This is a genomic window from Sinorhizobium garamanticum (assembly GCF_029892065.1).
GTDB lineage: Bacteria > Pseudomonadota > Alphaproteobacteria > Rhizobiales > Rhizobiaceae > Sinorhizobium > Sinorhizobium garamanticum.
In genome coordinates this window covers 2,741,108-2,795,707 of sequence record NZ_CP120373.1, presented here as the reverse complement: position 1 = coordinate 2,795,707, position 54,600 = coordinate 2,741,108, and the positions used below count along the sequence as shown (strand labels likewise).

The window sequence follows — 54,600 nt, the reverse complement described above, 5'->3', positions numbered from 1 at the left end:
GCGCCGCCATCGCAGCGGATCGTTCTCAATGACGATCGGCTTGCCATGTGGCGTGGCTTCGGCAGCGCGCTGCCAACTTCGCGTAAGTGCGTCGAGTTCTCGTCCGGAAGCGATGGAGAGCTCCGTTACCAGACGGGAAAGCGCGGCCACCCAGCAATCGTAATAGTCGCTGGCATCAGCCCTGCGGCCGGGCTTATAGAGCTCGGTCGAGAGCGCTTCCGCCCACTCGCTCCAGGAAAACACGCCCTGCTCGTGCAGCCGCACTGTCATCGCGAAAACGGTGGCCTGCCAGGGCTCGGCAAAGACGGGGTCGCCCTCGGCGGACTTCGGCAGTTCAGCCGAGGCGAGCAGAGGGGAATGAGGAAAAGCCGACACCGGCTTTCGCCCCTTATCCCCTTCGGACAATTGCGAAACGGTCTTACGCTCGCTCAAGATAGCCCTCCCAGGCATCGATCGAGATCGTCAGCGTCGGGTCCGCCCCCTCGCCCCAGATCTCGCCGCCGTCGAACACGACCGTATAGACCCATTGCGGGTTCTCGCCCTTGCCGTGAGCGTTGTCGTCGGGGAAGACGAAGCTGCCCTGCACTGCCTCCACCACGCCCGTCTTGGCGCGAGCATAGCGCGGCAGACGCGTGTGGGTTTCGGGATTGAAATTTTTGGTGCGCACCCTCTCGCCGACGACGAAACGCGGCGGCGTTGCGACCGGCCTGTCGCACGGGCCGCCTTTGGCGAGCACGCCCGCCACCATCTCGGCCGTCAGCACCCGCTTCGGTTCGGCCCCCTTCTCCAGCATATGACCGGCATCGAGCTCGTCCTGCGTCAGGAAGCCGTGGCGCTTGAGCAAGATCTCCAGCGCGCGGGTCCAGATCTCGTAGTAGCTCGCCGAAAGATAGATCGCCGGCGGCAGGCTTTCGCGCGCATGCCGGCTCTCGTCGATCGTCCAGGCGCCGAAAGCACCGCAGGAGAGTGTTAGGCCTAGCGCCCGTTTCTCCCATTCCGCATGGAAATAGGGCTCGTTCGTTTCGGGCGTGACCGGCCCAAGGCCGTGCTGGCCGCCAAGGTCGTGCGGACCGTTCATCGCGCGGCCTCCGGCGAAAGCGCCAAGCCGGTGCCGATCATCGAGTCCCGCGTCACCAGGTTGGCCAGTTGCTCCTCGCTGAAGCCCTCGGTGCCGTCCGGCCGTTCGGGCACGACGAGATAGCGCAGTTCCGCCGTCGAATCCCAGACGCGAATTTTCTTCTCCGCCGAGAGTTCGAGCCCGAATTCGGCAAGGACGCCGCGCGGATCGATGACCGCGCGCGAGCGATAAGGCGGCGCCTTGTACCAGACAGGCGGCAGCCCCAGGACCGCCCAGGGATAGCAGGAGCATAGCGTGCAGACGACGAGATTGTGCGTGTCGGGCGTGTTGAACACGGCGCGCATGTGCTCTCCCTGCCGGCCGGTAAAGCCGAGGCTCGCGATCGCCGCCGTCGCATCGTGTTTCAACCATTCGGCAAACTCCAGATCGCTCCAGGCCTTGGCAACGACGCGCGCACCGTTTCTCGGCCCCACCTTCGTCTCGTAGGTCTCGACGATCGCATCGATCGCGGCCGGGTCGATCAGCCCCTTTTCCGTCAGCACCGTTTCCAGCGCCTTCACCCTCGCTTCCATGTCGGTGAAATGGTTGTCGTGATGGTGATGATCGTGGTCGTGGCCATGATGACGCTCTGACATTCCGCCGCTCCTCTGCCGGAAACGCCGTTCGTTCTAATACATTAGCGCAAGAACCGGAATCGGTTTCTGAGCGCGCCTGAGGATTTCGCAATGACGGGAGCGGTTGTATCCAGTCGGCTGTCACGCGGCGTGGTTTCAGCTAACTTCGTGCCATGAACATCCTGATTCTCGGCGCGACCGGCTTCATCGGCTCCGCCACCGCCAGAAAACTCGTTGACGACGGCCACCGGGTCACCGGGCTCGGCCGCGACCCCTCGCGTGCCGCGTTGAAGATGCCTGCGCTTCGCTGGGTCAGGGCCGACCTTGCCGGCATGACGCAGAGCGACGACTGGCACGGTCCGCTTGAGGGCCAGGACGTGGTCGTCAATTGTGCCGGCGCCCTGCAGGACGGCCTTTCAGACGACCTCGTCGCCACCCAGGAGAAGGCGATGCTGGCGCTCTACGAGTCCGCGCACAACAGCGGACTGCGGCTTCTCGTGCAGATATCGGCAGAAACCGAGAGCGCCGCCAGCGACCTCGCCTTTCTGGCGACCAAGCGCAGAGCGGACGCGGCGCTTGCTTCGAGCGGGCTCTCCTTTGTCATCCTGCGTCCGGCGCTGGTCATCGGCCGCAACGCCCATGGCGGCTCCGCGCTGCTGAGAGCCCTTGCCGCCCTTCCCTTTGCAATCCCGCTCACCCATGCCGAAAGTGCGGTCGCAACGGTCGCGCTCGATGATGTCGCAAACGCCGTCAGCGCGGCTGTCAACGGCGACCTGCCGGCCGGCTCTGATCTTGCACTCGGCAACGATGAAAACCTGACGTTGAAGGATCTCGTACTCATTCATCGCCGCTGGCTCGGCCTCCCGCCCGCTCCGGCAATTGCCCTGCCGCCCACCTTGGCGCGGCCGGTTACCTGGCTCGCGGATATGGCAGGAATGATCGGCTGGCGGTCGCCGCTCCGCTCCACCGCGATGACTGTCATGTCCGGTGGCATCCCCAGCAGGCCGTCACCGGATTTCACGCCGCGCCTATTGTCCGCCGCCGAGACACTCGCCGCCGCTCCTTCGGGCGTCCAGGATCTCTGGTTCGCCCGGCTCTACCTGTTGAAGCCGCTGATCGTCGTAACCCTTTCGCTTTTCTGGCTCATCTCCGGCCTCGTGCCGTTCTTCGCCTTCGATGCGGCAAGCACTCATTTCGCGGCCTTCCTGCCGGGGCCGCTTGCAAGAGCGGCGACCATCGCCACCTGTCTTGCGGATATCGCGCTCGGGCTCGCGGTTCTCGTGCGGCCCTGGGCAAGGCGGGCGCTCCTCGGCATGCTTTTGCTGACGCTTGCGTATCTGCTTGCAGCAACGCTTGCAGAACCCGCACTCTGGCTTGATCCGCTCGGTCCGCTTGTCAAGGTTCTGCCTTCGATCCTGCTGACGCTCGTCGCGCTTGCCATTCTGGACGAACGCTGATGTCCTTCGAAGACCTCCTTCGCCTCCTTCATGTGCTGGGCGCCGCCGTACTCTTCGGCACCGGCGCCGGCATCGCCTTCTTCATGGTCATGGCCCAACGCAGCCGCGATCCGCACATCATCGCCCATGTCGCGGGCATCGTCGTCATCGCCGATACGGTCTTCACCGCGACCGCGGTCCTGCTGCAACCGCTGACCGGCTACGGGCTGGCGCGCGCGATCGGCTGGCCGCTTACCGAGGGCTGGATCGTGCTGTCGCTGGCACTTTATGTCTTCGCCGGCCTGTTCTGGCTGCCGGTCGTGTGGATCCAGATCCGGTTGCGGGACCTTGCGAAGCAGGCTTTGGCGGAGAAAACGCCCCTGCCGCCCGCTTTCGACAAGCTCTATCGCATCTGGTTCATCTTCGGCTTTCCGGCCTTCGCCGCCGTCATCGCCATCTTCTGGCTGATGCTGACGAAGCCCGACATCACCCTATTTTAGCATCGGCCAGAGGCTGACGACGAGCAACACGGCCATCGTGATGTTGAACCATTTGAGTCGTGACGGCTCGGAGAGCCACTGCCGCAGTGCCGAGCCAAAGCCAGCCCAGGTCGATACGCTCGGCACATTGACGAGCGCGAAGACGAGGCCGACGAAGAGCACGCTCAAGAGATAGCTGTCGCCGCTCGTGTAGGTGGCCATCGCCGAAACCGCCATGACCCAGGCCTTCGGGTTGACCCACTGGAAGGCGGCCGCCTGCAGGAAGGTCATCGGCCGAGCGCTCGCTTTGCCCTCGCCAAGCGATCGCGACGAGCCGATCTTCCAGGCAATCCAGACGAGATAGGCGCCGCCGGCAAATTTCAGGGTGGTGTAGATGAGCGGCACCGAGTGGAGCAGCGCACCGAGTCCGAGGCCGACTGCCAGCAAAAGCACGAAGAAGCCGACGCCGATGCCGAGCATGTGCGGAATGGTGCGCGCGAAGCCGAAATTCACACCCGAGGCGAACAGCATCATGTTGTTCGGTCCCGGCGTGATCGACGTCGTGAAGGCAAACAGGAACAGCGCGAGCAGCGTATCCAGTTGCATGCATTTCCTCCAGCAGCGCGGCGCCGCCGTGGCGACGCGTCCCATTTACAGCGCCGTGCGTCTTTTCAGACGCACAAAGGTCGCTGTAACGCTTTGAATTGCTGATTTATCGTGGCAATCCGCCAGAACCGGAATCGGTTCCCGGTAACTTAGGCCAGCCTACCTGCCGGAAATGCAAAGACCAGCCAATTCTTGTCACAGTTACAAAACGGGATTTGATGGGCGTCTTCGGGCAGGTGATCCGGCGTTCGCTGTCGCCTTGGCAGCCTCCCCCAGCGCTGCGCGTCCAATGCGGCGCCACAGTACACCTAGCGTACCGCTGCCTCGTCGGCTGGGGTACAGCAAGGCATCTCATCCTGATTCCTGTGCTTGTCACAGGGATCCAGTCAGCCCAAGTCCTTGGGCTGAAAAGCCTCTTCCGCGCCGCCGACTTGGGCCGCTGCTGGAGCCCTGTGACAAGCACAGGGATAACGGCGAAAAAAGCCTCCGCCGGCACAATTACGCCGCTGCCGTGTACTGTGCTGGGACGCGCAAAGTCGCCGTAGCACTTTGAGTTGCTACATGATTTTGTCTTAAATCGATTCCGATTTAAGGAATGTAGCAACGCCTGGAAATTGGCCGCGCACGCGACATGGAACGCTCACATGGCACAAAACATCTACGACAAACCCGAATTTTTCGCGGGCTACACCCAGCTTCCGCGATCCGTGCACGGGCTCGATGGCGCCCCCGAATGGCCGGCGATCCGAGCCATGTTGCCGGACCTCAGGGGCTTACGTGTGGTCGATCTCGGCTGCGGCTTCGGCTGGTTTGCCCGTTGGGCGCGCCAGAACAGTGCCGGCCATGTGCTCGGACTGGATCTTTCCGAGAACATGATCGCGCGGGCGAGGAAGGATACGGATGACGCGGCGATCGATTATCGGGTTGCAGATCTCGATCATCTCGTGCTGCCCGAAGCAAGCTTCGACTTCGCCTATAGCTCGCTCGTCTTCCACTATATCGAGGATTTCGATCGGCTGGTGCGCACGGTCCACGCGAGCCTTGTGCCCGGCGCGCATTTCGTCTTCACGATCGAGCATCCGATCTATATGGCGCCGAGCAAGCCGGGCTGGGCGAGCGATGCGGACGGCCGCAGGATCTGGCCGCTCGATCGTTATTCGGACGAGGGGAAACGTACCACCGATTGGCTGGCCAGGGGCGTCGTCAAGTATCACCGCACGATCGGCACCACCTTGAACACGCTTGTCGCGGCCGGCTTCTCGATACGCCATGTCGAGGAGTGGAGCCCGGCACCCGAGCAAATTGCCGCCAATCCCGATCTCGCGGAAGAGATCGACCGCCCGATGATGCTTCTGGTTGCCGCACAGCGTTAGGCAACGAGCATCCAGAAGCGGATAACTATTTCTGCTTTTGCGCCTTTCGCTTCACTTTCGGCGCAGGGGCAGGATTTGCCGCTTCGTCCGCGGCTTCCTTTTCCAGCCGCAGTTGCCGGAGGCGGGCCGTCTTCTTCTCACGGGCGACCTTCTCCTGCTCCATAATGGCGCGTGAAGCGAGCGTCGCCTGGTCGGCGCGGTCGGATGGACTTTTCTTGCCCTGCTTGAACACGCTGTTGGCCTGACTTTCCTTCATCAGTTTACTCCTTACTTACGGCAATAAAAAAGGCCGGGCGAACCCGACCTTCCCTCATCGTCTCGACCTGCCAGTGCCAGTACATCCGTGGTCAAAGGCAGGGAGATGATAATCTCGTCCAATGCGATCATGAAGCACAATCGCGTGCGCAAACTCAAAGGGCGCGCAGGTTTTCCGCCGACGTCTTGCCAGTGCGGCGATCCTGGGTGAGTTCGAAGCTCACCTTCTGGCCGTCCTTAAGAGTAGACAGGCCGGCGCGCTCAACGGCCGAGATATGCACGAACACGTCAGAGGCACCATCATCCGGCTGGATGAACCCGAAGCCCTTGGTGCTATTGAACCACTTTACTGTTCCAGAAGCCACGTTGGCATCCTTTCAATCGCTCATATAAGAACAACACCGCGTTTCCGCGATGTATTAAAACCGATTTTGTCAGGATCTTCGTGACGATACGCCGAGGCGCAGAAACAAATACCGTCGATCAATATCGATTTCATTTATGTAGGTCAGAATTGTGTCCCTTGCAAGGCGCCATTTATTTTTATTTCTCGACGAGTTAGCGGCACCGCGCCGCTATTGTGATCCTCCCGCGACGGGCGAATGCAGCGGTACGAACGCAGACGTGCTCCCGCGATGATAGCCACGTTTGTCATTATGGACTTTCTTGCATCGGATCTTAATCTTGGCGTGTCGAGCTAACATCAGGACGAATTCCGATGCACGATCCGATCCCGACCATCACCTTTCCTGACGGCCGCACAGTTCCAGTCCTTGGCCAAGGCACCTGGCGCATGGGCGAGAACCGCGCAAGGGCGGCGGAGGATATCCGCAGCCTGCAGGCCGGGCTCGACCTTGGCATGACGCTGATCGACACGGCAGAAATGTACGGCGACGGCGGCGCCGAGCGCATCGTCGGCGAGGCGATCAAAGGCCGGCGCGACGAAGTCTTTCTCGTCAGCAAGGTACTGCCCTCCAATGCCAGCCGTTCCGGCACCATTGCCGCCTGTGAACGCAGCCTCAAATGTCTCGGTACCGACCGGATCGATCTCTATCTTCTGCATTGGCGCGGCGGATACCCGCTCGCCGAAACCGTCGCCGCCTTCGAGACGCTGAAGGCGGCCGGCAAGATCGCCGCCTGGGGCGTTTCGAACTTCGATCTCGATGATATGGAGGAACTGGAAAGCGTGCCGGACGGCCGGAATGTCGCGGCCAACCAGGTGCTCTACAACCTCGCCCGCCGCGGCATCGAATACGATCTCCTGCCCTGGTGCCGCGACCGCGGCGTGCCGGTCATGGCGTATTCGCCGCTCGACGAGGGCCGGCTGCTTCACAACGCCGACCTGATCCACATCGCCAAGGCGCATCAGGCGACACCGGCGCAAGTGGCGCTCGCCTTCCTCAGGAGCCGCCCGGGCGTCATCTCGATCCCGAAGACAGGCTCGGCCGAACGCGCCCGCGAAAACCGCGACGCGATGGATATTCACTTCACGGCGGAAGAGCTCGCCGAGCTCGACCGGCTCTTCCCTCCGCCAAGGAGGAAGACGCGGCTGGAGGTTATTTGATCTCGGGCGGCCTACGGCCGTTACAGTATTCGGGCAGAGAATGGAACGATGGGAATGGAATGATGGGGCAAGCTCTACCCCCCTCTGGCCTGCCGGCCATCTCCCCCACAAGGGGGAGATCGACCCGCGGCAAGTCCATCGCCCCAACCAAAAGACGTGGCGCCACCTGCAGGCCTCCCCTGATAGATGCCGGGCGCGCCACATGTGATCTCCCCCCTTGTGGGGGAGATGGCCGGCAGTTCAGAGGGGGGTGGTAAGCATCCGCACTGAGGGCATCCTGTTAGAGGGCGCTCACATCCCTTGGGGACCGCGGTTCATCGCGGCGATGCCGGTGCGGCAGACCTCGATCAGGCCGAGCGGCTTCATGATGGCGATGAACTGCTCGATCTTCGACGGCTTGCCGGTGATCTCGAAGACGAAGTGCTCGATATTGGCGTCGATGACCGAGGCCCGGAAAGCATCCGCGAGCCGCAGCGCCTCCACGCGGTGCTCACCCGACCCATGCACCTTGACGAGCGCCAGCTCCCGCTCGATCGGCCGATCGTGGCCGAGGGCGGCGGCGCGAACCGTGAGGTCGACGACGCGATGCACGGGCACCAGCCGTTCGAGCTGGTGCTTGATCTGCTCGAGCACATGCGGCGTGCCGCGCGTAACGATGGTGATGCGCGACAGATGCGCCTCGTGTTCGGTCTCGGAAACCGTCAGGCTCTCGATGTTGTAGCCGCGGCCGGAGAAAAGGCCGATGACACGGGCGAGCACGCCCGGCTCGTTGTCGACCAGAACTGAGAGCGTATGCGTTTCCGCAAGCTCCGTCTCCTTGGCGATGAAATAGGCAGAGCCCGTGGGCTGAAGATGTGCACTCATTTTATTCTTTCCTACCTTTTCATCAGACGAGCTGGCGGCCCTTGGCGTCGATCGCATTGGCGACCGCCTCGTCCGTCGCCTCGTCGGGCAACAGCATTTCGTTGTGCGCCTTGCCCGAGGGGATCATCGGGAAGCAGTTGGCAAGGTTGGCGACGCGGCAATCGAAGATGACCGGCTGCGGCGTGTCGATCATCTGGCGGATCGCATCGTCCAGTTCGCCGGGCTTTTCGCAGCGGATGCCGACGCCGCCATAGGCTTCGGCGAGCTTGACGAAGTCCGGCATCGCTTCCGTGTAGGAGTGCGACAAGCGGTTGCCGTGAAGCAGCTGCTGCCACTGCCGGACCATGCCCATGTACTGGTTGTTGAGGATGAAGATCTTGACCGGCAGCCCGTACTGGACCGCGCAGGACATCTCCTGGATGCACATCTGGATCGAGGCGTCGCCGGCGATGTCGATGACGAGGCTGTCCGGATGCGCGACCTGGACGCCGATGGCGGCCGGGAAGCCGTAGCCCATGGTGCCGAGGCCGCCCGAAGTCATCCAGCGGTTCGGCTGCTCGAAGCCGAAGAACTGCGCCGCCCACATCTGGTGCTGGCCGACTTCGGTGGTGATGTAGGTGTCGCGGTGCTTGGTCAGCTCGTAAAGCCGCTGGATCGCATATTGCGGCATGATGACGTCGTCGCTCGGCTTATAGGCCAGCGAATTGCGCGCCCGCCACTTGGCGATGTTGGTCCACCAGTCCTCGAGCCGCGTTTTGTCTACGGTCTTCGCCGCGGCGCGCCACAGGCGGACCATGTCCTCGAGTACCGTCGCGACATCGCCGAGGATCGGAATATCGACGCGGACGTTCTTGTTGATCGAGGACGGGTCGATGTCGATGTGGATCTTCTTCGAGTTCGGTGAAAACGCGTTGAGGCGGCCGGTGATACGGTCGTCGAAACGGGCGCCGATGCAGATCATCACGTCGCAGTCGTGCATGGCCATGTTGGCTTCGTAGGTGCCGTGCATGCCGAGCATGCCGAGCCAGTTCTTGCCGGAGGCCGGGTAGGCGCCGAGGCCCATCAGCGTCGAGGTGATCGGGAAGCTGGTGAGTTCCACCAGCTCGCGCAGGAAATGCGAGGCCTGCGGGCCGGAATTGATGACGCCGCCGCCGGAATAGATGATCGGCCGGCGCGCCGTCTTCATCAACTCGACCGCTTCCTCGATCTTCTTCAGATCGCCCTGCGTCTTCGGCTGGTAGCTCTTCTGGGTCGGGACGGCCGAAGGCGGCGTATAGGTGCCGGTCGCGAACTGGATGTCCTTCGGAACATCGACGACGACCGGGCCGGGACGGCCGGACTGCGCGACGCGGAAGGCCTCGTGGATGATGCGGGCGAGATCGTTGACATCCTTGACCAGCCAGTTGTGCTTGGTGCAGGGCCGGGTGATGCCGACAGTGTCGCATTCCTGGAAGGCATCCGACCCGATCAGCGGGGTCGGAACCTGGCCGGAGATGCAGACGAGCGGGATCGAATCCATCAGCGCGTCCTGGAGCGGCGTGACCGCGTTGGTCGCGCCTGGGCCTGAGGTGACGAGCATGACGCCGACCTTGCCGGTGGAGCGGGCATAGCCCTCGGCCATGTGACCGGCGCCCTGCTCGTGGCGGACAAGAATGTGCTCGATCTCTTCCTGCTGGAAGATCTCGTCATAGATCGGAAGCACGGCACCGCCGGGATAGCCGAAGATATGCTTGACGCCATTGTCCTTCAGTGCCTGGAGAACGATCTCCGCGCCCGTCATCTGGTTTTCTGTTCCGCTCATTGGCCTGCTTCCGTCCCTTTTCAAGGTTTGGGTGTGATTAGCTTTTCTCAGGGCATAAAAAAAGGCCCCTTCAGGAGCCTCGTTCAGCGCATGGGTGGCTACTGCCGGATGGTTACACCATCCTGCCCATGCGCCGTCCCACCACAAGAATAACCGCGAAATTTTTCATGGGGCGATTTGATAAACAGAAAAATCCTGCCCGTCAACGCCTTTTCCGGCTGCGCGCAAGAGGCGAAGAAAAAGCGGCACATTTCGATAAGAGCGCGAAACCACTTATTAAATCCCCTCCGCTAATCTATCGAGCTATTCGTCGCGAGAGGTGCTGAATTGCTCGATAGTGATCTTCATTCCTCGGTCGGTGCCGGAGAGGATCGCCGTGACACCCTTAAACCCGGTAATCGTTTCCTCGGTCGTGTCGTTGGCTGCACGGGCTCGCGCGCAACAATCGCCGCGATTGCCGAAAGTGGCGAAACCTCGCTGACCGAGCTCTGGTCGGTCGGTCGTCTGATTTCCATTTCCGTCGGCGCCAACCGCGTCGTGGCGCTCGTCTACGCCATGCAGACTGTCGCCAGCGAATGGGGCGAACAGACAAACAACACCTTCCGCATCGAGGTCGAGCTGATGGGCGAGGTCCACACCGACCCGGACGGTCGCGAATCGTTCTCGACCGGCATCAGCCAATATCCCTACCTCGGCGCGATCGCCCATCGCATCCGCGCTACCGACCTTGCCCGCATCTACGAGTCGACCCAGACGGACAGTTGCGTCATCGGTAAGCTGACCCAGGACGAGAGCCTCGACGCCACGATCCATGTGCCGTCGATGCTCGCCAAGCACTTTGCCATTGTCGGAACGACGGGCGTCGGCAAGTCGACCGCCGTCACGCTGCTTCTCCACAAGGCGATTGCCGCCGACCCGAAGCTGCGTGTGCTGATCCTCGACCCGCACAACGAGTTCGCCGCCGCCTTCCCGGAGCATGCGGTCGTCATCGACACGGATACGCTCGACCTCCCCTTTTGGCTCTTCCGGCTGGAAGAATTCGCTGAAGTCATTTTCCGCGGCCGCCCGCCCGTGCCGGAAGAACTCGACATCCTGCGCGATGTCATTCCGGACGCGAAAAAGGCGTTCAAGGGCGGCGAGTCCGGACTGGTGCGCCGGCAGAATGAAAAGAGTTCGATCACCGCCGATACGCCGGTGCCCTATCGCATCGCCGATCTTCTGGCGATGATCGACGAGCGCATCGGCCGGCTGGAGGGCCGCACGGACAAACCACACCTGCGCTCGCTCAAGATCAAGATCGTCTCCGCGATCAACGATCCGCGCTACCACTTCATGTTCTCGTCGAACACGATCACCGACACGATCCAGGACACGATCGCCAAGATCTTCCGCATCCCCGGCGAAGGCAGGCCGATCGCCACTTTCGAACTCGCAGGCATCCCTTCGGAAGTCGTCAATTCGGTCGCCTCGGTGCTCTGCCGCATGGCCTTCGAAATCGGGCTCTGGAGCGACGGCGGCATCCACATGCTGGTTGTCTGCGAAGAGGCGCACCGCTACGTACCGGCCGATGCCTCGCTCGGCTTCCTGCCGACCCGTCAGGCGATCGCGCGCATCGCCAAGGAAGGCCGCAAATACGGCGTTTCGCTCGGCATCATCACGCAGCGCCCGGGTGAACTCGACCCCACGATCCTGTCGCAATGCTCCACCGTCTTCGCCATGCGTCTTGCCAACGATCGCGACCAGGAGATCATCCGCTCGGCGATCTCGAATTCGTCGATCTCCACCACCAGCTTCATCTCCTCGATCGGCAACGGCGAGGCCATCGCCTTCGGTGAGGCGGTCGCTGTGCCGATGCGCATGCGCTTCACCCGCGTCGAGGACCGGCACCTTCCGCGTGCCCACGGCATCACCGACAAGGCGGACGAGGACGCTCCGCCGAGCGTCGACCTGCGTTCGATCGTGAGCCGGATGCGGGCGATCTCCGGGCCGGACATTTCAAACTTCCAGCAGAGCTATCTGGCAGCGCAAAGCACCAAGGCGTCGACCTTTGAGGACGATGAGCCCATTGAGGAAGTCGCCCACGGCGCCGACCTGCCATCCGAGGCCGACGCCTGGCAGGAGCCGGCGTTCGAGCCTTACCGGCCGGACATGCTTCCGCGCCCGGAGCCGGTCAACCCGCAGCTCGAGCGCTTCAACCAGATCCGCGAGCAGATCCTCTCCGGTCACGCTGAACGGGACGGCAGTCCGAGACCCCATGCCCCGGATCCGCGCCTCGCGCAGCCGACAACCGAGCCCCGCCGGGAGGGCTCGTCGCTGCGCGAAAGCCTGCTCAAACGCCCGCTCGGCAGCCTCATCCGCAAATAGGGTCGCACGTCCGCGCCGTGATCGACTCCTCTTCGGCAAATCGCGCTTCGCGCTTGCAATCGTGAGTTGACATTCCTGTCACGCGGACGAATCCTTCCTGTTGCAATATCAAGGCGATCGAACTTCAAGGAATGCATCGACTGGACAACAGATAGCGGCGGCAATCCCGGGAGGAGCAGATGTCCGTTTTGTCGACCATGCCTCCGCGCAAGCTCCGCATCTTCGCCTTCGACCCAAGCATGGGGCGGCGACACGAAACGCTGCCGCTCAACGAAGTGATCGTTTCGATCCCCTGGGAGATGGACAAGCTCGATCCCGGCGTCCCATTCGTCGGTCCCGTTGGCGAATATGTCGAGGTCATCGACTTCGATCCGTCGCTCGATCTCATCTATAGGCCCGTCAACCTGCACGATCCGAGCCTGCTTGCCGACAATGGCCTCAGACCTGCGGAATGGAACCCGCAATTCCACCAGCAAATGACCTATGCCGTGGCGATGAACACCATCGTCAATTTCGAAAGCGCGCTCGGCCGTGTCGCGCTCTGGGCACCGCGCGACCGCGACGAGAAAGGCCAGTGGATCAATCCGCAATATGTCCAGCGCCTGCGCATCTATCCGCATGCGCTGCGTGACGCCAATGCCTATTACAGCCCCGAGAAAAAGGCCTTGCTCTTCGGCTATTTTGCGGCCGGCGAAGGTCAATCGGCAGCGCCTGCCGGCACCATCATATTCACGTGTCTTTCCCACGACATCATCGCCCATGAAACATCGCACGCGCTGCTCGACGGCATGCATCCCCGCTTCAGCGAGGCGACCAATCCGGACGTGCTCGCGCTGCACGAGGCTTTCGCGGACATCGTCGCGATCTTCCAGCATTTCTCCTATCCGGACGTATTGAAGGACCAGATCGCCCGCACGCGCGGCGACCTTGAAAGCCAGAACCTCCTCGGCCAGCTCGCCCAGGAATTCGGCCAGGTTCTCGGCCGCGGGACGGCGCTGCGCGACGCGCTCGGCGGCTGGAAGGACGGCGTCTGGCGGGCGCACGAGCCCAATCCGAAGCTTCTGCGCGAGACGGAGGAAGTGCATGACCGCGGCGCCATTCTGGTGGCCGCCGTGTTCCGCGCGTTTCTATCGATCTATCGCGCGCGCATATCCGACCTGCTGCGCATCGCGTCAAGCGGTACGGGCATTCTGCCGGCAGGGGCGCTGCATCCCGACCTTGTCAACCGGCTGGCGAAGGAAGCGTCGAAATCCGCCCGGCACATCCTGCAGATGTGCATCCGCGCGCTCGACTACTGCCCGCCCGTCGACGTCACCTTCGGCGACTACCTCCGCGCGATCATGACCGCCGACCGCGATCTCTACCCCGAGGACGAGCACAATTATCGCGTCGCGGTGATGGAGGCATTCCTCGCCTGGGGCGTCGTTCCGCGCGACATGCCGATCGTCTCCGTCCAGACGCTGCTCTGGCCGGCGATGGGCGAAGCAGCCGCCGATTACAAAGCCGCCTTTCCCAGCCTGAGCGATCTCAAAGGTGATATTGCCTATCTGCTTTCGCGCCCGCTTGAAATGATCGACGAACTCAAGACCCGCAGCGACTTTCACGACAGCGAGGGCCAGAAATTCCTGGACGGCCTGGACCGCACCGCACAGGAAATCTACGACGAGTTGAACAAGGTGATGGGCAACCGCCTCCCGCAGACTGCCAAGAGGTCGAGATCGTCGCTCCGGGAAATCCTCGGACGCAATCTCCTTGAGCTCGGCCTCGAGGCCGACCGGAAGGTCGAATGGCTCGCGCGCGACCTCTACGGGCGGTTGTTCTGGGGGCTCATCACCGAGGCCAAGAATGCGCCGCTTCGCGATATCATCCGCATCCGGACGGATGCCGACGCACCGGCGACAGTCCGGCGCAGCAAGATCGTTACCGGTCCGGCCATCGAAGTGCACAGCGTTCGCATGGCCGCACGCCGCGGCAACCGCGACCAGATCGAGCGCGAATATGTCGTCGAACTGACGCAAACCCGCCACGGTTACCTCGATCCCAAGAAGCAGGAGGCGGCGGACAAGGGCAAGCCGCCAAGGGGACCCTTCGATTTCTATTTTCGCCGTGGCTGCACCCTGCTCATCGATGGGGAGACCTTCGAGATCCGAAGGGTCATCCGCACACCCGGCGACATTTGCGACGACACGGAGCTCGAAAGAATGCGCGCATACCTGACCAGGCAGGCGCGGAGCCGGGAAAATGCCTTCACCGCCGGCGCGAGCAAGCCCGTTCGACCGGAGATTTTCGCCCATCTTCACCGGCAGGGAAGCTAGGAGGGAGCCTATGCCCAGGATGCAGGCACCCGAGTCCGGCGTCACGGTACGCATGTACCGACAGGGCCACGGCGATTGTTTTCTTCTGGCGATGCGCAAGACGGACGGCAGCGCTTGCTACGTGCTGATCGACTGCGGCCTGTGGACGAACTCCGAGATCAAACCCGAGCAGACGATCGACAAGGTGATCGCCGACATCGCCGAAGCGACCGGCAACCGATTAGACGTCGTGCTGGTGACCCATGAGCACATGGATCATGTCAACGGCTTTGCGGCGAAGGACCCCGCGACGAGAAAACCATGCTTCGACCCGATCGAGATCGGCGCGCTCTGGCTGGCATGGACTGAGGACGGCGAGGATCCGTTTGCCAACAGCCTGCGCGAGCGCTTCCACGACACGCTGCTCGCGCTGATGGGCGCCGACGAGCGGCTCGAGCGTGCGGGCTTCGGCGTCCATTCGCCGAACCGCACGATGCTGCGCGATCTCCTCTCCTTCGAGACGGGAGAAGATGCCGCCGACGAGCTTCGCGAACGGCTGAAAGAGATCAGGCGGCGCCACCCGGCACTCTCTGCTCGAAGGCAGGGCGCGCTTGCCATCGAAGGGATCACCAACAAGCGCGCCATCAAATATCTGCGCGGACGTATCGCCGGCGATCCTGTTTTCCTGCGGCCCGACCACGATCCCTATCGACTGCCGGGCGTCGAGGGCGTGCGAGTCTACGCGCTCGGACCGCCGCGCGATGTCGAGCTGCTGCTTTCGCTGGAGCCGCAGGGCGAGGAGGAATTCAGGCTGTCGACCGACGGGGCGACGTTGAGCCTGCTCGCCGCCACGCTCGACGGCGGCCCGGAAAACGCCAGCCGCAGCTTCGACCCGCGCTTCGGCATTTCGCGCAAGGACGTCGAACGGGGCCATGACGCATTTCTGAAGGCCTTTTTTGCCGACCACTATGGCGTCAAGGGCAAACGGGGTTCCGCCGAGGCGTGGCGGCAGATCGACAACGACTGGCTTGAGAGCGCGGAAACGCTGGCCTTGAGGCTGAATGACGAGGTGAACAACACGAGCCTCGTCATCGCGATCGAACTCCCCGGAACCGGCAAGGTGCTGCTCTTCACCGGCGACGCCCAGCGCGGAAACTGGATCTCCTGGGCGCCGCTCAGATGGACCATCGATGGCAGGCTCATCACGGCCCGTGATCTTCTCAGCCGCACGGTCCTTTACAAGGTCGGTCATCACGGCAGCCACAACGCCACGCTCGACGGCAGCGTGGGGGCGGACTATGCCAACCTTTCCTGGCTGGCAAGCAACGCCGTCCAGGACGAATTCGTGGCGATGATCCCGGCCAATACACCCTGGGCGGCGCACAAGGACAGGCCGTGGGAGCACCCGCTCCGCTTCATCGAGGAGAGGCTCATGCAAAAGGCCCGCGGTCGCGTCTTCCGCAGCGATGTCGACCATGTTGCAAAACCCGATGACATCAGCGCAGACGAGTGGCAAAAATTCAAGTGGATCGAGACCGACCTCTTCTTTGAATACACCGTCGCCGACAGCCCGGCGTAGGCAGTGGTGGGAGACCCTTCATGGTCAATCGCGTCAGACCCTTTCTGATGTTCCAGGGCGAAGCCGAAGCGGCGATGAACCTCTATCTGTCGCTGTTCTCCGGCGCGAAGATCATCAGCATCGATCGCTATGGGCCGGGCGAGGCTGGCGCCGAGGGCTCCGTCATGCAGGCGCAACTGTCGATCGCCGGCGAAACTATCCTCTGCATCGACAGTCCGGTGAAACATGAATTCGACTTCAGACCCGCCTTCTCGCTGTTCGTCGACTGCGACAGCGAAAGCGAACTCGAACACCTTGCCTCGGCGCTTGCGGAGGGTGGCGCGGTCCTGATGCCGCTCGCCAACTACGGCTTCAGCCGACAATTCGCCTGGGTCTGCGACCGATACGGCGTCTCCTGGCAGTTGAACCTGCGATAGGCGGCGGCGCTTGGATCCTTGCGCCTGCTCGAGCGTTGGGGTGGAGGCCGCAGGAACCAACGGAGGAGCCCATGGACGACGCTCACGCTTGGGAGACGGAACAAAGGCTTTGGCTCGAAGGCCCGGACACTTATCGGAAGCTGCTCGATAAGCAATGCATCATGGCGTTTCCTGCTCCGGTAGGCCTCATGCAGGGACCCTCGATCATCGACAGCCTGGAGGGCGCGCCGCGATGGGATCGCGTGGTCATGACCGATAGAACAATCGGCCGCCCGGCACATGGCTGCTTGGTTCTCGCGTATCGCGCCGAAGGTCATCGCGCGGATAGGAAGCCCTACGCCGCTTACTGCACCTCGACCTATTGCGATACCGGGGTGGGCTGGAAACTTGTGCAGCACCAGCAGGCGGCGATTGGCTGAACGGCTGGCACTGCCGGCACGTCATAGGAACCGCGCGGCACGGGCGTGCGTTTTCATTCAAACTGTTCGAAAAAATTCAGGACCGGAATCATGGAAGAGATCCTCCGCCGCTTCTTCGCGCGATACGAAACCATGGCCAATCGCGTGCTTGCCGACGAAATGGACGTCGGCGAGACGACCTTCGCTTTCGCCTCGGAATTCATCGCCGCCTCGCCTGCGGGCGTGCTTGCCGGCAAGAACGACGACAGCCTGAAGGTTTCGATGGCGAGGGGCTATGCCCGGTATCGCGCGATCGGCACCAAGGAGTTGAAGATCCGCAAGACCACGATCACGCCGATCGATAACCAGCATTTTCTCGTCAGGGTCGACTGGCGCTCCACCTACGACGTTGAGGACAGCCCGGACGTCACCATCGATTTCGAGGTCCACTATCTGGTCCAGGTACGCAACGACGAGCCGAAGATCTTCGGTTGGATCAGCGGCGATGAGGAAGCCGTGCTGAAGGAACACGGCATTGGCTGAGGTTCCGTTGCCCGCCTCCACCGCGTCGCGTTGAAGGCGAACCTTTGAGGCTCGGTGGCTCGTGCCTATTCCGCCGCTGCGGAGCCAGCCTGCATGTCCTCCCAGATCGGCACGAATTCTTGCATCACGCGCGCATAGGAGGGCCTTCGTTGAGCCCGCTCCCAATAGCGTTGCAGATGCGGGCGATCGGCGAACGGTGCGACGATCTGCGCGTAGAACAATGGCGGAATCGCCGCGCAGTCAGCCATTGAAAACTCGCCGCAGAGCCACTCTTGCCCCGACAGACGCTTGTCGAGATGATCATAGGTGACCCTGATCGTGTTGCGGGCGACAGCGGCGGCCTCCTCGTCCGGCGCCCTGAATCCGACCTTCTGAAGTGTCAGTTCGCGTACTGGATCGTTGAGGTAAAGATCGGCCATGCGATCCATGAAGCGAACCTGGCGCGTCGTGTCACCGCCGGCAACCGGGATGAGACGCGGTGTTCCGGGGAACTTGTCTTCCAGATACTCGATGATGATGCTTGATTCCGGGACCATCCAGTCATCGCTCGGCTTGAGCAGCGGGATCTTGCAGAGCGGGTAGATGGCCGTGTACGCCGCCCGGCCTTCCGGCGTCATCAGCGTCACCAGTTCCGGCTCGAAAGCGATTCCCTTTTCATGGAAGGCGATCAGCGTCTTTTGCGAATAGGTGGAAAGCGGGTGGTAATAGAGTTTCATTGTTTCTCTCCCTTCGTGAACCGGCTATCAGGCCGTCGCAAGTGCCGCGCGTCCCGTCCGCCGAAGCTGATCTAAGGACAAACGCGAATGCAGCAATTCAAAGTGCCACAGCAATCGTGGTGCGCCTGAAGGACGCAGGCGCTATGGACCCCCGCTTTCAGGAATCCTCAAGCAGATAGCGGCGCAGATTGGCGAGGCACCCGGCCCAGCCCTTGCCGTGTTCGTCGCGCGCTTCCGCGGTCGCGAATTCCGTATGGATCAGCGTCAATTCGGTGCGCCGGTCGTCAAGTGCTCGCAAGATGACATTGACTTCGGTGACGTCCGGCCTGCCCTCCCACTGCCAACTGAAGCGCAAACGCTCGTTTGGCACGACCTCGCGATATTCGCCGCCGACGATGTGCTGCCTGCCGTCCGGCTCCTGCATGACGATGCGATAGCGTCCGCCTGGCTTGATGTCGGCAACCACCTCCGGCACGGTCATCTCGCCCGGCGCAAACCATTCCCGGATCTTGTCGACGTCGCACCAGGCGGCAAACACACGCGCTGCCGGAGCTTCCAATATTTCTTGTATTCTCAGCTCTTTCATGTCGTCTCCTCGGGGTCGTTCGGTTCGGTGGCGCCTTCTTCTTTGGCGAGCCATTTGGCCAGGCTATTGAGCCTCTGTTTCCAGAACTGCTGATAGAAGGCGATCCAGTCCGAAGCATCCTCCAGCGCCTCGGGACTCAGCGAACAATAATGAACCCGGCCATCTATCCTGCGGCGAAGCAGACCGGCCTTTTCCAGCACGACGAGGTGCTTGGAAACCGCCGGCAGCGACATGTCGAACGGTGCCGCCAATTCCGATACGGAAGCTTCGCCATGGGCCAGCCGCGCCATGAGGCTCCGACGCGTCCTGTCGGACAGCGCATGAAAAACCTGATCCAGCTGCTGGTCGGCTCTATCTTCTGTGCGTGGCGGCATCAAAAACATTTAACCATTTGGTTTATCTTTTGGGTACGCGCTTACCCCCGCCATGTCAAGGTCAATCTTGGGCGATTACTCAACATTCCCTGATACGGCAGGCCGCCCCCTAGAGCCCTTCAGGGCTCTAAGTTCCCGGCGATCGATACTGGATCGATTTCGCCCTTCCAAGGGCTTCCATCGTCTCTTCGACACTGAGGAGAACGGTGGTCTCGCACGAACTGAGCGCACCTCCTGCGCCAATGGCAAGCACGACAGATGCCATCGACACGTTGTCCGGTGCCTCCCAAAGATTCCAGCCATCGTGCTCGCCGAAGGCATACCAAAAGCCGTGCAGCTTTCCGCCTACCGACTCGATGTAGGAACTGGCGGCCTTGCGTCGGTCCTCCGGGTTTTCGATCATGCGTGCCCACGTCTGGGGCGTGTAACTGAAGCGCGTGAGATACATCGCCATGGTTCGCCTCCTCCGTCAAAAATCCCGGGCCACCAGTTAAGCGCTCAATCCGGGGAGGATGCGAGTCATTTCCACGTCGGTCTGGCGCCGCGCATCAAATCACGGCGTCGGGTCCCTCTATCCGCTGCCAGCTTTCGTCGAGTTGGTTGCGGAACCAAGTCATCTGACGCTTGGAATATTGCCGCGTCGCGGCCGCCCCAGTCGCAATCACCTCGGCCTCCCCAATCTCGCCTCTTAGCATCGCGGCAATCTGCTGGACGCCGATCGCCTTCATCACCGGCATGTCGGGCGAGAGGTCGAGCGCCAGCAGCGCCCGCACCTCGTCGACTGCCCCGCGTTCAAGCATGGTCTCGAAACGCCGGTCGATGCGGCTGTGCAGGAGGGCGCGATCCGGGAGCACGACGATTTTCTGTGCCTTGTCGGGATCGATGATCATAGGGCCGCGGCTCTGCTGGAAGAGATGGATCGGCTTGCCGGTCGCTTCGATCACCTCGAGCGCGCGAACGATCCGCTGTCCGTCGCCCGGCCGCAATTGCATGGCGGTTTGCGGGTCTCGCGCGGCAAGCTCCGCATGGAGCGCCTCCGCCCCCTCCTCCTTCAGCCGCGCGCGCAGTGGATCGCGGATCGTTGCCGGTATCTCCGGCATATCGGAAAGCCCGCCTGTCAATGCCTTGAAATAGAGCCCGGTGCCGCCGACGAAGACGGGCAATCGCCCCTCTTCGCGCAACTGCTGAACCAGCGCCTCCGCCTCGCGCAGCCAAGCGCCGGTCGAATAGGCCTGTCCGGCCGGCACATGGCCATAGAGAAAATGCTCTATCCCGCCCATCTCCGCCTCGTCCGGCCGCGCGGTCAGGATCTTCAGCGTGTCGTAGACCTGCATGCTGTCGGCGTTGATCACCACGCCGCCGTGCCGACGCGCGAGTTCCACCGCAAGCGCGGACTTGCCGCTGGCGGTCGGCCCGGTTATCAGGATCGCGTCCGTGTCTCTTTCAAGGTTCTTGATCATGGCTCTCGTTGCCACGCTTATCGCCAATCCGTCAAATCCTGTTCTGACGCCTGAGCTGGCGGAAGCGGCGGCGAGCGCCGTAAAGGCATCCGGGGTCTATTGGTTGGCGGACGGCGTCGCCTGCGACATCGCGCTTATAGACGGAACCGATCCGGGCGCCGCCGAGATGCGGCTGCGCGCAGAGGTAAACGGCTTTCCGATCGACGTCGCGGTGCAGGATGCCGAGAGCCGCCGCAAGAAGTTCCTGATCGCCGACATGGATTCGACGATGATCGGCCAGGAGTGCATCGACGAGCTTGCCGCCGAAGTGGGCCTCAAGGAAAAGGTTGCCGCGATCACCGCCCGCGCCATGAACGGCGAAATCGCCTTCGAGCCGGCGCTGATCGAACGCGTGGCGCTCTTGAAGGGTCTGCCCGGCAGGGTCATCGAGGACGTGATCGCAAAGCGCATCACGCTGACGCCAGGCGGCCGAGAACTGATCGCGACCATGAAGGGCAAGGGCCACTATACCGCCCTCGTCTCTGGCGGCTTCACCGTCTTCACCGGGCCGATTGCGGCGAAACTCGGCTTTGACGAGAACCGCGCCAATGTGCTGATCGAGAAGGACGGCATGCTGACCGGCGAGGTCGCCCACCCGATCCTCGGCAAGCAGGCCAAGGTCGACGCGCTCATCGACATCTCGGGCAGGCTCGGCATTTCGACCGCCGAGGTGATCGCCGTCGGCGATGGCGCCAACGACCTCGGCATGCTGCAGCTTGCCGGCAGCGGCGTCGCGCTGCATGCGAAACCCGTGGTCGCAGAACAGGCGAAGATCCGCATCGACCACGGCGACCTGACGGCCCTTCTCTACCTCCAGGGTTACCGCAAGACGGATTTCGTGACGTGATTATCCGAGAAACCGACAGGCTGCGCATTCGCGGCTGGAACGAGACCGATCGCGACCTCTTTGCCGAGATCAACAGCGATCCGAAGGTCATGGAATTCTTCGCCTTCCGCCGCAACCGCGCGGAATCCGATGCGCTGTTCGATCGCATCGGCCGCGGCATCAGTGAAACCGGCTTCGGCTTCTTCGCGCTCGCATTGCGCGACAGCGACATGCCGATCGGCTTCTGCGGCCTGGCGCTCACCGATCTGGAGCCGCATCTGCCGAACGGCACGATCGAGATCGGCTGGCGGCTCGCCCTGCCCTTCTGGGGCAACGGGTACGTGACCGAGGCGGCAGCGGCCCTCCTCGACTACGGCTTTACCGAACGGAACCTCGGCGAAATCGTCTCCTTCGCCGTGCCCGCGAACACCCGCTCCACCGCCGTGATGAAACGGCTCGGCATGCGGCCGGACCCGAGCCGCGACTTCGACCACCCTCGCGTCCCCGACACGTATGCGCATCTGAAGCGCCACGTGCTTTACGCGATCACGGCGGACGAGTGGACGCGCGGCGTGCCGGCGCAGGGTTAAGCGCCCTTCTGGCGGGGATAACAGCGCTCGATCCACGCGACGAAACGTCTAGCGGGCTCGGAGAGCGCATCGAACCGCCGCGCAACCAGCCAGAAGGCACCATAGGGAATGGAAACGTCAAACGCCTGGACGAGACGCCCGGCGTCGAGATCGTCGCGCACATGGTCGCGATCCATGAGCGCGACGCCGTGGCCGCGGAGCGCCGCTTGAAGCACGAGTGCCCCGTCGGCAAAGATGGCGCCGCGCTCGACCCGCACTTCTCCTGCGCCGGCAGCCGCGAACCATTGCTCCCAGAGCCCCCGGGTATCCTCGTGCAGAAGGCCGTACCGCAAGAGATCCAACGGTTCGCGCAGCACCCGAGGCGCGAGTGATGGCGCCATGACCGCGATCATCTCTACGTCGGCGAGATGCCGGGCCTCGACTCGAGGCCATGAGGTGAACCTGGTGCTGTGCCGGATCGCAACTTCGGCTTCATTGCCGCGGAATTCAACGAGCCGGGGATCGGCGTCGATGACGAGGTCGACTTCGAGGTTTTCCGCCTGAAACTGTGCGAGATGCGGGACGAGCCAGCAACCGGCGAAGGAGGGCTCGGCGCTCACCTTCAGCGTCCCGGCTCGCCTGGCACCGGAGAGCGCATCGAGGCTGTCGCCGATCCGGTCGAAGGAATGCGTCAGTACCGTCAGCAGCGTCTCGCCATCCGCGGTCAGGCTGACGCTGCGATGATGCCGCTCGAACAGTGGCTTGCCGATCAGGGCTTCGAGGTCGCGGATCTGACGGCTGATCGCCGCCTGGGAGACGAAAAGCTCCGCCGCGGCCTCGGTGAAGCTGCCGAGCCGCCCAGCCGCCTCGAAGCTCCGCAACGCCGTCAGGGGCAAGCGGCCGCGTTTCATGCATAACCTCAAGTTATCCGTAGCGGACTGTAAACTCGTTTGAGGAGGGGCGGCAAGTGCGCTGAAATTCCCGGAATGAAAGGCGCCAAATGTTTTGCGCCTCATCCATACAATTCTTGGAGTGCCAAAGGAGGATAGGATCATGCGCGAGATCTTCGAGGCCGTTCTCGCAGCCGTCCGACTGCTGACCTTTCAGCCCACGGCACAGCGGACGCGGCGACGCTCTCTTTTGCGATGAACGAAAGCTGCTAGAACATGCAGTAAATTCATGGTGCAACAGCATCCTTTGCGCGTCTGATATGACGCGCGGCGCTGTAGGACTCGGGTGCTTTCCATGCTGCATTCTGCAGGTATTGATTTCGAGGTTACGGTTAAAAGCTCGGCTGAGCCGCCAGTTGTTCTTCTTCATGGGAGCAATGGAAGAGAGACAGACTGGACGGATTTCGCCGAGTGCGTTGCTCCAAGTTCCACCTGTTTCGCCGTCCGCGGCCCGATCGCCTCGGAGCATGGGTTCACGTTCTTTAGGCGCAACCCGGATCGGAGTCTGAACATTGAGGAACTGACGCATGGAGCGGCAAGCCTCTGCGCGTTCATAGACGCAATATCGAGAGAATACGATTTGGCCCGGGCGCCGATTATCGCGGGCTATTCGAGCGGAGCTGTCATCGCTGCCGCCGTTGTATGCCGTCAACGCGCCCTTACGTCCGGCGCAATTCTCCTGAGGCCGCAGTCACCGGATCCACAAACGCCTTTTCCAGACCTAAAAGAATACCCCGTACTGATTCTCGCAGGGGCGAACGACGACCGCCGCGATCGCTGCGATGCGCCGGTCATCGCGGAACAATTCCATGTGGCTGGGGCCGACCTGACCTATCGCTTGCTGGATGCAGGGCATGGCTGGGAGCCAACTGGACTGGACCGATCCCTTTCAAGGCAATGGTTCCAAAACCAGTTTCCAACGAGCAGCAATCCCATGAGCATCCGCGGCGATCATGCTTGATTGATCCGGAAAAGCCGATCGCGATCGCCGCGATGCCGAGCGCCCTACTCCATCTGCACGGTGACGAATCGCAACTCGCCGGTCTTGTTGGCGATCATCAGAAGCGCGTTGCGGCGGCCATCGTTCTTCAGTTCCTCGACTCTCGTCGAAACATCGTCCGGCGTGGCCATCGCCTCCTGGCCGATCTCGACGATCACGTCGCCGGCTGCGACCCGGCGCTCGGCTGCGGCCGAATTCGGCTGGACCTCGGTCACCACTACGCCTTCGACGCTATCGGCAATGCCGAAGCTCTTGCGGCGATCGGCGTCGAGCACTGCGAGCTTCATGCCGAGTACGACGTCGCTCGCCGGCAGCTGCGCTGCGGGTGGTTCATTCGGCTTGGCACCTTCGCCGTTCTCCTTCGCCGGCGCATTTGCAAGTTGCTCGCCATCCTCGAGCCGGCCGAGCGTGACACGAACCGTCTGCTCCTTGCCGTCACGAATGATGATCACGTCGACCATCTTGCCGACCGGGCTCTCGCCGACGGCGCGCATCAGGTCGCGGATCTCCGCGACATCCGTTCCATCGAAACGGATGATGATATCGCCTGCCTTGATCTCGCCCTTGGTGATCGGCCCGCCTTCGATGATACCGGAGACCAGCGCACCGCGCGGTCTCTCCATCTTCAGGCTTTCGGCAATATCGTCGGTGACCGGCTGAATGCGAACGCCGAGCCAACCGCGCCGGGTCTCGCCGAATTCCTTGAGTTGATTGACGACGTTCATTGCCAGTTCCGTTGGCACGGCGAAACCGATGCCGACCGACATGCCGGTCTGAGAGAGGATCGCGGTATTGATGCCGATCACCTCGCCCCGCATGTTGAACAGCGGGCCGCCCGAATTGCCGCGGTTGATCGCGGCGTCGGTCTGGATGAAGCTGTCATAGGGGCCGGCATTGATGTTGCGCCCGCGCGCCGAGACGACGCCGACCGAAACGGACACGCCGAGGCCGAACGGATTGCCGACCACCATCACCCAATCACCGATCCGGATCTTGCGCGAGTCGCCGAAGGAAACGGCCTTGAGCGGCTTTTTCGGCTCGACCTTCAGCACCGCCAGATCGGTCTTGGTGTCCATGCCAACCAGCTTCGCCTTCAGCTTGGAGCCGTCCGAGAAGTTGATTTCGATGTCATCTGCGTCCTGGATGACATGGTTGTTGGTGACGATGAAGCCGGTCGGATCGATAACGAAACCGGAGCCAAGCGAGTTGACCGTTCGCGGTCGGTTACCCTCGCCGCCCTGTCCCTTGAAGAATTCGTCGAAGAATTCCTGATGCGGCGACCCTTCCGGCACCTGCGGCATCGGGGCGTTATCATCATCGCTCTTGACGTTCTGGGAAATGGAAATGTTGACCACCGCATCGAGCAGTCCCTCGGCGAGGTCGGCAACGGACGGCGGTCCGGCCGCCGGCAGTGAGGTTGCCGTCTCGGCGAGCGCCGTGTTGGTCAGAAGCAGTGCCGTCGCGGCCGCAAGCACCAAGCCGCGGAAGAATTCGGGTCGTGTCGACAAGTCGCTAGGCTCCTATCATTCCTCTTGGACCACACCGGCCATGGATTTTAGCAATCCGGTATCGCGGCGTGATCGATTCCCTTCAACTGCACGATACGCCGCTGCCGCGGGTTCGCACACAAGCGATCTTCCCTTGAAGATACGGCGGAATTCCGAAGCGTCCAAACACGATTTCCTGATCCGCTCCCAGGAAGGCAGAGCGCCGGCACCTGCGACCGGCGCCACCTTCGCGCGTTCAGCCGGTGATCTCGTGCCCATGCTCCTTGAGCGCCTGCACCGCCTTTTCAAGGGTGGAGCCCGCGACGAACACATAATCGGTGCTGAAGGTCGAATTGGCGAAAACGCCCACGCCGGCTGCGGAAAGCGGCCGCAGCACCGAAGACAGGACGCCCGGCACGTCGAAGCTGAAATGCTGCTCGATGCGGAAGCAGCGCCATCCAAGCGAGCTCTGCACGCTCGACGGTACGCGGGCGGCGCGACAGACCAGCGTCATTTCCTCGCGAGAGCTGGACACCGTCCAGAAACCCGGCCCCGGCAGCCACTCCGGTATCGCGGACCCGACATTCAGACGGGTAATGGCATATTCGGCATCGACCAGCCGGATCAGCAGTTTATGTGGCATTTCGCACTATCCTCGAACCAACCATACAAGTCCGACGCCGGCCGCCACCGAAACGAGTCCGGCCAGTCGGAGCTGATGTTCCGGGACATACGGCAAACGCTTCGCCAATTCCACCAAAACCAAAGGGGCCAGTGCGTACACCAGCCCCTCGATGATCAGGAAGAACCCAAACCCAATCAGGAAATCGGACATCACCCGCTCAATCTGCGGTCGCAGGCGCCGCCGGCGCGGTCGGTGGCGGTGGCAACGCCGCACCGTTCGCGCTGTTGAAATAACGGAAGAATTCCGAATGCGGCGAGAGCACCACGGTTGTGTCCGGGTTACCGATGGACTGGGAATAGGCCGCCATCGAGCGGTAGAAGTCGAAGAAGCTCGGATCGCGCGTGAAGGCTTCGGCAAAGATCCCGGCCCGCTCGGCTTCGCCCTCGCCTCGCAGGATTTCCGAATCACGCTGGGCTTCCGCCACGATTTCGACCACTTGGCGATCGGCGATCGCGCGGCGGCGCTGGCCCTCCTCGTTACCGCGTGCGCGGATCAGTTCGGCCTCGGCCAGACGCTCCGCCTTCATCCTCTCGAAGGTTTGCTGCGAAACCTCCTGCGTCAAGTCTGTCCGGCGGATGCGCACGTCCTCGATGTTGAGGCCGAGCGATTCGGCATCGGCCTTGAGGTCCGTCCGCACCTCGCGCATCATCGATGCGCGCTCGTCCGAAAGGGCGGCCTCGAACCCCCTCAGGCCGTAGACACGGCGCAGCGACGCGTCGAGACGGGTCCGAAGCCGCGCCTCGGCCGATTCCCGGTCGCCCGAAACGGTCTCGCGGAAGCGCCGGGCGTCGGCGATCCTGTAAACCACGAAAGCGTCCACCTCGTAGAACTTGCCGCCGGAGACCTGCACGCGGATATTGTCGAGATCGAAGCGAAGCGCCTGGTCCTCGACAAATTGCACGCGATCGGCGTCCATGAAGGCGAAGGGAAGCTTGAAATAAAGGCCGGGCTCGGACTTGACGGCTCGGATCTCGCCGAAGCGCACGACGATCGCCTGCTGGCGCTCGTTGACCACGAAGACCGACGAGTAGATCACGACGAGCGCTGCCGCGAGGATAATTAGGATGATTGAACTGCGATTGTTTATCATTGGGTACCTCCCGACTGCGCGGGTCTGCCGATTTCGTTGAGCGGCAGATAGGGCAGCACGCCCTGCCCGTTCTTCTCGTCGAGAATGACCTTCTTCGACTTGCGGAAAACATCCTGCATGGTTTCGAGATAAAGCCGCCTGCGCGTCACGTCCGGAGCCTTGGCATAGGCGTCATAGACCGAGATGAAGCGCCGTGCCTCACCCTGCGCTTCCTTGACGACACGGTCCTTGTAGGCGGCCGCCTCTTCGCGGATCTGTGCGCCCTGACCGCGCGCCTTGCCGAGCACCTGGTTGGCGTATTGGTTGGCTTCCTCGACGAAACGGTCTTCGTCCTGTTCGGCGCGCTGCACCTCGTCGAAGGCGTCGGCGACTTCACGCGGAGGCGCGGCGTCCTCGATCGCGACGGTGTTTACCGAAACGCCGGCACTATAGCTATCCATCGTTGCCTGGATCGTGTTCTTCACGTCGGCGGCGATTGCCTGGCGATTGTCGCGGAAAATATCCTGCGCCGGACGCCGGCCGACGACCTCGCGCATGGCGCTTTCGGCCACCCGCTGCAGCGTGTCGGACGGGTTCTCGACGTTGAAGAGGTAAGCCTTCGGGTCGGTCACTGAGAACAGTACCGAGAACTGCACGTTGACGATGTTCTGGTCTCCGGAGAGCATCAGCCCGGCACTGGACTGGCCACTGGCGCGTCCGCCGATGTTCTGTTGCTGCTCCGTGACCTTGACGAACTCGACGGTTTCGAGGGGCCAGAAGTGGTAGTGCAGGCCCGGCATCGAAATTTCTTCCTTCGGCCTGCCAAAGCGCATCTCGACGCCGCGTTCATCCGGCTGGACCGTGTAGATCGAGTTGAGCAGGATGAAACCGACGATCAAAAGGCCGACGATGACGAAGACGCCGCCGTTGAAGCCCCCCGGGACCACATTCTTCAATTGGTCCTGACCGCGCCGGATGATCTCCTCGAGATCTGGCGGGCCGCCTCTCCCGCCTCGCGGCCGATTGGGCCCCTGGCCCCATGGCCCTTGATTGCCGCCGCCGCCCCATGGGCCGCCGCCGCCATTCTGATTGCTCCAGGGCATCAAAACCTCTCTTCAAGAAAACTCTCTCGCCAACCGCCCGCAGGCACGAGCAGGCGGTCACGATGTGAAACCGTTATAGGTATCACATGCATTGCTTTCAACGCGATACGGCCGACTTCACCGTAAATGGGTTAAAATAGTTGGGCGACACGCTACACGAACAGGTGAGCGCCGCATGCGCGCCGAAAACGGCCTCGCATTTTCCTCATTCCGGCTTCTTTGCCTAACGCGGAATGCGGGCGGAAAACCGCTTCGCACTTTTCCTCATTCCGGCTTCTTTGCCCAACGCGGAATGCGGGCGGAAAACCGCTTCGCACTTTTCCTCATTCCGCTCTTTCCCGCCGGCGCCAGGTCACGAAATGCATCGCATGGCTGTCCTTCTCGCCGCGCGGCAACTCTTCCTCGAACACCTTCTCGAAGACCGCCGGATCGATCGCCGGGAAGCGCGTGTCGCCGTCGACCTCGGCCTGTACCTCCGTCACGTGCAGCACGTCCGCGACGCCGATCGACTGGCGGTAGATCTCCCCGCCGCCGATAATGCAGACCTCGTCTGCGCCGCTCGCGGCCGCATGGCTGCGCGCCAACGCGAGCGCCGCCACGAGCGAGGGGGCGACCTCGGCACCTTGCGCCTCGAAATCGCGATTGCGGCTGATGACGATGTTCGGTCGTCCCGGCAGCGGACGCCCGAGCGAGGCCCAAGTCTTCCGTCCCATTACGACCGGCTTGCCGATCGTCAGCGCCTTGAAGCGCCTGAGATCGGTCGAGAGTCGCCACGGCAGGCCGCCCTCGCGTCCGATCACTCCGTTGGTCGCGACAGCGACGACGATCACGATCTTCGGTTCAGCGCTTGTGTCAGTCTTTGCTTCAGTCATGGAACCCACTCGGCTTGCTGTCGATTTCGCGCGCTCGCTGCAGGGCCGCCCGATCGGTCACCACGCGAATGTAGCGGTCGATCACCTCGCTTTCCGGCAGGATCTGGCGCATCCATTGAAGCGCGCTCGCCAGCAACAGATCGGCCGCGCTCATGGTCTCGCCGAGCAGAAAGGTCTGGCGACTGAGGACACCGATCACATGGGCGCACATTTCGCTGTAGAGTCGCGCGAGCGCCGGATTGTTGACCGTTACGCCGGAAATATGGGCAAGCGCCGTCGGCTCGATGACGCCGGCATAATAGGCGAGCCAGGAAAGATAGGCGCCGCGCTCGGGATGACCCGGCGGCCGGCCGAGACTGCAGTTCGGGTAAAGGTCGGTCAGATATTGCACGACGGCGGCCGACTCCCAGATCACCGCGCCGTTGTGCAGAAGTGCCGGCACCTGCTTGTGCGGATGCGGATTATTCTCATCGGGCCCGCCCGAGCCATCCCAGCGACGGATATTGACATAGCGGACCTCGTATTCGGCGCCGATTTCCTCGAGCAGCCAAATGATGCGCGACGAGCGCGACAGCGGCGCATGGATGAGCGTCAGCATCGAACCCTCCCTCTTGCGCCGGCTCGCGGCGCCTTTTCCGGGAGCGCCGTCCCCGCGCCCAGAGGAACGCGGAAGGAAGCTTCCGGTATTTCGTTTCAGAACATATGGACCGCTATACGTCACTTGAACCGGGCATCCGTGCCGCCGCGCCCGGAAGCGGTTCCATCCCGCCCAAGCTAGACCGCGACCGGCGCATTGATATGTGAATCCGCTTCGTAGCCGACGAGCGTAAAGTCCTCGAATTTAAAGGAAAATATATCCTTCACCGTCGGATTTATGTGCATTTCCGGCAGCCGCTTCGGCGTTCGCGTCAGTTGCAGCTGCGCCTGTTCGAAGTGGTTGTGATAGATATGGGCGTCGCCGAGCGTGTGGACAAAATCGCCGGGCTTCAGTCCCGTCACCTGCGCAACCATTAAAGTCAGCAGCGCATAGGAGGCGATGTTGAAGGGCACGCCGATGAAGATGTCGGCCGAGCGCTGGTAAAGCTGGCAGGAAAGCTTGCCGTCCGCCACGTAGAACTGGAACAGACAATGGCAGGGTGGCAGTGCCATCTCGTCGACCAGCGCCGGATTCCAGGCCGAAACGATGTGGCGGCGGGAATTCGGATTGGTCTTCAAGCCTTCGACGAGGGCTGCGATCTGGTCGATGTGGCCGCCTTCGGGTGTCGGCCAGAAGCGCCACTGGTAGCCGTAGACCGGCCCGAGTTCACCTTTCTCGTCCGCCCACTCATCCCATATGCTGACGCCGTGTTCCTTGAGATAAGCGATATTCGTTTCGCCTTTGAGGAACCACAGGAGCTCGTGGATGATCGAGCGCAGGTGCAGCTTCTTGGTGGTCAGCACCGGGAAGCCTTCAGACAGGTCGAAGCGCATCTGGTAACCGAAGACCGAGCGCGTGCCCGTGCCCGTGCGGTCGCCGCGGTCGGTTCCCGTTGTCATCACATGTTCGAGGAGATCGAGATATTGCCGCATGCTTCTTCGCCGCCGATTCGTTTGCTCTCCAAAATAGGACGAAGCCTCCGGCGAACCAATGGCCAAGGGCAAGTTTCCCTGCAAATTGATGCCTCGATAACCTCTCGCACTAAGCGACTGCTCTCAAGCACCGCGACTTATTGCCTCCAGCGTCCCGGATCGTGTAGCCCCGCACGCTCATTTCGCAGGACGACGGTTTGCGGCGTGGTTCTGGTATTGCTCGTTTCTAACGGCTCTTTCATCGAGGCCGCGCGCATCGGAATGCTGCGCCTTGTCCCGATTGGAAAGGACGTCGTTCTCACCAAGAATGCCACGTTTCAGTTTGGTCTGTGCGCCGCTGCCTGAACCCTTGCCCTTGTCCGGCTTTCCGACATGCTTGCGACTGGCGTGAGCCATGGTTCGTCTCCTTTCATTGTCTCGGATGGGCGCGAAAAGTCTTCGCTTCGGCTCTCTGCACCCTAGTGGTGCCGGCTTTCCTGGTTCTTTCCGCGTGTCATGCTGCGATCGTCTTCATCGCGCGCATCGGCGTGCTCGGTGTCGAGGCTGTCACCTTTTCGATAGGCCTTTCTCAAAGCCTCCGAGCGGCGCAGTTTCGCCTCGGCGTCAAAATCCTTACTTTCGTTGGACGTTTTCTCGCGGCCCTGAAGCACGCGCAGTTGCTGTTCGTGCGTCTTCTTGCCGACCATTGCTTTCCTCCTATTTGTTCGTCCGGCCGCGCTGGCGCGGATTCGCGCCGCCCTGCGTGGTCGTGTCGTTGGCGACGTCGCCTTCGATGGTGTTGCCGCGCTTCAGCATCTCATAGTCGGACGGTCCCCGGATGCCCTTGGTCCGGCCGATGCCGGGGTCCTGCTTGAGATCCTTGTCGCTGGGGCGGCGTGTCTTCGGATGTTTGGAAGATGCCATCGGACTTCCTTCCATTTTCTGCTGGGCGAGCCCGGGCCTGCCCTCGTCCGGGTGCGGCCGGGCATCTCTATTGCTAACCCGGCGGGCTCGCGAAATGTTCCGAGGTTTTCGAGCGCATAGGAGCACGTTGGCGGCGCTTTTCTCGGCAGGCGACGAAACAAACGCGGCCGAATGGGGTTAGTCCTTTTGAGATTGATATCGAACGTTCGACCCCGCGAGAGAGGTATGACCATGAGTGCGACAGGCCTCGATGTTTTCGACAAGACCCTGCAAACCACCAATATCTGGCTCGGCGACATCATGGAGCATCATGGCCCGGACCGGAAAGTGGCGTGGCACATATTGAATGCGGTGCTGAGGACGCTGCGCGACAGGCTGCCTCCAGAGGTGGCTGCCCACCTTGGCGCGGAACTGCCGCTGCTCGTGCGGGGTGCCTATTACGACCAATACCGTCCCAACCATCGGCCCGACAAGGCGACGCGGTCGCTGGATGAATTTCTCGAGTGCGTCGCGGACGGGATGAAACCCGGCCGCCCGGTCAATCCTGCTGAAGCCACGAAAACGGTATTTCAGGTTCTTGCACGGCGCATCGATCTCGGCCAGTCGGCAAAGGTGCGCGACACGTTGCCGAAGGAAATCCGTGCGCTCTGGCCGGACAGCGTCGGCACCAAGGAGCAGGCGTAGCGCCGGAGACGGACGCTTAACTTGACCGCTCCGGATGAAATCAGTGTGTTCGTGATCCTGGATTGTCGCCCAGGATCACGAAAGCGTGGCAACTTTGCGCGCCTGATGAGGCGCGCGGCGCCTACGGATCAGAGCGCCTGGAGCTTGCCGAGGTTCTTGGCCACCAGATAGTAGAACGTTACGCGTGACTTGGAGCGGTCGTCCGCCATCGCCTTGGCCGCGGCCGCGATTGCCGTGTCCGCGTCCGCACCGCCGACGCCGAGCTTCTTCTCGCACCACTTTTCCTTGACGCGCTCGAGCTCCTTCGGGTCCGAGGCCGAAACGAGGGCGGAATCCTTGTTGCGAAGTGCGATGCCGAGATAGCGTACGATCTTGTTGACAACTGCTTCGTCGGCGCCGCTGTCGTATTTCTGCACGTCTGCGAGATAGTCAGTCATGATGCCTCCAGTTTGCACTTGCTCTCATGCTGCCGCCCTCTTCGCGAAACGCGTGCAGCCGCTGGAGTTTTTCACGCACATCGGGTAAGTCAAGGCGTTTCCTTGCGGGCCGCATCCTCGATAATATATCCGTCACATTTCCCTCGATCGCCCCTTTTCTTGGGCGGCGGAAAGGCCTATATGACGGGTGCCGTCTTCGGGCGGCTATGGCAATAAACGGGCGATGCAATAAACCCATTGGACCCGGGGGCGGTACCCGGCGCCTCCACCAAAAACCGGCCTGGAAATCCCGACCGGCTTTTGATGGGGGCGAAATAGGATCGACAAGGGCGTAAAGATCGACTTTTTGCTCGGCATTGTACCACCGTTATCGGGCTAAACTTATAGTTGCAAACGACAACTATGCTGAAGCACGTCTCGCTGCCTAACGGCGGTGCGGCACTTCAAATCAAGCCCTTCCGGGTAGCACCGTAAGGCGGGGTCCGAAGGCACCTGGCAACAGAAGCCTTCACCTTCTCCCCTGTCGCGAAATGGTCTATAGATGCTTGATAATTGACTCGTCATAAGCGGACGAGGCAAAGGAGTGTCCGTGGAGTGCTGCACGCCGGCCTTGGTGCGCAAGATCGCTGCGGCGCTTTGACATGCAGCAGTTGAGTTCGAAGGAAGACGGGGATCATATGGGCCAGGACCACATACGCTACGATATTCTGGCGCAGGACGCCCTTCGCGGCGTCATTCGCAAGGTGCTGGCCGAAGTCGCAGCCACGGGTCATTTGCCCGGCGACCACCACTTCTTCATCACGTTTCTGACCGGCGCCCCCGGTGTGCGCATCTCGCAGCACCTGAAGGCGAAATACCCCGAGCAGATGACGATCGTTGTGCAGCATCAGTTCTGGGACCTGAAGGTCACCGAGGCGGCATTCGAGATCGGCCTTTCCTTCTCCGACACGCCCGAGAAACTGGTGATCCCCTTCAACGCCGTCCGCGGCTTCTACGATCCATCGGTCAATTTCGAGCTCGAGTTCGACGTTGCCGCCAGCGAGGAAGAAGAGGATTCGGCGGAAATCACCGCTTATCCGGTCGGCGAAGATGGCAACGAACCTGCCCAGAAGAGCCCGGAAAAATCGGAAAAATCAGGCGAACCGAAAAATGGCGGCGCATCGATCGTGTCGCTCGACTCCTTCCGCAAGAAGAACTGAACGATACGGAGGCGGCATGGCCGGCGACATCGTCAACCTGCGCCAGTTCCGCAAGAAGCAGGCACGCACGGACAAAGACAAGCGGTCCGAGCAGAACCGTATTGCCTTCGGTCGCACCAAGGCTGAAAAGTCGCTTACCCGCGCCCTGAACGAGAAAGCATCGAATACGCTTGACCAAGGCCGGCTGGAAACGCCGGCCACGATGCGTTCAACGAACGACACCCCGGACGGGGAGAAGGCGTGACTGGCCGCGTCCGCAATCCCGAAAAATGATTCTGCCGCAAAGACTTGCGCCGGGCTCCGGAATCGGAATCCCAACGCCTTGAATCGGTTTGTGAGCGATGACGATCGTCAAGCATTCTGCCACTCTGCACGGCCACCGAACGAGCATTACCCTCGAAGAGCCGTTCTGGCAGGAACTGAAATCGATCGCGCAAAGCCGCGGCATGCCGCTCGCCCGGCTGATCGCCGAAGTCGACGACGGCCGCGGCCCCGAAGGCAATCTCTCCTCGGCGCTCCGCGTTTATGTTCTCGCCTGGGTAAAATCACACACCAACGCAAACGACGCGCCCTGAGGTCGCATCTGCGCCGTGCCTTTCGGATGCGCAACGTTCACGACAACGCTTTGAGTTGCTGCATAATTCTTCGTAAAGCGGCGGCCCACCCGCGGCCGCAACTCAGCGTCCTGCCAGCCGCGATGCCCGGCCGTCGCCCCCCGTGCCGACCGTATGTGCGTCGAATTCCGCAAAACCGCTGCGCAATTGCTCGGCCATGGCCCGTATGCCGCCGGGCAGGTGCGAGTGCTCCTGCATGCGGACGCGGTTCCTCCCCGCCCCCTTGGCGAGATAAAGCTGGTCGTCGGCGATCTTGAAAATGTCTTCGTAGACGGCCGGATAAGTGAAGAGGGCGATCCCGATGCTGACGGTGATCACATATGCACAGCCGCCTTCCCGGCCCCGATCCTCGGCGACACCCAGGCGAATGCGCTCCGCCAATGCGCCGATCGCGGTCGCATCGGTCGAACGCACGAAAACGCCGAACTCTTCGCCGCCGAGCCGACCCACCACGCCCGCTTCGCCCACCGCACCGCGCAGGACCGCCGCAATCCCGACGAGCGCCGCATCTCCGGCAAGATGCCCATGGCAATCGTTGATCTTCTTGAAATGATCGGCATCGAGGATCAGGAGCGCCGATGTGGACGGAAACGGCGTGAGGTTCTGCTTCGCGAAGAAATCGATGACATCGGCCGTAAACGCGCCGCGGTTTAGGCAGCCTGTCAATCCGTCATAGCGACTTGCCTGGACAAGGAGCCGGTTGGCCAGCGCCAGTTGCTGCATCTTCACGCCGATCACGGCAAAGAGCGGCACACCAAGAAGCAGGGGGATGTAGAAGGCGAGGCTGAGCGTGGTGGCCATGACCTCCGCGCCGAAGTGGGCCGTGCAACAGTAGGTGATGAGCATCGCGATCGCCGTGCAGCCCACGGTGCCACCGAGGGTACAGTTCACGATCCAAATGACTGCGCGGCGATCAAGCCGCGGCTCAAGCGATTTCATCTCGCAACCCCAATTGTAGGCACATTGTGCCCAAGGGATGCTAATGCGGCTTCAAATGGACCACTAAAATTCTAGGGTTCTTGGCGGTTTCAGCACCGCGCGGGATGCGGGCCAAACACCGCTGCGCACTTTTCTTCATCCCAGCTTGCCTGTCTGTCGCGGGATGCGGGCGGAAAACCGCTGCGCACTTTTCCTCATCCCGCTTATTGCACAGTGATTTCGGGCAGCATGTCAAAGTTCAGCGGCGGGCCGGCATTCCTCCCGGTGGCATTGCCGCCGGGTGGAGGTGGCTGGTCATGGCGCTGCACGTCCTGCGGGGGCGGCGTCGGCTCCACGGCACTGCGCGGCGGGAGCTGCCGCAGGCGCAGGCGCAACTCCTCGGCTGCGCGCCGTTCGGCCGCCGCGCGCGCCTCCGCCTCGGCCTTCATCCGCGCCGCCTCTGCGGCCGCGGCCTGGCGGTGGCGCTCCTCGGCGATCGCCCTCAGGCGCGCGACCTCGCGTTCGGCCGCGCGCGCCTTGTAAAGCGCCACTTCGCGACGAAGCCGCTGCTTCTCGAGCACATTCGACTGCAGCGTTTCCACACGCCGCCGCTCGCGTTCGAAGGCCCTGAGCGACAGGAAATTCGAAAGGTCGGTGACATCAACCGAAACACCCGGCGCGTCCAGGAGCCCGCCGAAGCCGAGGCGCACGCGCGGCTCGGCGCCGGCAAGCGCCTCTTCGCCCGGCCGGAACGTCAGGTCGATCACGCCATTCATGCGTTGGTCGGCAAGGTTGAACGCGGCTTCGCCGGTGAACGCGGCATTGCCGTCGCCCGCCGTGACGTTCTGCGCCCTGACCGTGCCGCCGGCAACGCTGAAAGGCACCTTGATGGCACCGACGACCGATTGACCGGTAAAGAGCACCTTCTCTGCCGCCTTGCGGATCGCGTCGGGCGAAATCTCGGTCTTCATGGCATCGGCGGCGGCCATCAGCGGCGCCAGTGCCGCCGTGTTGATGCCGTTGAGCGTGACGCCGTTGAACGTCGCCGTTCCCGATCCACTCGCCGAATGTGCCATCGCCCGGGGGGTCGCGCCCGAGGCCTCCATCGCAACGGCCAGATCGAACCGGCCGCTCGCCACCGGACCGCTTTCGCGCGCCCATCCGGCAGCGGCAAGATCGCCGCCCTTGAGATCGAAGCGCGAGCGCAGGAAGCCCGAGCCATTGCCGTTGCCGACCTGCAGCCGCCCCTCGAGCTTGCCCCCGAGCCAATCGCCGGTGGCGTCGCTCAACGCAAGCTCGTCGCCCTTCCATTCGAGTTTCCCGGCAAAGCCGGTAACCGGACCGTAGACTCCCGGCCAGAAGTGCTTCGCCGTGAGGTTCAACGCGACGTCGAGCCCAGTCCAGGCCGGCTGCGCGACCGGTGCCATCGACAGTCCGCCGATCGACGCATCCTCGAACTGCCCGAGGATGCCCTCGCCGAGCCAGGCGAGATCAAGCGTGTCGAGCGCAAGCTCGCCGACGGCCTTGCCGGCGGTCTTGCGGTCGATCGCCAGCGCGCCGGAAAAGACATTCTGGTCGACCTTGCCTTCGACCGCCGAGAGGGCGATTTTTTCGGCATCGGTCGTGATGTCGGTCGACAGCGTCACCGGCAGTCCGCTGCCCATCTGCGGCAGTCCGATTCCCTGGAGAAGCAGGAATGGCTCCAGATCTTCCGCCTGCAGCGTCAGTTTTGCCTGCCCCTCGAGATAGCGGTCACGGGCAAGATCGAAGACACCCTTGGCGGCCAGCGACGTTTTCTCGGTGGTGAAGGTCAGCGTGCCGTTCGCCTTGGAACCCTCAGTGCTCTGCAGCTTGACCGCCAGGATACCGTTGGCATCCGCGTCGAAGGGCAGAGGATCGAAGCCGGCCTGGCCGACGAGGACGACCGTCTGCGGATTTTCGAGCGTCGCCTCCAGCAGCATGCCCTTGCCGGTGAGCGCCTGGGCGACATCGGGCGCCTGGTAGCTTGCGGCGATCCTGCTGCCGTTGGCAGTGCCGATCACACCGAATGTAACAGGCGCACTGCCCTCGTTACTGCCGGCCGTCAGCGTCACGTCCAAGGCGGCATCGGAATAATACGGGCCGGCCTTGATCAGCCGTTGCAGCGCCGGATGGGCGGCCGTGTGTCGGCCGATCATTTCGAGGAAGGGCGTCAGGTCGTTGGCGGCGAGCTTCATCTTCGCCGAAAGCACCGGCTGGTCGAGGCCGCCGCTCATCCGGCCCGAAAGGGCAAGCTGGGCGCCGGACAGCGAGCCGATCGCCACCCGCTCGGCCTGCAACTGCCCGTTCCTCAGCGTCAACACCGCCTGCACATCACGCGCCTCCTCACCGAAGGCGAAAAATGCATCGGCGGAGAGATCGGCGGCGATCGCATGCTGCAGCAGCGTCCCGGTCGAAGCATCACCGGCGACGAGACCGGCCAATGCCTGCAGCGCCTCCAGGTCGATGCGGTTGCCCTTGAGCTGCAGCGATAGACTTGGCTGCTGCTCCGCGAAGGACTGGCGTTCGATCCGGCCCCGAAGCGTCGCAGGGCCTGCCGCCACCTCAAGGCTCTCGAACTGCTGCAATGTATCCGTCAGGTTGACGGTCGCGGCAAAACCGGCCGTCTTCAGCTTGCGGATTGCCGGGTCGACTGATCCCGCCAGCCAGTTCGCCAACCCTGAAGGCTGGTTGGAGGCGACCAGGATGTCGCCGCGGAAGGCGCGCTGTTCCTTGAGGTTCAGCCGCCCGCTGGCCTCCATTTGCGTCCGCCCGGGCAGCAACGCCACGGCATTCTCGACGATCCAGCCGGCGCCGTCGGGCCTGACGTCGAGCCGCACGTCCCGAACCGTCGTATCGCCGATCACGATCGCCGGCAGCTTCAGGCTGGCCCGCCCCGGCACCTGCGGGATAGGAATGTCGGCGGCGATCGCCAGCATCGCCTCGATCCGCTGGCGCAGCGAAATGGCGGGATCGCGGCCAGTCTTGCCACTGCGGCCGGAATTGCCGATGCGGCTGACGTCGATCTGCTGGCCATCGGCAATCAGCAGGAATTTCTGGTCCTTGCCGGTGTCGAGCGTCGCCTCCCCGGTAACGACATAGGGATCGTCCGGCGGGCCGGCCTCGAAGCGGTATTCCGGGACACGGATACTCTCGTTGGTGAGCTGGAATTCGCCGTTGATGCGCAGGGCGCTATTTTGCTTGGCCTCGTCCTCCGGCCGGTTTTCCGTCAGCGTGAACCGCCCGCCATAGACCGGTCTGAAGTCAACGACCTTGAGATCACCGTCGAGCTCGACGCCGAACGGCCGCTTGTCCGGCGTCAACCGCGCCCTGAGGCTCAGCGCCCCTTCCTCGTTCACCTGATTGCTGGAAAAGGCGAAGCTGCCGGCTTCGCCATCGAGCGCCGCGCGCCCCTCGACCTTCCATGGGCCGGCAAGAGAGCGCGCCGACAGATCGGCGGAAAGATCGCTGACGCGGCGGGTTCGTCCCGTCTGCTCGTCGACGAACTCGATCTCACCATCGACGATCTCGACCTTTTCGAGAACGACCGCGCTTGCCGGGATCGACGCACGCGACCCCCGTGCCCAGTCGAGCGTCCCATCCGGCAGGAGACGGATCCTCGCCTTCGGTCGATCGAGCCGCATGTCGAAGATCAGCGCCTCGCCGCTCAGGAACGGCGCAAGCTCGGCGCTCATCGAGAATTGCGCGACCTGGATGATCGGCTGGCCGCCCTCAGTGGGACCGACGCGCACGTCGTTGAGGGTCACCGTCGGGAACGGGAGGATGCGGGCATCGACGCTGCCATGGACGACCACCGGCTTGCCCATGATGCGGCTCGCCTCGCGCTCGAAATCATTGCGGAAGTTGGTCCAGTCGATGAAAAATGGTGCGATCAACGCCGCAAAAAGCGCGACGACAATGAGCCCGCCGATTGTAACCAGAATTCGCGCCAGCACCGTGTCACATTCCCGTCTGTCTCATTCGCGCCCCTGCTCGCATCTTTGAGCGGCCGATCCCCGAGGTGTCAGGCAAAGATCTTGCCTGGGTTGAAAATATTGTCCGGATCGAGGGCGCGCTTGATCTGCCGCATCAGATCCAGCGCGTCGCCGAGTTCCGCCTCAAGGAACGGCATCTTGCCCTGCCCGATTCCATGTTCTCCCGTGCAGGTGCCGTCCATCGACAGAGCCCGCGCGTTCAAGCGCTCGACGAAGGCTTCCGCCCGCGCCACATCGGCTGGATCCTTGTCGTCGAAAAGCAGCCCGACGTGAAAATTGCCGTCGCCCGCATGGCCGACGATCGGGGCGACCAGCCCGTGTGCCGCGCTATCCTCCTGCGTCGCCGCGACGCAATCGGCAAGCCGCGAGATCGGCACGCAGACATCTGTCGAAAGGATCGCGGCGCCGGGCACCAGCCCCTTCTGTGCCCAATAGGCGTTGTGCCGCGCCTTCCAGAGCCGCGAGCGCTCTTCCGGATTGGTCGTCCAGATAAAACCAGTAGACCCCAATTCCGACGCTATTTCGGCGAACTGGCGCGATTGCAGTTCCACGCTCTCGGCGCTGCCATGAAACTCGACGAAAAGCGTCGGAGTCTCCGCATAGCCGAGGTTCGAATAGGCGTTGCACGCCTTCATCTGCAGCGCATCGAGCAGTTCGATGCGCGCCACCGGGATGCCAGACTGGATCGTCAGGATCACCGCGTTGCAGGCATCCAAAATGGTTGGGAACGGGCAGACGCCGCCGGAGATCACCTCCGGTATGCCTTGGAGGCGCAGTGTGATCGACGTGATGATGCCGAGCGTGCCTTCCGCACCAACGAAGAGCCGCGTCAAATCGTAGCCGGCCGAGGACTTGCGCGCCCGGTGGCCGGTCGAAATCTCGCGACCGCCGGCGACGACCGCCGTCACCGCCAGCACGTTCTCCTTCATCGTGCCATAGCGCACCGCGTTGGTGCCGGAGGCGCGCGTCGAGGTCATGCCGCCGACCGAGGCGTTCGCCCCCGGATCGATCGGAAAGAAGAGGCCGGTATCGCGCAGATACGTGTTCAGCTCTTCACGCGTAATGCCGGGTTCGACCGTGCAATCAAGATCCTCGGCATTGACGGCGAGAACGCGGTTCATGCGCATCATGTCGACCGATATGCCGCCGTTCGGCGCGTTGACGTGCCCTTCCAGCGACGATCCGGTGCCGAAGGGGATCAGCGGCACACGGTGGACACTGGCGATCTCGACGATCTCGCGCACCTCGGCGGCGTTCTCGGGAAAGACCACGGCATCCGGCAATTGCGCCGGAATATAGGTCGTCGTGTGGGTGTGCTGGGCCCGGACCGCCTCGCCCGCCTGGAAGCGCTCGCCGAATCGCGCGGCAAGAAGTTCCTTCACCGCAACGATGCCGCTATCGTTTCTCGTTCCCGGTTTGATTGCCTTCAACGCCACGAAAACGCCCCTTCCCTGCAGTGCCTCGCGTTCCGGCCGGTCGCGCAAGCACTGCAACATTCTGAATTGCCGCTAAATTTTATCCCCAATTCGACGCCGAATTAAGGAATTGCGCGGCGGCTACCTCCACCCTGGCGCGGCGCGCACGCAAGTGAAAAGGTTGCCAAACCTCCGAGCCTGGACGCACACGCGTCTTGCCGTGATGTCACGTCGCGACGAGACGCTTAAGGCCAGATCGGAAGCGCTGACATTTCAAGGCGCTACTGTGCAAATCGGAATCAATTTGTCCAGAAGTTCACGCAGGCTCGACGCTTCGCAACGCACAAAATTGCAGTCGGTGATACCCGCTTGTCACAAGTGCGCGACTGCCGGCGTTCTCCGTCGGTTGTCGAAGCCCCGCTCTTTCCCCGTATGGCGCCGCACGATGCTATGATACATCTATCGCATCGTACCCATCCGCCCGCGCTCAGGGAGAAGGTCGAATGTTGGGACTACTCGCCCTACTCACCGCGTCCGTCTTCCTCGGCGCCGCCATCTATATCAACGTGGCCGAGCAACCGGCACGGCTCGCCCTCGATGACCGTTCGGCGCTCGCCGAGTGGCGGCCGGCCTACCAGCGGGGTTTCGAGATGCAGGCTTCTCTCGCCATCGTATCCGGGCTCCTCGGCGCCGCGGCATGGTGGCAGGCCAATAATCCGCTCTGGGGTCTCGGGGCCGCGGTCATCATACTCAACTGGCCCTATACCCTGCTCTTCGTCATGCCCATCAACCGCCGCCTGGAGGCGACGCGTCCGGAAGAGGCAGGCGACGAGACCCGCGCGCTGCTTACGCGCTGGGGCAAGCTCCATGCCGGCCGAAGCGCACTCGGCGCGGTTGCCGCGGCGATCTATCTCATTGCCGCACTGCGCGGGTTCTAGGCTCAGGACCTAAGCTGTCATCATCTTGTCACAAAGAGCACCTATTAAAACCAATAAATCTGGATTTATGGATATATGGAAAAGAAAACAGCCCTTGCCGCCCTTGCCGCCCTCGGCCAGGATACACGCCTCGAGGTATTCCGCCTTCTGGTGCGCGCCGGACCGGATGGCGTGCCCGCCGGCGAAATCGCCGCGCGGCTCGGTACCATCCAAAATACGACGTCGGCGCATCTCAGAGTGCTCGACCACGCCGGCCTCGTGCGCACCGAACGCGATGGACGGACGGTGCGTTATGTCGCCGACATGACCGGCTTCCGCGACCTGCTCGCCTATCTCATGGAAGACTGCTGCAACGGTAATCCCGAACTTTGCCGCCCCGTCATCCAGGCTGTGACCTGCAATTGTTGAGGAGGAACAATCGTGAACGACCACAAGCCATTCAACGTACTCTTTCTCTGCACCGCCAATTCGGCGCGCTCGATCATCGCCGAGGCGATCCTCAATCGGCTCGGTCAGGGCAAGTTCAAGGCCTTTTCGGCCGGATCGCAGCCGAAGGGCGTGGTTCATCCTTTCGCGCTGCAACTCCTCGAGGGACTTAACTACGATACCTCTTTTGCGCGCTCCAAGAGCTGGGAAGAGTTCGCGAGCCCCGACGCTCCGGAGATGGATTTCGTCTTCACGGTTTGCGACGACGCCGCCAACGAGACCTGCCCGGTCTGGCCCGGACAGCCGATGAGCGCCCACTGGGGCGTGCCGGATCCTGCCGCCGTAGAGGGCACCGAGGCCGAGCGGCATTTCGCCTTCGCCGAAACATACCGGATGCTGAACAACCGTCTGTCGATCTTCGTCAGCCTGCCCATGGCCTCGCTCGACAGGCTCTCCCTGCAGCAACACCTGCACGACATCGGCAGTAGCGCTCCAAAGGCGGTTTAATGAGCATAACATTCGATCTTCCCCGCCGCCTTGCAGCCGAAGCGCTCGGTACCGCCATGCTGGTTGCCACTGTCGTCGGCTCCGGGATCATGGCGGACAGGTTCACGGACGACGTGGCGCTTTCGCTGCTCGGCAACACGATCCCGACGGGGGCGATCCTCGTCGTGCTGATCACCGTTCTCGGACCACTCTCCGGCGCGCATTTCAACCCGGCCGTGACGATGGTCTTTGCGCTCCGGCGCGAGATCGAGGCGAACGCGGCACTCTTCTATGTCGTCGCACAGATCGTGGGCGGCATCGCCGGATCGGTCGTCGCGCATGCCATGTTCGAGCTTCCGCTCATCCAGATTTCTGCGACCGTGCGCACCGGCACCGGCCAGTGGCTCGCCGAGGTAGTCGCCGCCTTCGGCCTCGTCCTCACCATTCTCGCCGGGCTTCGGTTCCGGTTGGATGCCATTCCATGGCTGGTCGGGCTCTATATCACGGCCGCCTACTGGTTCACGGCATCGACCTCCTTCGCCAATCCGGCGGTCGCGATAGCGCGCGCACTGTCGGACACCTTTGCGGGCATCCGCCCGGTCGATCTCCCCGGTTTCATCCTCGCCGAGATTTTCGGTGCATTGCTGGCGATGGCGCTTGCCGGCTGGATGCTGGCGGAGGAGGAGGCTGCAATTCACGCGCTCAACGAGCTGAAAGGTGCTGAATGACCATGGACGTCAAGATCTATCACAATCCCGCCTGCGGCACCTCCCGCAACACGCTGGCAATGATCCGCAACGCGGGGATCGAGCCGACCGTCGTCGAATATCTGAAGACGCCGCCGTCGCGCGACGAGCTCGTCCGCATGATCGCCGACGCAGGCCTGACCGTGCGCGAGGCCATCCGCGAAAAAGGCACGCCCTATGCCGAACTCGGCCTCGACGATCCGGCGCTGACAGACGATCAGCTTCTCGACGCCATGCTCGAGCACCCGATCCTGATCAACCGGCCGTTCGTCGTAACGCCGCTCGGGACAAGGCTTTCGCGCCCGTCCGAGCTCGTGCTCGATATCCTGCCGGATACGCACAAGGGGCCGTTCAGCAAGGAGGACGGCGAACAAGTGCTCGACAACGAAGGCAAGCGCATTGTCTGATCTGCCTGCAGCATCCCCGGAACATCTGCGCCAGCCCGACAGGGAGGCGCTGCGCCCGCCATTTTCGACGCATCCGCCACGGATCCTCATCCTCTACGGCTCGCTGCGTGCGGTTTCCTACAGCCGGCTGTTGGCGCAGGAAGCGGCGCGTCTGCTTACGCATTTCGGCTGCGAGGTGCGCATCTTCGATCCCGCCGGACTGCCGCTGCCGGACGGTGCGCCGGTCAGCCATCCCAAGGTCCACGAGCTTCGGGAGCTTTCCCAATGGTCGGAGGGTCAAGTCTGGGTGAGCCCAGAGCGTCACGGCGCCATGACCGGCATCATGAAGGCGCAGATCGACTGGATACCCCTTTCGCTCGGCTCGATCCGCCCGACACAGGGCAAGACGCTGGCCGTCATGCAGGTGTCCGGTGGATCTCAATCCTTTAACGCCGTCAACCAGATGCGGGTGCTTGGTCGTTGGATGCGGATGATTACCATTCCCAATCAGAGTTCGGTCGCCAAGGCGTTTCAGGAGTTCGACGCGGATGGCCGCATGAAGCCCTCTTCCTACTATGACAGGGTCGTCGATGTGTGCGAGGAACTCGTCAAGTTCACCCTCCTCACCCGCGACGCCTCGGACTACCTGACCGATCGCTACAGCGAGCGGAAGGAGGAGGCCGCCAAGCTTGAGCAGCGAGTTTCGCTAAAGTCGATCTGACGCTACGGCGTCGCGCGTCTAACGCGCAAAGGTCACTGTAGAACTTTGAAATCGGTCTCGATGCAACAAGGCTATTTCGAATTTCATCGAAATAGCCTTGACTCCATTTCGGGCGCTGGTACGTTATTTCCATGAACGTCGAAAAAGCAGCCGCTCAGCTCGAAGCACTGGGCAACCCCACCCGCCTGCAGCTCTACCGGACGCTCGTCCGGGCGGGCGAAGACGGGCTTGCCGTGGGGCGCATCCAGGAAAAGCTCGAAATCGCGGCGTCGACGCTCTCACATCATCTCAAGCGCCTGGTCGACACCGGCCTCGTGACGCAGGAGCGGCAGGCGACGACGCTGATTTGCCGCGCGAACTATCCCGGCATGCAGGCGCTGGTCGGCTATCTCGTCGATGAATGCTGTGCCGATTCCCGGTGCGGGACGGCCGAAAAGGAGGTCGCTGCATGACCCTTTTTTTACCCTCATAATTCGAACATTCTAGAAATATGGAAGGATAGAGGATGACGATCAACAAGGCACTTCCCGTCGCCGTCATTGGCGCAGGTCCGGTCGGTCTTGCAGCGGCCGCGCATCTCATCACCCGTGGCATCGAGCCGATTGTCTTCGAGCGCGGCGAGACGGTCGGAGCTTCTCTCCTGGAATGGGGCCACGTCCAGGTCTTTTCACCGTGGACCTACAACATCGACGCCGCCGCCCGTTCGCTCCTCAAGGCCGCCGGCTGGCGCGCGCCAGCCGGCGACGGACTGCCGACCGGAAGCGAAATCGTGCGGGACTATCTGGCGCCGCTTGCCGCCCTGCCCGCGATCGCGCCGAATATCCGGCTTGGCTCGACCGTCATCGCCGTCACGCGCGAGGGATTGGACAAGCTCTCGTCGGCCAACCGTGCCGCCGCCCCTTTCATCGTCCGCGTCGCAGACGGTAGCGGCAACGAAGAGCAGGTTCGCATCCGCGCCGTCATCGATGCCTCGGGCACTTGGACGCGGCCCAACCCGATCGGCATCGACGGCCTGCCTGTTCCCGGAGAGGCCGCGGCGACGGACCGCATCGCCTACGGCATTCCGGACGTTAGCGGGGCGCGGAGGAAGGATTATGCAGGCAAGCGCGTGCTGGTGATCGGTGGAGGGCACTCGGCCATCAACACCGCGCTGGCGCTGATGGAGCTTCAGGAGACGGCGCCTGGAACGGAGGTCTTCTGGGCGCTCCGCCGCAAGGGCGTCGAGCGGCTGCTCGGCGGCGGGCTGAACGACCAGTTGCCGGCCCGCGGTGCGCTCGGCCTTGCGGCCAGGCGGGCTATGAACGAGAACCAGCTGACCATGTTGGCACCCTTCGCCATAGAATGCATTTCGCGGCAGCAGGATCACCTCGTCGTGGCAGCCCGGCTGGATGGAGCGCCTTTCTCGCTGACGGTGGATCGGATCGTCGTCGCAACCGGCTTCCGGCCTGACTTTTCGTATCTGCGGGAACTGCGGCTTGCCCTAGACCCTGCCGTCGAAGCGCCGCCCGCGCTCGCTCCGCTGATCGATCCGAATTTCCATTCCTGCGGCACGGTTCCGCCACACGGGGCTGTCGAACTCGCCCATCCGGAGCCGGGCTTCACGATCGTCGGTTCAAAATCCTACGGACGCGCCCCGACCTTCCTGATGGCGACCGGATACGAGCAAGTGCGCTCCGTCGTCGCCGAGATCGCCGGTGACCATGAAGCGGCGCGCGAGGTTCGCCTGGTTCTTCCCGAGACCGGTGTTTGCAGTGCCGACCATATTGTCGGTGGTCCTTCCGCCGGATGCTGCGGCGGACCGGCGCCAGCAGCGATCGGTGCCTGCTGCGCCGCGGACGCAAGCGCGAAAGCGGCCGGCCGATCCGGATGCGGTTGCAGCGGGCCGGCGGAGATGCCAGGGAATGGCGGAACCGCGCGGATCGTGGAAATCGCCGAATGAGCGAACGCAAGATACCTGCCGCGGTACTTTGGGCCTTGGGCCTGACGCAGATCGTCGGCTACGGCACGCTGTATTACAGCTTCAGCATTCTCGCGCCCGACATGGCGCGGGAACTCGAATGGCCGGAGCAATGGGTCTTCGGCGCGCTCTCCGTCGCCCTGCTCATCGGCGGTCTCTTCGGACCGACCGCGGGGAAATGGGCGGACCGCTTCGGTGCCGGACACGTCATGACGCTCGGGTCGGCCGGCGCGGCCGTGGCGCTCCTCGCCTGCGCGGTCGCGCCCGGCCGCTCCGCCTTCGTCCTCGCGCTCGTAGCGATGGAACTCGCGTCTTCCTTTGTGCTCTATAGCGCCGCCTTCGTCGCAATCGTCCAGTTCGGCGGCAGCGATGCGCAGCGAAGCATCACCCATCTGACCTTGATCGCCGGCTTCGCCTCGACGCTCTTCTGGCCGCTGACGAGCGCGATGCATCAAAGCCTCTCCTGGCGAGAGATTTACGCCGCCTTTGCCGCGATGCACCTTGTCCTCTGCCTGCCGATCCATGCTTGGATCGCGCGGCTGACGCGCCGCGCGGCAGTCGCCGCTCCGTCCTTCGCTGCAATTGCGACGGCGACCCACGAACGACCGATCGCCGTCGCATCACAAGACCGCTCCAAAGTTTTCCTGCTGATGCTCACGGGTTTCGCGGCCGAAGGCTTCGTCCTGTCGTCGATCCTCATCCACATGGTGCCTTTGACGGCAGCGCTCGGAATGGGGACGGCCGGCCTTGTCGTGGCCAGCCTCTTCGGACCGGCGCAGGTGGCAAGCCGGCTCATCAACATGCTGTTCGGGCGCGGGCTTCGGCAGATTTGGCTCGCACTCATAGCGGCGACTTTGCTGCCGCTCGCGCTTATCGTGCTCCTGACGACGACCCCGTTGATCCCTGGCGCAATCGTCTTCGCAATCCTGTTCGGACTTGGCTCCGGCCTGACCAGCATCGTCGGCGGCACGCTGCCACTCGAGCTGTTCGGCCGAGAAGGCTACGGCGCCCGGCTCGGCTGGGTCACCGCCGCCCGGCAGGTTTCTTCGGCGCTCGCCCCCTTCGCCCTGGCGATGTCGATGGCCGGAACGGGCGTCACGCCATCGCTCTGGGTGATGGCCGCGCTTGCGGGGATCGGCGTGCTGACTTTTTCGGGGATCGCCTTTGTCATGCGAAGGTCCGAAAGCGCTGCCGCCGGAGACCGGACGCAGGCAGGTAGCGACGTTGCCGCGTGAGCAATTCCAGGAAAAGCGTGTAACGGTTCCGGTCGTTTCAAGACGACACTATTCCCGTCGCATGTTGCTCACAGCGCTTCAACAGTTGCTGCGGCGGCGTCCATTTCTTCGTGCAGCTTGCGCTCCTCGTCGGCATGCGGCTTCGTGAAGCGCGCGATCACGAGATAGGCGACCGGAGTGAGGTAGAGCGTCACGATCACCGCGAGGCCCAGCCCGCCGACCAGAACCCAGCCGAGTGCGATGCGCGCTTCGGCCCCCGCACCGCTCGCCAGAACCAACGGGACAGCGCCGACGACGGTTGCGATCATCGTCATCATCACCGGCCTCAGGCGGATATTGGCCGCGTTCTCAATGGCGCTCCGCACATCCTGACCGCGATCGCGCAACTGATTGGCGAACTCGACGATGAGGATGCCGTTCTTCGCCATGATGCCGACCAGCATAACCAGCCCGATCTGGCTGTAGATGTTCAGCGTATTGCCCGTCAGGATCATCGCGAAGACGGCACAGGCAAGCCCGAGCGGCACGGTCGACATGATGATGAGGCCGCTGATGAAGCTTTCGAACTGTGCTGCCAGCACCAGGAAGATGATAACGATCGCGAAGCCGAAGGTGATGAAGAGGCCATTGGCGTTCTCGTTGAGCGTCGCCGCTTCCGCGAGCGGCATCACCCGCGACCCCGGCGGCAACAGCGGTTCCGCCATCTCCTCCACCATCGACAGCGCCTCGCCGAGCGCGAGGTCCGACTTGAGGCCCGCCGAAAGCGAAACGGCGCGAAGCTGCGACTCGCGTGCCAGCTGCGGCGCCACGGCCCTTTCCTCGATCGTCGCGATGGTCGACATCGGCACGATCCGGCCGTCGCGAGCCTTGACGAAAATATTCTGCAGGTCCGTCGGGTCGTTGAGCGGCGTCGTCGAGGAAAGCAGCTTGACGGGATAGGCGTCGCCCTCGACGAAGATGTCGACGACGCTGCTGCCGTCGAGCATCGCCTGAAGCGCCCAGGACAGCCCGCTGATATCCACGCCGAGGTCGGACGCGCGCTCGCGATCGATGGTGATCGACAGTTGTGCCTGGTTGGCCTCATAGTTGAGCCGCACGTTCTCGAAACGGCCGCTGTCTTCGATCGCGCGGACGAGCTTGGCGGCCGCGTCGCCGAGCTTTCTGTAGTCGTTGCCGACCAGCGCTACCTGAAGGCCACTACCGGCACCGCGAATGCCAAGACTGTTGGACTGGATGGCGAAGGAACGGACGGACGGAATTTCCGCGGTCACCTTGTTGATGTCGGCGATGATCTGCTGCTGCGTGCGCTCCCGCTCTTCCCACGGGGCAAGCGTCAGCACCATGAAGCCGCTATTGGCCGTGCCGCCCTGCCCCGAGATTGAAAAGACGTTGCTGATCTCGCCCGATTTGACCAGCGGCTGAAGGCCCTCCTCGATGCGACGCATCTGCGCCTGCGTATATTCGAGCGAGACGCCCTGCGGCGCGTTGATCCTGAGCATGACCTGCGAACGGTCTTCGTTGGGGGTCAGTTCGGACTTCAGCGTCAGGAAGCCGGCGGCGCCTGCCGCGGTGAAGAAGGCGGCGACGACGAAGACGATGAGCGGCGCATTGAGGCATGCGCGAAGCGTTACCCGATAGAACGCCGCGGCCCGCGCCCCGAGCCGACTCATCACGCCCTGATGGGCATGCGCATCGGTCGTCAGCAGACGCGAGGCGAGCATCGGGCAAAGCGTGAGCGAAACGAAGGACGAGAGCAGGATCGAGAAGGCGAGCACGAAGCCGAACTCGCGGAAGAGCCCACCGGTCTGCCCCGGCAGGAAGGAGAGCGGCACGAAAACCGCCGCAAGCGTGGCGGTTGTCGCCAGCACCGCGAAGAAGACCTCGAGCGTTCCATGCACGGCGGCCGCGCGGGGCCCGAGCCCCTCCGCCCGGCGGCGCACGATGTTTTCGAGCACCACGATCGCGTCGTCGACGACGAGACCGGTTGCGAGTACGATCGCGAGCAGCGTCAGGATGTTGATCGAGAAACCGGCAAGATAGATTGCCGCGAGCGTGCCGATCAACGCGATCGGCATCGAGATCGCCGGGATCAGCGTCGCCCGCCAGTCGAGCAGGAAGAGATAGATGACGAAGGTGACGATGAATACGGCGACGAGGAGCGCGATTTCCACTTCGTGGATCGCGCCGTTGATGAAGACGGCATCGTCGCTGGTGATCTTGAGTTCCGTCCCTTCAGGCAGGATCTCCGAGGAGATCGTGTCCACCACCTTGTGCACGCCCTCGGAGATATCGACCGTGTTCGACTGGGCCTGGCGGATGATGCCGAGGCCGATGCCCTGCCGGCCATTAGAGCGCAACGCCGACGTGCCCGTGTCCGGGCCGAGCGTCACCGTCGCGACGTCGCGCAGCCGCACATTGTCTCCGATGATGAGGTTTTCGAACTGCTCGGGCGTCTGGAGGTCCGCCGTCGCCCGAACGGTAATGTCCTGGCTTGCGCTGGTCAGCGAGCCCGCCGGCACGTCGTAGGATGCGTTGGCGAGTGCTTCGCGAAGATTGGCGACGGTGACCCCGCGCCCGGCGAGCTTCGCCTGGTTGAGGTCAATGCGGAATATCTTCTCCTGGTCGCCGTAGACCGTCACATCGGCGACGCCCTCGACCGCCGCAAGCCGGTCGCTGATCTCGTTCTCGACCAGGAGCGTCATGTCTTCCATGGTCATCGTATCGGAGGTCAGCGCCAGCCGTATGATCGGCTGGCTGTCCGCATCCGCCTTGACGATGATCGGCTCGTCGGAATCGTCCGGCAACTGGCCGGCAACGCGGCCGAGCGCATCGCGGATGTCATTCGCCGCCTGGCCGATATCGGTCGTGTCGGAGAATTCGAGCGTCACGCGGCTGCGCCCGAAGGAAGAGCTCGAGGAAATGCTCTTGAGGCCTTGGACGCGCGACACGGCGCCCTCGACGACCGAGGTCACCTCGCGGTCGATCGTTTCCGGCGAAGCGCCTTCGAACCATGTCGTCACGGAGACGACCGGCTGGTCGACCTGCGGCAGCTCGCGCATTTCGATGCCGTTCCAGGCGGCGAGGCCCGCAACGACGATCAACGTGTTGACCACCAGCGCGAAGATCGGCCGGCGGATGAAGAGTGCGGTAAAGCCGGTCTTTCCCCGTTGGTCTCCGCCCTTTCCGTGGTGGCCGCCAAACCCGATGTTCATTGTGCCTCTCCCGCGACCTTCTGCTGAGGCTCGGGCCGGTTTTCGCCGGCGACGCGCACCGCGCCGCCATCGCGCAGGCGCTGCACGCCCTCGGTCACGATGCGGTCGCCCTCGGCAAGAGTGGCGTCGACAAGCACCTTGTCCGGATTGCGCTGGATAATCTTGACCGGCACTCGCTCGCTGCGGTCGCCGTTGACACGCCAGATATAGGATCCATCCGAACTCCACTGGATCGCCAACGGATCGACCGTCGGATAACGGTCACCGTCGAAGGCCATGGTAACCGAGAAGGACATGCCCGCCCGCAGCATGTCGTCGGGATTTTCGAGCCGTGCGCGGACGCGGAGCGTCCGGCTCGCCTGATCGAGACGGTTGTCGATCGCGTGAATGACGCCTTCGAGCTGCCGCCCGGGCTGCGCGATCGCATTCGCCGTCACCGGCTGGTCGACAAAAATCTTGCTGGCGAAGCGTTCCGGCACCCAGAAATCGACGAGGATTTGCGATCGGTCGTCCACCACCACGATCGGCGTCGAGGTCGTGACGTAGTCGCCGACATTGACGGTGATGATGCCGACGACCCCCTTCGAGGGCGCGACGATATCGCGGCGTCTGAGATCGAGCTCCGCCGTTTTCAGCGCCAGTTCTGCCGCCTGCAGCGCGATTTCCGCGTCGCGAACTTCGACTGCCGTCACAGCCCTTGCCGTGCTGAGATTGCGATAGCGCTGCACCTTTTCCTGCGCGCTGTCACGCGTGAGCCTCGCCTGTTCTGCCGCAACCTTCTGGTCGTCGCTGTCGAGCCGGGCGATCACCTGGCCCCGGGCGATCCTCTCGCCGGATTTTACCAGGATCTCGGTGAGGTTGCCGGTCGCCGTCGGCGTCACCGTCACGGAGTGGATTGCTTCGCCGTTGCCGATGGCGTTGAGCCTGTCGTTGACGATCGCGCTTGCCGACGGTCTGACGACGACCAACGTCGCATCGCCGAAGCCGCCCTGGCCACCCTGCCCGCGCCCGCCATTGCGCCGCCCGCCTTCACCTTCGCCCCCCTGCGACTTCGACAGTGCATCGATCAGCGGATGTGAAACGCCGATTGCCGCCAGCGTCTCGCCCGCGCCGGGCGCAAAACGCACCCAAGCTGCCGCCCCCACGACGAGCACAAGGGCGCTGACCGCCAGCTGCTTCCAAACTCGCATTCAAATCTCCAAATGAAAAGCGCGCTCCAGCGCGGCCCGTGCCGGCGGAGCGTTCCGATATGCCCCGAGTATCATTATTTGCGTGCCTTCGAGCAATCTCGGAATGCCATCATTACGCAATTGTAATAAAAGCGAATTTGTTGGCGGCATGATGGCGCCCTTAGCGGCGCACCGATGGCGCCGTGTTTTAATGGACAACCCGTGTTTACTGCTTCGGCGGCTGGGCTATTCTGCTTGCCTCGGGCACCATTTCCGATCGGTTTCGATGTTCAACGCATATTGGGGAGAAGGACGATGTGCGACGCCTGCATCATGGAATCGGTAAAGCAGCGAATGCTGTCGCGGCGCGGCTTTTTCCGAGCGGCTGCGGTTGGCACAGCCGGCATTGCCGCCGCCGGCATGGGAATAGCGCCGCCGACGCTCGCCGCCGGCCATACCAGCGTTACAGACCTCACCCATGAACTCTCCGAGGAGTTCCCGACCTACTTCGGCCAGCAGCAATTCTTCCGCGAGCAAAAGTTCAGCTATGCGAAAGACAAGCTCAACCTGTTCGAACTTCGGGTGAACGAACACACGGGCACGCATGTCGACGCCCCGCTGCATTTCTCCGCCGACGGCATGTCGGTCGCCGAGCTGCCGGTCGAGAAGCTCGTCGTGCCGCTCTGCGTCGTCGATATCCGCGAGAAGGCGACAGGCAACGCCGACGCGCAAGTAACGCCGGACGACATCAAGGCATGGATCGGCACCAATGGCGACATCCCCGAAAACGCCTGTGTCGCCATGCTCTCCGGCTGGGCCGGCCATCTCGGAACCGAGAAGTTCCGCAACGCCGATGCCGAGGGCAAGCTCCATTTCCCGGGTTTCCACGTCGAGGCCGCCAAGTTTCTGCTCGAAGAGACGCAGGCCGCCGGCATCGCCGTCGATACGCTCTCGCTCGACTTTGGCATGTCGACCGATTTCGCCACGCATAACGCCTGGCTGCCGCAAGGCCGCTGGGGACTGGAGGCCGCGGCCAATCTCGACAAACTGCCGGCCAAGGGCGCGACCCTGGTGCTCGGCGCGCCGAAGCACCGCGGCGGCACCGGTGGCCCGGCCCGCGTTTTCGCGCTCGTCTAAGAACCGATGGCGCAAATTCAGTAAGAGCTCAAGGAGAAAGCATGAGCACAGTCGTCCCGCCGCCCGATCCGGAAGCCGACCCGCGCGTCAAAGCGGTTTTCGACGACATCCGTGCCACACGGAAATCGGACTTCATCAACAATATGTGGCTCTGGCTCGCCTTCGATGCGGACCTGCTGGAACGGACCTGGGCGGAGGTGAAGGCGGTCATGGCGACGCCCTCTGCCCTCGACCCGCTGGTGAAGGAAATGCTCTACATCGCCGTTTCCGTCACCAATGGCTGCAACTATTGCATCCACTCCCACACGGCATCGGCCAAGGCCAAGGGCATGACAGAGGCGCAGCACGCCGACCTTCTGCGCGTCATTTCGCTCGCTGCCAAGACCAATCAACTGGCCACCGCGCTGCAGGTTCCGGTCGATCCAGCTTTCGATGCGGCGGGCGAAAATTGATGGCCGAAATGCCTTGTCTTTCCACAGGCTTGTCTTCGCGCTTGAAGAATCCGGAATAAAAGAAGAACATCCTTTCTGGCCTTTCGGTCCCGAATCACTACATTGGGCCGCATGAGCAAAGGTTTTGACGACATTCCCTTCTTCGACGAGGAGCCGGCGCCGCGCAAACCCGCGCCCGCCGGCGGCGGTATCGCTGCGCGCGCCATGGCCGCCCGCGACAAGGCCAAGCGCCCGGATTATCTCTCCGGCCTCAATCCCGAGCAGACCGAGGCTGTCGAGACCCTCGAAGGACCGGTGCTCGTGCTCGCCGGCGCCGGCACCGGCAAGACCCGTGTTCTGACGACCCGCATTGCCCATATTCTTTCGACCGGCCGCGCCTTCCCGTCGCAGATCCTCGCCGTCACATTCACCAACAAGGCCGCGCGCGAGATGAAGGAGCGCATCGGCGTGCTCGTCGGCCATGCGGTCGAAGGCATGCCGTGGCTCGGCACCTTCCACTCGATCGGCGTCAAGCTCCTGCGCCGCCATGCGGAGCTCGTCGGCCTGAGGTCGGATTTCACGATCCTCGACACCGACGACGTCG

61 protein-coding genes, 1 other RNA gene and 1 pseudogene (2 of these 63 only partly in view) are annotated in these 54,600 nt (G+C 62.9%); 31 read left to right on the top strand and 32 right to left on the bottom strand.

Annotation, left to right across the window (positions count from 1 at the left end):
• The 4 genes and pseudogenes from PZN02_RS13010 to nthA form a co-directional block, all read right to left on the bottom strand.
• Nucleotides 1-30, bottom strand: the 5' end (the start) of a protein-coding gene (locus PZN02_RS13010; protein WP_342394718.1) for a GNAT family N-acetyltransferase. 564 nt of this gene lie to the left of the window's left edge; 30 of the gene's 594 nt are visible here — the first part of the coding sequence; it begins with the start codon at nt 28-30; its stop codon lies off the left edge, out of view.
• Nucleotides 10-375 (bottom strand): annotated as a pseudogene (locus PZN02_RS13005) (nitrile hydratase accessory protein); the annotation flags it as partial. The pseudogene PZN02_RS13005 and the gene PZN02_RS13010, both read right to left, overlap by 21 nt.
• Before the next feature lie 43 nt (nt 376-418).
• Nucleotides 419-1,078, bottom strand: coding sequence for a nitrile hydratase subunit beta (gene nthB / locus PZN02_RS13000; RefSeq protein ID WP_280658397.1), 660 nt, complete (start codon nt 1,076-1,078; stop codon nt 419-421).
• The gene (gene nthA / locus PZN02_RS12995; protein ID WP_280658396.1) at nt 1,075-1,713 is read right to left on the bottom strand and encodes a nitrile hydratase subunit alpha; all 639 of its coding nucleotides are present in this window, start codon (nt 1,711-1,713) and stop codon (nt 1,075-1,077) included. Before nthA ends, nthB begins: the two co-directional genes overlap by 4 nt.
• Nucleotides 1,714-1,865: 152 nt before the next feature.
• Here nthA and PZN02_RS12990 point away from each other — a divergent pair, with 152 nt between their 5' ends.
• Together PZN02_RS12990 and PZN02_RS12985 are read left to right on the top strand one after the other, a co-directional pair.
• Nucleotides 1,866-3,149 (top strand): SDR family oxidoreductase, encoded by a 1,284-nt coding sequence (locus PZN02_RS12990; protein ID WP_280658395.1) that lies wholly within the window; start codon nt 1,866-1,868, stop codon nt 3,147-3,149.
• Nucleotides 3,149-3,628 carry a DUF2269 family protein gene (locus PZN02_RS12985; RefSeq protein ID WP_280658394.1) on the top strand — a complete coding sequence of 160 codons (480 nt, stop codon included), beginning with the start codon at nt 3,149-3,151 and terminating at the stop codon, nt 3,626-3,628. Before PZN02_RS12990 ends, PZN02_RS12985 begins: the two co-directional genes overlap by 1 nt.
• Here PZN02_RS12985 and PZN02_RS12980 read toward each other — a convergent pair.
• Complete coding sequence (locus PZN02_RS12980) at nt 3,620-4,213, bottom strand: LysE family translocator (protein ID WP_280658393.1); 594 nt, start codon at nt 4,211-4,213, stop codon at nt 3,620-3,622. The two genes, PZN02_RS12985 and PZN02_RS12980, sit on opposite strands and share 9 nt — an antisense overlap.
• Nucleotides 4,214-4,857: 644 nt before the next feature.
• Here PZN02_RS12980 and PZN02_RS12975 point away from each other — a divergent pair.
• Complete coding sequence (locus PZN02_RS12975; protein ID WP_280658392.1) at nt 4,858-5,586, top strand: class I SAM-dependent methyltransferase; 729 nt, start codon at nt 4,858-4,860, stop codon at nt 5,584-5,586.
• 25 nt (nt 5,587-5,611) lie between these two features.
• Here the strand turns inward: PZN02_RS12975 and PZN02_RS12970 are convergent, their stop codons facing one another.
• Both PZN02_RS12970 and PZN02_RS12965 read right to left on the bottom strand, forming a co-directional pair.
• Entirely contained in the window at nt 5,612-5,842 is a 231-nt protein-coding gene (locus PZN02_RS12970) for a hypothetical protein (protein WP_280658391.1), read from the bottom strand.
• 154 nt (nt 5,843-5,996) lie between these two features.
• A complete protein-coding gene (locus tag PZN02_RS12965; RefSeq protein ID WP_280658390.1) occupies nt 5,997-6,206 on the bottom strand; it encodes a cold-shock protein in 210 nt (69 codons plus the stop codon).
• Between the two features lie 353 nt (nt 6,207-6,559).
• Between PZN02_RS12965 and PZN02_RS12960 the strand changes: the two genes are divergently transcribed.
• The gene (locus tag PZN02_RS12960; protein ID WP_280658389.1) at nt 6,560-7,405 is read left to right on the top strand and encodes an aldo/keto reductase; all 846 of its coding nucleotides are present in this window, start codon (nt 6,560-6,562) and stop codon (nt 7,403-7,405) included.
• Between the two features lie 291 nt (nt 7,406-7,696).
• On the opposite strand, the gene ilvN is transcribed toward PZN02_RS12960, so the two are convergent.
• Complete coding sequence (ilvN, locus tag PZN02_RS12955; RefSeq protein ID WP_280658388.1) at nt 7,697-8,269, bottom strand: acetolactate synthase small subunit; 573 nt, start codon at nt 8,267-8,269, stop codon at nt 7,697-7,699.
• Nucleotides 8,270-8,291: 22 nt separating this feature from the next.
• The gene (locus PZN02_RS12950; protein WP_280658387.1) at nt 8,292-10,070 is read right to left on the bottom strand and encodes an acetolactate synthase 3 large subunit; all 1,779 of its coding nucleotides are present in this window, start codon (nt 10,068-10,070) and stop codon (nt 8,292-8,294) included.
• 327 nt (nt 10,071-10,397) lie between these two features.
• Between PZN02_RS12950 and PZN02_RS12945 the strand changes: the two genes are divergently transcribed.
• The 6 genes from PZN02_RS12945 to PZN02_RS12920 all read left to right on the top strand — a co-directional run bounded on the left by PZN02_RS12945 (nt 10,398) and on the right by PZN02_RS12920 (nt 17,664).
• A complete protein-coding gene (locus PZN02_RS12945) occupies nt 10,398-12,434 on the top strand; it encodes an ATP-binding protein (RefSeq protein ID WP_280658386.1) in 2,037 nt (678 codons plus the stop codon).
• 179 nt (nt 12,435-12,613) lie between these two features.
• Entirely contained in the window at nt 12,614-14,749 is a 2,136-nt protein-coding gene (locus tag PZN02_RS12940) for a gluzincin family metallopeptidase (RefSeq protein ID WP_280658385.1), read from the top strand.
• Nucleotides 14,750-14,759: 10 nt separating this feature from the next.
• Nucleotides 14,760-16,307 (top strand): MBL fold metallo-hydrolase, encoded by a 1,548-nt coding sequence (locus PZN02_RS12935; RefSeq protein ID WP_280658384.1) that lies wholly within the window; start codon nt 14,760-14,762, stop codon nt 16,305-16,307.
• A gap of 20 nt (nt 16,308-16,327) precedes the next feature.
• Complete coding sequence (locus PZN02_RS12930; RefSeq protein WP_280658383.1) at nt 16,328-16,723, top strand: VOC family protein; 396 nt, start codon at nt 16,328-16,330, stop codon at nt 16,721-16,723.
• A 71-nt stretch (nt 16,724-16,794) separates the two neighbouring features.
• The gene (locus PZN02_RS12925) at nt 16,795-17,142 is read left to right on the top strand and encodes a hypothetical protein (protein WP_280658382.1); all 348 of its coding nucleotides are present in this window, start codon (nt 16,795-16,797) and stop codon (nt 17,140-17,142) included.
• Nucleotides 17,143-17,232: 90 nt separating this feature from the next.
• The gene (locus PZN02_RS12920; protein ID WP_280658381.1) at nt 17,233-17,664 is read left to right on the top strand and encodes a nuclear transport factor 2 family protein; all 432 of its coding nucleotides are present in this window, start codon (nt 17,233-17,235) and stop codon (nt 17,662-17,664) included.
• Between the two features lie 65 nt (nt 17,665-17,729).
• On the opposite strand, the gene PZN02_RS12915 is transcribed toward PZN02_RS12920, so the two are convergent.
• The 3 genes from PZN02_RS12915 to PZN02_RS12905 form a co-directional block, all read right to left on the bottom strand.
• Nucleotides 17,730-18,380: a glutathione S-transferase family protein gene (locus PZN02_RS12915; RefSeq protein WP_280658380.1), complete on the bottom strand. Its 651-nt coding sequence runs from the start codon at nt 18,378-18,380 to the stop codon at nt 17,730-17,732.
• A 157-nt stretch (nt 18,381-18,537) separates the two neighbouring features.
• Nucleotides 18,538-18,966 (bottom strand): SRPBCC family protein, encoded by a 429-nt coding sequence (locus tag PZN02_RS12910; protein ID WP_280658379.1) that lies wholly within the window; start codon nt 18,964-18,966, stop codon nt 18,538-18,540.
• A complete protein-coding gene (locus PZN02_RS12905; protein WP_280658378.1) occupies nt 18,963-19,256 on the bottom strand; it encodes an ArsR/SmtB family transcription factor in 294 nt (97 codons plus the stop codon). The genes PZN02_RS12910 and PZN02_RS12905 overlap by 4 nt, the downstream gene beginning before the upstream one ends.
• A 30-nt stretch (nt 19,257-19,286) precedes the next feature.
• Between PZN02_RS12905 and PZN02_RS12900 the strand changes: the two genes are divergently transcribed.
• A complete protein-coding gene (locus tag PZN02_RS12900; RefSeq protein WP_280658377.1) occupies nt 19,287-19,433 on the top strand; it encodes a hypothetical protein in 147 nt (48 codons plus the stop codon).
• 34 nt (nt 19,434-19,467) lie between these two features.
• On the opposite strand, the gene PZN02_RS12895 is transcribed toward PZN02_RS12900, so the two are convergent.
• Both PZN02_RS12895 and miaA read right to left on the bottom strand, forming a co-directional pair.
• Complete coding sequence (locus PZN02_RS12895; protein WP_280658376.1) at nt 19,468-19,794, bottom strand: GYD domain-containing protein; 327 nt, start codon at nt 19,792-19,794, stop codon at nt 19,468-19,470.
• A gap of 94 nt (nt 19,795-19,888) precedes the next feature.
• Nucleotides 19,889-20,800, bottom strand: a complete 912-nt coding sequence (gene miaA / locus PZN02_RS12890) for a tRNA (adenosine(37)-N6)-dimethylallyltransferase MiaA (RefSeq protein WP_280658375.1) — start codon at nt 20,798-20,800, stop codon at nt 19,889-19,891.
• On the opposite strand from miaA, the gene serB reads away from it, so the two are divergent.
• Together serB and PZN02_RS12880 are read left to right on the top strand one after the other, a co-directional pair.
• On the top strand, nt 20,799-21,686 hold the full coding sequence (gene serB, locus PZN02_RS12885; protein WP_280658374.1) for a phosphoserine phosphatase SerB: 888 nt from the start codon (nt 20,799-20,801) through the stop codon (nt 21,684-21,686). The genes miaA and serB overlap by 2 nt on opposite strands.
• Nucleotides 21,683-22,255, top strand: coding sequence for a GNAT family N-acetyltransferase (locus tag PZN02_RS12880; protein WP_280658373.1), 573 nt, complete (start codon nt 21,683-21,685; stop codon nt 22,253-22,255). The genes serB and PZN02_RS12880 overlap by 4 nt, the downstream gene beginning before the upstream one ends.
• Here the strand turns inward: PZN02_RS12880 and PZN02_RS12875 are convergent.
• Nucleotides 22,252-23,145: a LysR substrate-binding domain-containing protein gene (locus tag PZN02_RS12875; protein ID WP_280658372.1), complete on the bottom strand. Its 894-nt coding sequence runs from the start codon at nt 23,143-23,145 to the stop codon at nt 22,252-22,254. The two genes, PZN02_RS12880 and PZN02_RS12875, sit on opposite strands and share 4 nt — an antisense overlap.
• A gap of 334 nt (nt 23,146-23,479) precedes the next feature.
• Here PZN02_RS12875 and PZN02_RS12870 point away from each other — a divergent pair, with 334 nt between their 5' ends.
• The gene (locus tag PZN02_RS12870) at nt 23,480-24,145 is read left to right on the top strand and encodes an alpha/beta hydrolase (RefSeq protein ID WP_280658371.1); all 666 of its coding nucleotides are present in this window, start codon (nt 23,480-23,482) and stop codon (nt 24,143-24,145) included.
• Nucleotides 24,146-24,189: 44 nt separating this feature from the next.
• On the opposite strand, the gene PZN02_RS12865 is transcribed toward PZN02_RS12870, so the two are convergent.
• The 11 genes from PZN02_RS12865 to PZN02_RS12815 form a co-directional block, all read right to left on the bottom strand.
• On the bottom strand, nt 24,190-25,692 hold the full coding sequence (locus PZN02_RS12865; protein ID WP_280658370.1) for a Do family serine endopeptidase: 1,503 nt from the start codon (nt 25,690-25,692) through the stop codon (nt 24,190-24,192).
• Nucleotides 25,693-25,927: 235 nt separating this feature from the next.
• The gene (locus PZN02_RS12860) at nt 25,928-26,314 is read right to left on the bottom strand and encodes an ACT domain-containing protein (protein WP_280658369.1); all 387 of its coding nucleotides are present in this window, start codon (nt 26,312-26,314) and stop codon (nt 25,928-25,930) included.
• 6 nt (nt 26,315-26,320) lie between these two features.
• A complete protein-coding gene (locus PZN02_RS12855; RefSeq protein ID WP_173509813.1) occupies nt 26,321-26,506 on the bottom strand; it encodes a DUF2065 domain-containing protein in 186 nt (61 codons plus the stop codon).
• Between the two features lie 7 nt (nt 26,507-26,513).
• The gene (gene hflC, locus PZN02_RS12850; RefSeq protein ID WP_280658368.1) at nt 26,514-27,446 is read right to left on the bottom strand and encodes a protease modulator HflC; all 933 of its coding nucleotides are present in this window, start codon (nt 27,444-27,446) and stop codon (nt 26,514-26,516) included.
• The gene (gene hflK, locus PZN02_RS12845) at nt 27,443-28,528 is read right to left on the bottom strand and encodes an FtsH protease activity modulator HflK (RefSeq protein ID WP_280658367.1); all 1,086 of its coding nucleotides are present in this window, start codon (nt 28,526-28,528) and stop codon (nt 27,443-27,445) included. Before hflK ends, hflC begins: the two co-directional genes overlap by 4 nt.
• Nucleotides 28,529-28,851: 323 nt before the next feature.
• Nucleotides 28,852-29,400: a dihydrofolate reductase gene (locus PZN02_RS12840; RefSeq protein ID WP_280658366.1), complete on the bottom strand. Its 549-nt coding sequence runs from the start codon at nt 29,398-29,400 to the stop codon at nt 28,852-28,854.
• Nucleotides 29,393-29,998, bottom strand: coding sequence for a glutathione S-transferase (locus tag PZN02_RS12835; protein ID WP_280658365.1), 606 nt, complete (start codon nt 29,996-29,998; stop codon nt 29,393-29,395). The genes PZN02_RS12840 and PZN02_RS12835 overlap by 8 nt, the downstream gene beginning before the upstream one ends.
• Nucleotides 29,999-30,174: 176 nt before the next feature.
• Complete coding sequence (locus tag PZN02_RS12830; protein ID WP_280658364.1) at nt 30,175-30,969, bottom strand: thymidylate synthase; 795 nt, start codon at nt 30,967-30,969, stop codon at nt 30,175-30,177.
• Between the two features lie 177 nt (nt 30,970-31,146).
• Nucleotides 31,147-31,365 carry a hypothetical protein gene (locus PZN02_RS12825; protein ID WP_280658363.1) on the bottom strand — a complete coding sequence of 73 codons (219 nt, stop codon included), beginning with the start codon at nt 31,363-31,365 and terminating at the stop codon, nt 31,147-31,149.
• Nucleotides 31,366-31,427: 62 nt separating this feature from the next.
• Nucleotides 31,428-31,655 carry a hypothetical protein gene (locus tag PZN02_RS12820; RefSeq protein ID WP_280658362.1) on the bottom strand — a complete coding sequence of 76 codons (228 nt, stop codon included), beginning with the start codon at nt 31,653-31,655 and terminating at the stop codon, nt 31,428-31,430.
• A gap of 10 nt (nt 31,656-31,665) precedes the next feature.
• The gene (locus PZN02_RS12815; protein WP_280658361.1) at nt 31,666-31,872 is read right to left on the bottom strand and encodes a hypothetical protein; all 207 of its coding nucleotides are present in this window, start codon (nt 31,870-31,872) and stop codon (nt 31,666-31,668) included.
• A 231-nt stretch (nt 31,873-32,103) separates the two neighbouring features.
• On the opposite strand from PZN02_RS12815, the gene PZN02_RS12810 reads away from it, so the two are divergent.
• The gene (locus PZN02_RS12810) at nt 32,104-32,556 is read left to right on the top strand and encodes a DUF2267 domain-containing protein (RefSeq protein WP_280658360.1); all 453 of its coding nucleotides are present in this window, start codon (nt 32,104-32,106) and stop codon (nt 32,554-32,556) included.
• 128 nt (nt 32,557-32,684) lie between these two features.
• Here PZN02_RS12810 and PZN02_RS12805 read toward each other — a convergent pair whose 3' ends face one another.
• Nucleotides 32,685-32,993, bottom strand: a complete 309-nt coding sequence (locus tag PZN02_RS12805) for a DUF2853 family protein (RefSeq protein ID WP_280658359.1) — start codon at nt 32,991-32,993, stop codon at nt 32,685-32,687.
• 150 nt (nt 32,994-33,143) lie between these two features.
• Here PZN02_RS12805 and ssrA point away from each other — a divergent pair.
• The 4 genes from ssrA to PZN02_RS12785 all read left to right on the top strand — a co-directional run bounded on the left by ssrA (nt 33,144) and on the right by PZN02_RS12785 (nt 34,767).
• Nucleotides 33,144-33,506: a transfer-messenger RNA gene (ssrA, locus tag PZN02_RS12800) on the top strand.
• 164 nt (nt 33,507-33,670) lie between these two features.
• On the top strand, nt 33,671-34,192 hold the full coding sequence (locus PZN02_RS12795; RefSeq protein ID WP_280661482.1) for an SspB family protein: 522 nt from the start codon (nt 33,671-33,673) through the stop codon (nt 34,190-34,192).
• A 16-nt stretch (nt 34,193-34,208) separates the two neighbouring features.
• A complete protein-coding gene (locus PZN02_RS12790; protein ID WP_280658358.1) occupies nt 34,209-34,436 on the top strand; it encodes a DUF4169 family protein in 228 nt (75 codons plus the stop codon).
• A gap of 97 nt (nt 34,437-34,533) precedes the next feature.
• Complete coding sequence (locus tag PZN02_RS12785) at nt 34,534-34,767, top strand: ribbon-helix-helix domain-containing protein (protein ID WP_280658357.1); 234 nt, start codon at nt 34,534-34,536, stop codon at nt 34,765-34,767.
• A 102-nt stretch (nt 34,768-34,869) separates the two neighbouring features.
• Here the strand turns inward: PZN02_RS12785 and PZN02_RS12780 are convergent, their stop codons facing one another.
• The 3 genes from PZN02_RS12780 to PZN02_RS12770 all read right to left on the bottom strand — a co-directional run bounded on the left by PZN02_RS12780 (nt 34,870) and on the right by PZN02_RS12770 (nt 41,173).
• A complete protein-coding gene (locus PZN02_RS12780; RefSeq protein WP_280658356.1) occupies nt 34,870-35,745 on the bottom strand; it encodes a GGDEF domain-containing protein in 876 nt (291 codons plus the stop codon).
• A gap of 203 nt (nt 35,746-35,948) precedes the next feature.
• Nucleotides 35,949-39,698, bottom strand: a complete 3,750-nt coding sequence (locus PZN02_RS12775; RefSeq protein WP_280658355.1) for an AsmA family protein — start codon at nt 39,696-39,698, stop codon at nt 35,949-35,951.
• 68 nt (nt 39,699-39,766) lie between these two features.
• Entirely contained in the window at nt 39,767-41,173 is a 1,407-nt protein-coding gene (locus PZN02_RS12770; RefSeq protein ID WP_280661481.1) for an FAD-binding oxidoreductase, read from the bottom strand.
• A gap of 482 nt (nt 41,174-41,655) precedes the next feature.
• Between PZN02_RS12770 and PZN02_RS12765 the strand changes: the two genes are divergently transcribed.
• The 9 genes from PZN02_RS12765 (at nt 41,656) to arsK (ending at nt 48,047) form a co-directional block, all read left to right on the top strand.
• Complete coding sequence (locus PZN02_RS12765; protein ID WP_280658354.1) at nt 41,656-42,090, top strand: anthrone oxygenase family protein; 435 nt, start codon at nt 41,656-41,658, stop codon at nt 42,088-42,090.
• Nucleotides 42,091-42,165: 75 nt separating this feature from the next.
• A complete protein-coding gene (locus PZN02_RS12760) occupies nt 42,166-42,498 on the top strand; it encodes an ArsR/SmtB family transcription factor (protein ID WP_280658353.1) in 333 nt (110 codons plus the stop codon).
• A 12-nt stretch (nt 42,499-42,510) separates the two neighbouring features.
• Nucleotides 42,511-43,023, top strand: coding sequence for an arsenate reductase ArsC (locus PZN02_RS12755; protein ID WP_280658352.1), 513 nt, complete (start codon nt 42,511-42,513; stop codon nt 43,021-43,023).
• The gene (locus PZN02_RS12750) at nt 43,023-43,730 is read left to right on the top strand and encodes an aquaporin (RefSeq protein ID WP_280658351.1); all 708 of its coding nucleotides are present in this window, start codon (nt 43,023-43,025) and stop codon (nt 43,728-43,730) included. The genes PZN02_RS12755 and PZN02_RS12750 overlap by 1 nt, the downstream gene beginning before the upstream one ends.
• Complete coding sequence (gene arsC, locus PZN02_RS12745; protein ID WP_280658350.1) at nt 43,727-44,155, top strand: arsenate reductase (glutaredoxin); 429 nt, start codon at nt 43,727-43,729, stop codon at nt 44,153-44,155. Before PZN02_RS12750 ends, arsC begins: the two co-directional genes overlap by 4 nt.
• The gene (arsH, locus tag PZN02_RS12740; RefSeq protein ID WP_280658349.1) at nt 44,148-44,855 is read left to right on the top strand and encodes an arsenical resistance protein ArsH; all 708 of its coding nucleotides are present in this window, start codon (nt 44,148-44,150) and stop codon (nt 44,853-44,855) included. Before arsC ends, arsH begins: the two co-directional genes overlap by 8 nt.
• 131 nt (nt 44,856-44,986) lie before the next feature.
• The gene (locus tag PZN02_RS12735; protein ID WP_280658348.1) at nt 44,987-45,307 is read left to right on the top strand and encodes an ArsR/SmtB family transcription factor; all 321 of its coding nucleotides are present in this window, start codon (nt 44,987-44,989) and stop codon (nt 45,305-45,307) included.
• A 53-nt stretch (nt 45,308-45,360) separates the two neighbouring features.
• Entirely contained in the window at nt 45,361-46,794 is a 1,434-nt protein-coding gene (locus PZN02_RS12730) for an NAD(P)-binding domain-containing protein (RefSeq protein ID WP_280658347.1), read from the top strand.
• Entirely contained in the window at nt 46,791-48,047 is a 1,257-nt protein-coding gene (gene arsK, locus PZN02_RS12725; RefSeq protein WP_280658346.1) for an arsenite efflux MFS transporter ArsK, read from the top strand. Before PZN02_RS12730 ends, arsK begins: the two co-directional genes overlap by 4 nt.
• A gap of 68 nt (nt 48,048-48,115) precedes the next feature.
• On the opposite strand, the gene PZN02_RS12720 is transcribed toward arsK, so the two are convergent.
• Entirely contained in the window at nt 48,116-51,259 is a 3,144-nt protein-coding gene (locus tag PZN02_RS12720; protein WP_280658345.1) for an efflux RND transporter permease subunit, read from the bottom strand.
• On the bottom strand, nt 51,256-52,449 hold the full coding sequence (locus PZN02_RS12715) for an efflux RND transporter periplasmic adaptor subunit (protein ID WP_280658344.1): 1,194 nt from the start codon (nt 52,447-52,449) through the stop codon (nt 51,256-51,258). Before PZN02_RS12715 ends, PZN02_RS12720 begins: the two co-directional genes overlap by 4 nt.
• Before the next feature lie 294 nt (nt 52,450-52,743).
• On the opposite strand from PZN02_RS12715, the gene PZN02_RS12710 reads away from it, so the two are divergent.
• The 3 genes from PZN02_RS12710 to PZN02_RS12700 form a co-directional block, all read left to right on the top strand.
• Nucleotides 52,744-53,565 carry a cyclase family protein gene (locus PZN02_RS12710; protein ID WP_280658343.1) on the top strand — a complete coding sequence of 274 codons (822 nt, stop codon included), beginning with the start codon at nt 52,744-52,746 and terminating at the stop codon, nt 53,563-53,565.
• A gap of 41 nt (nt 53,566-53,606) precedes the next feature.
• Nucleotides 53,607-54,017: a carboxymuconolactone decarboxylase family protein gene (locus tag PZN02_RS12705; protein WP_280658342.1), complete on the top strand. Its 411-nt coding sequence runs from the start codon at nt 53,607-53,609 to the stop codon at nt 54,015-54,017.
• 111 nt (nt 54,018-54,128) lie between these two features.
• On the top strand, nt 54,129-54,600 hold the beginning of the coding sequence (locus PZN02_RS12700) for an ATP-dependent helicase (RefSeq protein WP_280658341.1). It continues 2,105 nt past the right edge of the window; the window shows 472 of its 2,577 coding nt (coding positions 1-472); its start codon is at nt 54,129-54,131; the stop codon falls past the right edge of the window.

Coding starts and splice junctions, on each gene's coding strand:
- nthB (WP_280658397.1), bottom strand. CDS start 1,078: ATGAACGGTCCGCACGACCTTGGCGGCCAGCACGGCCTTGGGCCGGTC.
- PZN02_RS12710 (WP_280658343.1), top strand. CDS start 52,744: ATGTGCGACGCCTGCATCATGGAATCGGTAAAGCAGCGAATGCTGTCG.
- miaA (WP_280658375.1), bottom strand. CDS start 20,800: ATGATCAAGAACCTTGAAAGAGACACGGACGCGATCCTGATAACCGGG.
- PZN02_RS12730 (WP_280658347.1), top strand. CDS start 45,361: ATGACGATCAACAAGGCACTTCCCGTCGCCGTCATTGGCGCAGGTCCG.
- PZN02_RS12750 (WP_280658351.1), top strand. CDS start 43,023: ATGAGCATAACATTCGATCTTCCCCGCCGCCTTGCAGCCGAAGCGCTC.
- PZN02_RS12985 (WP_280658394.1), top strand. CDS start 3,149: ATGTCCTTCGAAGACCTCCTTCGCCTCCTTCATGTGCTGGGCGCCGCC.
- PZN02_RS12960 (WP_280658389.1), top strand. CDS start 6,560: ATGCACGATCCGATCCCGACCATCACCTTTCCTGACGGCCGCACAGTT.
- PZN02_RS12835 (WP_280658365.1), bottom strand. CDS start 29,998: ATGCTGACGCTCATCCATGCGCCGCTGTCGCGCTCGTCGCGCATCATT.
- PZN02_RS12875 (WP_280658372.1), bottom strand. CDS start 23,145: ATGAAACGCGGCCGCTTGCCCCTGACGGCGTTGCGGAGCTTCGAGGCG.
- PZN02_RS12705 (WP_280658342.1), top strand. CDS start 53,607: ATGAGCACAGTCGTCCCGCCGCCCGATCCGGAAGCCGACCCGCGCGTC.
- PZN02_RS12820 (WP_280658362.1), bottom strand. CDS start 31,655: ATGGTCGGCAAGAAGACGCACGAACAGCAACTGCGCGTGCTTCAGGGC.
- PZN02_RS12805 (WP_280658359.1), bottom strand. CDS start 32,993: ATGACTGACTATCTCGCAGACGTGCAGAAATACGACAGCGGCGCCGAC.
- PZN02_RS12790 (WP_280658358.1), top strand. CDS start 34,209: ATGGCCGGCGACATCGTCAACCTGCGCCAGTTCCGCAAGAAGCAGGCA.
- PZN02_RS12935 (WP_280658384.1), top strand. CDS start 14,760: ATGCCCAGGATGCAGGCACCCGAGTCCGGCGTCACGGTACGCATGTAC.
- PZN02_RS12980 (WP_280658393.1), bottom strand. CDS start 4,213: ATGCAACTGGATACGCTGCTCGCGCTGTTCCTGTTTGCCTTCACGACG.
- PZN02_RS12760 (WP_280658353.1), top strand. CDS start 42,166: ATGGAAAAGAAAACAGCCCTTGCCGCCCTTGCCGCCCTCGGCCAGGAT.
- PZN02_RS12840 (WP_280658366.1), bottom strand. CDS start 29,400: ATGACTGAAGCAAAGACTGACACAAGCGCTGAACCGAAGATCGTGATC.
- PZN02_RS12910 (WP_280658379.1), bottom strand. CDS start 18,966: ATGAAAGAGCTGAGAATACAAGAAATATTGGAAGCTCCGGCAGCGCGT.
- ilvN (WP_280658388.1), bottom strand. CDS start 8,269: ATGAGTGCACATCTTCAGCCCACGGGCTCTGCCTATTTCATCGCCAAG.
- PZN02_RS12780 (WP_280658356.1), bottom strand. CDS start 35,745: ATGAAATCGCTTGAGCCGCGGCTTGATCGCCGCGCAGTCATTTGGATC.
- PZN02_RS12860 (WP_280658369.1), bottom strand. CDS start 26,314: ATGCCACATAAACTGCTGATCCGGCTGGTCGATGCCGAATATGCCATT.
- PZN02_RS12895 (WP_280658376.1), bottom strand. CDS start 19,794: ATGGCGATGTATCTCACGCGCTTCAGTTACACGCCCCAGACGTGGGCA.
- PZN02_RS12970 (WP_280658391.1), bottom strand. CDS start 5,842: ATGAAGGAAAGTCAGGCCAACAGCGTGTTCAAGCAGGGCAAGAAAAGT.
- PZN02_RS12900 (WP_280658377.1), top strand. CDS start 19,287: ATGAAAAACCTGATCCAGCTGCTGGTCGGCTCTATCTTCTGTGCGTGG.
- PZN02_RS12950 (WP_280658387.1), bottom strand. CDS start 10,070: ATGAGCGGAACAGAAAACCAGATGACGGGCGCGGAGATCGTTCTCCAG.
- PZN02_RS12925 (WP_280658382.1), top strand. CDS start 16,795: ATGGACGACGCTCACGCTTGGGAGACGGAACAAAGGCTTTGGCTCGAA.
- PZN02_RS12815 (WP_280658361.1), bottom strand. CDS start 31,872: ATGGCATCTTCCAAACATCCGAAGACACGCCGCCCCAGCGACAAGGAT.
- serB (WP_280658374.1), top strand. CDS start 20,799: ATGGCTCTCGTTGCCACGCTTATCGCCAATCCGTCAAATCCTGTTCTG.
- PZN02_RS12870 (WP_280658371.1), top strand. CDS start 23,480: ATGCTGCATTCTGCAGGTATTGATTTCGAGGTTACGGTTAAAAGCTCG.
- PZN02_RS12940 (WP_280658385.1), top strand. CDS start 12,614: ATGTCCGTTTTGTCGACCATGCCTCCGCGCAAGCTCCGCATCTTCGCC.
- arsC (WP_280658350.1), top strand. CDS start 43,727: ATGACCATGGACGTCAAGATCTATCACAATCCCGCCTGCGGCACCTCC.
- PZN02_RS12735 (WP_280658348.1), top strand. CDS start 44,987: ATGAACGTCGAAAAAGCAGCCGCTCAGCTCGAAGCACTGGGCAACCCC.
- PZN02_RS12810 (WP_280658360.1), top strand. CDS start 32,104: ATGAGTGCGACAGGCCTCGATGTTTTCGACAAGACCCTGCAAACCACC.
- nthA (WP_280658396.1), bottom strand. CDS start 1,713: ATGTCAGAGCGTCATCATGGCCACGACCACGATCATCACCATCACGAC.
- PZN02_RS12825 (WP_280658363.1), bottom strand. CDS start 31,365: ATGGCTCACGCCAGTCGCAAGCATGTCGGAAAGCCGGACAAGGGCAAG.
- PZN02_RS12715 (WP_280658344.1), bottom strand. CDS start 52,449: ATGCGAGTTTGGAAGCAGCTGGCGGTCAGCGCCCTTGTGCTCGTCGTG.
- PZN02_RS12855 (WP_173509813.1), bottom strand. CDS start 26,506: ATGTCCGATTTCCTGATTGGGTTTGGGTTCTTCCTGATCATCGAGGGG.
- hflC (WP_280658368.1), bottom strand. CDS start 27,446: ATGATAAACAATCGCAGTTCAATCATCCTAATTATCCTCGCGGCAGCG.
- PZN02_RS12765 (WP_280658354.1), top strand. CDS start 41,656: ATGTTGGGACTACTCGCCCTACTCACCGCGTCCGTCTTCCTCGGCGCC.
- PZN02_RS12785 (WP_280658357.1), top strand. CDS start 34,534: ATGACGATCGTCAAGCATTCTGCCACTCTGCACGGCCACCGAACGAGC.
- PZN02_RS12930 (WP_280658383.1), top strand. CDS start 16,328: ATGGTCAATCGCGTCAGACCCTTTCTGATGTTCCAGGGCGAAGCCGAA.
- PZN02_RS12915 (WP_280658380.1), bottom strand. CDS start 18,380: ATGAAACTCTATTACCACCCGCTTTCCACCTATTCGCAAAAGACGCTG.
- PZN02_RS12920 (WP_280658381.1), top strand. CDS start 17,233: ATGGAAGAGATCCTCCGCCGCTTCTTCGCGCGATACGAAACCATGGCC.
- PZN02_RS12905 (WP_280658378.1), bottom strand. CDS start 19,256: ATGGCGCGGCTGGCCCATGGCGAAGCTTCCGTATCGGAATTGGCGGCA.
- PZN02_RS12720 (WP_280658345.1), bottom strand. CDS start 51,259: ATGAACATCGGGTTTGGCGGCCACCACGGAAAGGGCGGAGACCAACGG.
- hflK (WP_280658367.1), bottom strand. CDS start 28,528: ATGCCCTGGAGCAATCAGAATGGCGGCGGCGGCCCATGGGGCGGCGGC.
- PZN02_RS12830 (WP_280658364.1), bottom strand. CDS start 30,969: ATGCGGCAATATCTCGATCTCCTCGAACATGTGATGACAACGGGAACC.
- PZN02_RS12795 (WP_280661482.1), top strand. CDS start 33,671: ATGGGCCAGGACCACATACGCTACGATATTCTGGCGCAGGACGCCCTT.
- PZN02_RS12990 (WP_280658395.1), top strand. CDS start 1,866: ATGAACATCCTGATTCTCGGCGCGACCGGCTTCATCGGCTCCGCCACC.
- arsK (WP_280658346.1), top strand. CDS start 46,791: ATGAGCGAACGCAAGATACCTGCCGCGGTACTTTGGGCCTTGGGCCTG.
- PZN02_RS12975 (WP_280658392.1), top strand. CDS start 4,858: ATGGCACAAAACATCTACGACAAACCCGAATTTTTCGCGGGCTACACC.